Origin of the sequence: Aquabacterium olei (assembly GCF_003100395.1) — a bacterium.
In the GTDB taxonomy this organism is placed as follows: Bacteria; Pseudomonadota; Gammaproteobacteria; order Burkholderiales; family Burkholderiaceae_C; genus Aquabacterium; species Aquabacterium olei.
The window spans coordinates 3289131-3344348 of sequence record NZ_CP029210.1 but is presented as its reverse complement, the minus strand read 5'-3'; the positions used below and the strand labels follow the sequence as shown (position 1 = coordinate 3344348).

Sequence of the window (55218 nt, the reverse complement as noted above, 5' to 3'; positions counted from 1 at the left end):
CCGGCTCGTCCAGTCTGAAGTTCTCGGTGTTCGAGGCCCGCGCGCTGCGGCCCCTGTTGCACGGCCAGATCGAGGGCCTGGGCAGCCGGCCCCACCTGGTGCTGAAGGCGCCCGATGGTGCGGTGCTGGAGGAGCAGCGCTGGGGCGACGCCGCCGTGCCGCACGACGCCGACCGCGAGCACGAACAGGCGCTGACGCAGCTGCTGGAGCGGATGCCCGTCCACCTGCAAGGCCATGCCCTGTGCGCGGCCGGACACCGCATCGTGCATGGGGGCGCGCGCTTCACGGCGCCGGTTCGGCTTGATGCTGCCGTGCTGACCGAACTGGCGGCGCTGACGCCGCTGGCGCCGCTGCACCAGCCACACAACCTGGCACCGGTCGAGGCACTGTCCCGCGTGGCGCCCACGCTGCCGCAGGTCGGCTGCTTCGACACCGCGTTCCACACCACCAACCCGCCGGTGGCCCAGCGCTTTGCCCTGCCGCGCGCGCTGCATGACGCGGGTGTGCGGCGCTATGGCTTCCACGGGCTGTCCTACGAGTACATCGCCAGCCAGCTGCCCGGCATCGATGCGTGGGCGGCGCAGGGCCGCACCATCGTGCTGCACCTGGGCAATGGCGCCAGTGCCTGCGCGCTGCATGGCGGCCAGAGCGTGGCCTCCAGCATGGGCTTCACGGCGCTCGAGGGGCTGATGATGGGCACCCGCAGCGGCAGCCTGGATGCCGGCGTGCTGCTCTGGCTGATGGACGAGCGTGACATGGGGCCGCGCCAGATCGAGCACCTGCTCTACAGCGAATCGGGGCTGCTGGGTGTGTCGGGCATCTCGGCCGACATGCGCACGCTGCTGGCCAGCGACCGCCCGGAGGCCCGCGAGGCGGTGGCCCTCTACACCTACCGCATCCAGCGCGAGATCGGCTCGCTGGCCGCGGCGCTGGGCGGGCTGGATGCCATCGTGTTCACCGCCGGCATCGGCGAGCACGCCGCGCCGGTGCGCGAGGCCGTGTGCCAGGGGCTGGCGTGGTTGGGTGTGCGGCTCGACGAGGCTGCGAACGCGGGCGCCAGTGGCATGCCCGATGGCCAGTCGGCGCGCATCAGCGTGCCGGGCAGCCCGGTCACCGTCTGGGTGGTCCCCACGGACGAGGAACGCATGATCGCGCGGCACACGCGGCGGCTGGCGCTGCCCGATCTGCACGCCGCCTGAGGCGGTCGCGACGCTACAATCGAAGGCTCCACCGGCCGGGGCGCCTGGTGGTCCGGTCTGGTTCGCGTCGGGTGCGGATCGCCGGGACATTCCCGAAAGGACATTCTCATGTCGATGGACGACCGCGACGGCAAGATCTGGATGGATGGTCAGATGGTGGAATGGCGCGATGCCAAGGTCCACGTCCTGACCCACACGCTGCACTATGGTTGCGGCGCCTTCGAAGGCGTACGCGCCTACAACACCGTCAACGGCCCGGCCATCTTCCGCCTGCGCGAGCACACGGAGCGCCTGTTCAACAGCGCCAAGATCCTGCGCATGCCCATGCCCTTCACGATCGAAGAGGTCATGCAGGCCCAGATCGACGTGGTCAAGGCCAACAACCTGGAAAGCGGCTACATCCGTCCGCTGGTGTGGCTGGGCTCCGAGAAGCTGGGCGTGAGCCCCAAGGGTGCCAAGGTGCACCTGATGGTCGCCGCCTGGACCTGGGGTGCCTACCTGGGCGAAGAGGGGCTGAAGCGCGGTATCCGCGTCAAGACTTCGAGCTACACGCGTCACCACGTCAACATCACGATGACGCAGGCCAAGGCCGTGAGCAACTACACCAACTCGATCCTGGCCAACATGGAAGCCACGGACGACGGCTACGACGAAGCCATGCTGCTCGACAGCGCCGGTTTCGTGTCCGAAGGCGCCGGTGAGAACCTGTTCATCATCAAGAACGGCGTGATCTACACCCCCGACCTGTCGGCCGGTGCGCTCAACGGCATCACCCGCAACACGATCTTCGCGATCGCGCGCGACCTGGGTCTGGAGATCAAGGAAAAGCGCATCACCCGCGACGAGGTCTACATCGCCGACGAGGCCTTCTTCACCGGCACCGCCGCCGAAGTGACCCCGATCCGCGAACTCGACCGCATCGAGATCGGCCGTGGCTACCGCGGCCCGATCACCGAGAAGATCCAGGCGGCCTTCTTCGACATCGTCAACGGCCGCAATCCGAAGTACGCCGAATGGCTGACCAAGGTGGCCTGAGGCCGAGACAGGAGCTGACGTCATGAGCGCGAACCCGCAAACCCCGAACGCCGTTGTCGAAGTGACGGCGGCCGACGTGCAAGGCCCGGGCGTGGTCTTCTGCCCGAACCCGAAGATGGCGCTGTGGAGCAACCATCCCCGCGTCTTCATCGACGTGGCCAAGACCGGCGAAGGCCGCTGCCCCTATTGCGGCACGGTCTACAAGGTCAAGGACGGCGAGCACATCGGCCACGGCCACTGAGCTGCGGTCCCGATCGGGTGGGGCGGTTGACGAACCGGCCCACCACGAAGCAAAGCCCGAACCGGCAACGGTTCGGGCTTTTTTGTTGCCGGCGGCGCAGACTTGAGCACGTGCCCCGACCGTCTGGATGCACCCGGATTCGCGCGGGCGCATGCAACGGGATCCGGGTGGGCCTTCTTAGAGCTGCAAATGGCCCACCGACACGATGGGCCCGGTGGGCGCCCCCGTCGGCGAGCCACCCGGTGGCTCCACGCTCACGGCAAAGGCCGCCGTGTCCTTCAGCAGGTGCGCGCGCAGCACCGTGGTGGCCTGTCGCGATGAGACCAGGCCCAGTGAGCGCGGGGTGCCTTGTGCCGGAACCGCCCACAACTCGAGCGCCTTGTTCAGCGCCACCTGCTGACCCTCGCTCAGCGGCTTGAGTACCAGGCTGCGGCCGTCGCCGCTCACGCTGGCCACGAAGGAGGCCGGCTGCACGCCTGGCGCGGCGGCCGCCGGCTGGGCGGCCATCACCACGACGATGGGCGGCTGCGCCGGTTGAGGCAGGCTGAGCAGCACGGCCAGGGTCAGCGCGGCGGCCGTGGCCACGCCCGCAGCACCTTGCCACAGCACCAGGCGCTGCCACCAGCGCACCAGCGCGCGGGCCGGCGTGCCGACCCTGGCCTCGTCACCGAACAGCCGCTGTTCGATGCCGGCCCACACCCGCGGCGAAGGCGTGACGGGCGGCATGGCCTCGTCGAGCTGGATCAGGCGGCGCTCCCAGTCCAGACGGGCCTGGCGCAGGCGCGGGTGCGCCGGAAGCAGGACTTCGAAGCGGCGGCGTGCGCCACCCTGCAGCGTGCCCAGCACATACTCGGCGGCCAGCCGCTCGGCCCGTTGTTCTCGGCTGTAGTCCATCTCAACTCAGGGCCAGCGAGGCCCGCTCCAGGCAGTTCTTCAGGCCCTGCAGGCCTCGGCGCACCCAGCTCTTCACGGTGCCCAGTGGCTGCGCCAGCTGCTCGGCCACCTCGGCATGGGTCAACCCCTCGTAATAGGCCAGGGCCAGCGCATGTTGCTGGTCGCCGCTCAGGGTCTGCAGGCAGTCCTTCAGCGCGCGGGCCTCGCTGGCCTGCGCCAGCAGGTCGAGCGGCCCGGGTTCGTCCGAAGGCAGATGGTTCAGCATGTCGGTGTCTTCCTCGTCCGGCCCGGGCTGGTAGCGGCTCACGGTCTGCGGCTCGGTCTGGCGTCGGCGCAGGCTGTCGATCGCGCGGTTGCGCGCGATGCTGCCCAGCCACGTGGTGGGCTGGCTCAGCGCCGGGTTGAAGCTCTGCGCCGCGCGCCACACGTTGACATACACCTCCTGGAGCACGTCTTCCGCCTGGGCCCGGTCAGTCTGGATACGCAGGATGGCGCCGAGCAGATGCGCGCTGGTCTCGCGGTAAAGCGTGTCGAAAGCCACGCGGTCCCCGAGCGCGACGCGCGACAGCAGGGTGGCCAGCCTCTGCTGGCGGGCGGACGGGTCGGAAGACGGCATGACACCTCGGTCTGCGGGATGATCCGAGCATTCTAGGAAGGAGTTACAAACCGGTGTCATCGACGGGCTTCTACAATCCTTCGCCATGAAGACGCCGCACGAATTCGTTCTCACCCTGTCCTGCAAGGACACCAAGGGCATCGTCCACGCCGTGTCCGGGCTGCTGTACCAGGCCGGTTGCAACATCATCGACTCGCAGCAGTTCGGCGACGTGCAGAGTGAGGACAGCACCGGGCTGTTCTTCATGCGCGTGCACTTTGCTGCACCGGACCACCTGTCCGACACCGCCACGCTCGACCGTTTCTTCGCCAATGTGCGTCAGCAGTTCGGCATGTCGGCCCGCATCCACGCGCTGGGGCGCCGGCCGCGGCTGCTGGTCATGGTCAGCAAGCACGGTCATTGCCTCAACGACCTGCTGTTCCGCTGGCGCTCGGGCTGGCTCAACATCGACATCCCGGCCATCGTCTCCAACCACCCGGACTACGCAGAGCTGGCTGCCAGCTACGGCATTCCCTTCCACCACCTGCCGCTGCCCACGGGTGCGTCCGCCGAGGTCAAGCGCGCCCAGGAGCGACAGGTGGAGGCGCTGGTCGAGCAGGAGGGCATCGACCTGGTGGTGCTCGCGCGCTACATGCAAATCCTCAGCCCCGAGTTCTGCCACTTCCTGCAGGGCCGTGCCATCAACATCCACCACAGCTTCCTGCCGAGCTTCAAGGGCGCCAAGCCCTACTACCAGGCACACGACCGTGGTGTGAAGCTGATCGGCGCGACGGCCCATTACGTGACGGCCGATCTGGACGAGGGCCCCATCATCGAGCAGGATGTGGAACGGGTGGACCACACCCTGAGCCCCGAGGATTTCACCGCCGTCGGCCGCGACGTCGAGTGTGTGGTGCTGGCGCGTGCCGTGAAGTGGCACACCGAGCACCGCGTGCTGATGAACGGCCACAAGACCGTCGTCTTCAAGTGAACGCATGAACGACCCCCGCGCGCAGAAGGCCACCCAGGCCGCCCTGATGGCCACGGCCGACGACACCGAGGCGACTTTTTACGAGGCGCTGCAGCAGGGCGACCTCGAACGCCTGATGACGGTCTGGGCGGACGACGACGAGATTGCCTGCGTGCACCCGGGCGGCCCGCGCGTCGTGGGGCCCGTGGCCGTGCGTGCGGCCTTCGAGGCCGTGCTGGTGCAGGGGCCGATCGACATCACGGTGCACCACGTGCGCCGGCTCGAGCAGGCGCACATGGCCGTGCACCATGTGACCGAGGTCGTGCGCGCCGAAACCCCCGAAGGGCTGCAGACGGCCTATGTCATGGCCACCAACGTGTATGTGCGCACCGAACTGGGCTGGCGCATGGTGGCCCACCACGCCAGCCCGGGCCTGCCCCAGGCGCTGCCCGACATCGTCGAGCCGCGCGGCGTGCTGCACTGACACCCGCCATGCTGCAGTACCGCGCCCCCCGCTGGCTGGCCGGCCACGGCCCGGTGGCCGGCAACGTGCAGACCATCTGGCCGGCCCTCTACAGCGCCACCCACCACGAAGGCAGCCGGCTGCCCGTGCGCTACCACCGGGAACGCTGGGATGCGCCGGATGGCGACTTCGTCGATGTCGACTTTCACCCGGCCCAGCCGCGTGCGGGCCAGACCGAGCGGCCGCTGCTGGTGCTGTTCCACGGTCTGGAGGGCTCGTCGCAAAGCCACTATGCGCGCGCCTTTGCCCACTGGGCCCATGCGCAGGGCTGGGATTACGCCGTGCCGCACTTTCGTGGCTGCTCCGGCGAGGTCAACCGGCGGCCGCGGGCGTACCACTCGGGTGACCACGACGAGGTGAACTGGATCTTGCGGCGCCTGTGCGCCGGCCATGCCGGGCCGGTGCTGGCTGTGGGCGTGTCGCTGGGCGGCAATGTGCTGCTGCGCTGGGCCCAGGAGCATGGCCCCGATGCAGCGCGGCTGGTGCGTGCGGTCGTGGCCATCTCGTCCCCGGTGGACCTGGCGGCCTGCGGGCATGCCATCGGCCGCGGCTTCAACCGGCTCGTCTACACGCGGATGTTCCTCAACACCATGCGTCCCAAGGCCATGGAGCGGCTCAAGCTCTTTCCGGGCCTGTTCGATGCCGAGGCCATGCGTCAGGCGCGCGACATCTACGATTTCGACCACATCTTCACGGCACCGCTGCACGGTTTTGCCAGCACGGAAGACTACTGGGCGCGCTGCTCGGCCAAGCCTGGCCTGCGCGCCATGCGCGATGTGCCCGCGTTGGTGCTCAACGCCCGCAATGATCCGTTCGTGCCGGCATCCTGCTTGCCCACCCAGGGAGAGGTCGGCCCCGCCGTGACGCTGTGGCAGCCGCATGAAGGCGGCCACGTCGGCTTTCCGTCGGGGCGCTTTCCTGGCCACGTGGCCGACCTGCCGCAGGCCGTCGGCCGCTGGCTCCTGGCCCACCTCTGAGGAGATCCCCATGGACGACATCGTCAAGGCCGCGTTGAAGAAGTGGCCCAATGTGCCCGATTGCTATGACTGGCTGGCCCTGGATGCGCGCGGCGACTGGTACATGCGCGACGACCGCATCCAGGCGGCAGGCCCCTTCCCGCAGGTCAAGGGCAGCCGCATCACGCACGACAAGCTCAAGGAGTTCATCCACCGCAACTACGAGCACGACGCGGACGGGGCGTGGTTCTTTCAGAATGGCCCGCAACGCGTGTACGTGACGCTGGAAGCCGCGCCATGGGTGCTGGGCGTGCAGCGGGTGGAGGATGGCCGCTTCGTGGTGACCGCACACACCGGCGCCGAGGTGGGCGCCGTGCAGGCCGTGCTCACCGACGAGCACGGGCATCTGTACCTGGCGACCGATCTGGGCCTGGGCATCGTGCGCTCACCCGACATGGGCGTGGCGGCCGACGCCCTGGAGGCGGGCCGCTGGCCTGAAGTGGAAGAAGTGCGCTTCGAGGCCCTGCCTGCCCGTTACGGTTACCGGCTGCACCCACAGGCCACCACGCGCGTTTCTTGATCGGGCACAAAAAAACCGGCCACGTGGGCCGGTTCGTGTGTGGGCCGGGCGCGACACGCCCGGACGTCCATCAGGGTGCCGATGCGGCGGCGCCAGCCGGGGCGGCGGGTTCGGCCATCTTGCCGCCGCTGCCGTTGACCATGTAGACCAGGGCGCGACCCACTTCGTAGTCGCTGAAATCGCCGCCGCCTTGGGCCGGCATGGCGTTGAAGCCCTTGAGCGCGTGGCCCAGCAGGGTGTCGTAACCCTTGCCGACGCGGCCGCCCCAGGCGCCGGCATCGGCGAACTTGGGTGCGCCCAGGGCGCCGGCACCGTGACAGCTGGCGCACTGCGCCTTGTAAACCTCTTCACCGGAACGCGGGCCGGCGTTGGCCGAAGCCAGTTTGATCTCGACGGTGCCCACCGGCATGATGCGCTCGGAGGTGGCCTGGGCGGTCAGCGCGTTGCTGCCTGCGGCTCCCTTGTTGCCGGCCGCCACATAGTTCACCAGCAGGGCGATGATCGCCACCGGCACGATGAAGGCCGCTGCCACGGCGACGATGAGTTGCTGGGGCGACTGGATCGGGCCTTCGTGGCCGTTTTCTTGGTTCTGGCTCATGGGGTGCAGCGATGGCGCAGGGTTGGTGGGGCAGGAGCCGCGCACCGGCGGAAGGGCCCCGGGCACGACGGACAGTAACGCGTGATTATAGTTTGTGCGCATGCCCGACCGGAAGCCGGGCACAGTCAGCTGCTAGAATGCATTTGCGCTGCGCCCGTAGCTCAATGGATAGAGTACTGCCCTCCGAAGGCAGGGGTTGCTGGTTCGATCCCAGCCGGGCGCGCCAACCGGAACCATCGAATGAAGCCCTTTGCGGAAACGCCAAGGGCTTTTTTTCTGTCCGTGTCCACCTGGTTCACGGCCCTCTGCAGATGTAAGCGCTGCATCCCTTCGCAGCATCGCGGAATCTTCCTTTCGTCTCTGTCGTCGTAAAGAAACCCGGCGGACTGGCCTTGAGCCAGGCACGCCCGTTGCCAAGCCGACCGCGTGTGCGGTCCGCCGCCCTGTTTCAACAAGCGATGTCAGAACCCAAAACCTCCCTGTCCTTCAGGCCCCCATGGGGCGCCATGTTGTTGTCGTTCGCCGCGCTGGCCCCGAACGCCCATGCGCAGTCGACCCCTCCCGTGTTCGGGTTCGACGACGTGTCCGCCCTGGCTCGCGCGCTGGCCGGCAAGCCTCATGAGCCCGCGTCACCCGCCAAGGCCTTGCCTGCAACGTTGCAGGCCCTCAACTACGACCAGACCCGCGACATCCGTTTCCGGCCTGCCCAGGCACGCTGGCGCAACGAGGCCCTGCCGTTCGAGCTGATGTTCTTCCACCTGGGCGGCTACCACCAGGCGCCGGTCACGGTGGAAGAAATCGGGCCGCGTCAGGTCGTGCCGGTGCCTTACCGATCACAGCTTTTCGACTTCGGGCGCAACCGCCTGCAGCCGCAGGCCTGGGGCGACATCGGCTTTGCCGGCTGGCGCGCGCACTACGCCGTCAATCGCCCGGATTACAAGGACGAGGTGATCGCCTTCCTGGGCGCAAGCTACTTCCGTGCGGTGGGCAAGGGCCAGCAGTACGGCCTGTCGGCGCGCGGGCTGGCGGTGGACACCGTCGGCGGACGGGGGGAGGAGTTCCCACGCTTCACGCGCTTCTGGGTGCAGCGCCCTGGCCCGCGCGACACCGCGCTGACGGCGTACGCCCTGCTCGATTCCCCGCGCGTGACCGGGGCCTACCGCTTCGACATCCGCCCCGGGGTGACGACGACGGTGGACGTGCGCATGCGTCTGTTCCTGCGGCAACCGGTGGCCACGCTCGGCATTGCGCCGCTCACCAGCATGTTCGTGTCGGGCGAGAACCAGCCGCACCCGGAGGACTACCGGCCCGAAGTGCACGATTCCGACGGCCTGCAGGTGGCGCTGGCCACGCCGGACGGTCAACCGGGCGAGTGGCTGTGGCGGCCCCTGCGCCGTCCGAACAGCGTGCAGGTCAACGCCTTTCAGGCCACGCGGCTGCATGGCTTCGGGCTGATGCAGCGGGATCGCCAGTTTGCGAGCTACGAAGACCCCGAGGCCCGCTACGAGCGCCGGCCCAGCGTGTGGGTCGAGCCGCTGGGTCAATGGGGCCCCGGGCGCGTGGAGCTGGTCCAGCTGCCTGCGCCGGACGAAACCCACGACAACATCGTCGCTTACTGGGTGCCGCAAGCGATGCCGGCGGTGGGCCAGCCGGTGGACTTTGCCTATCGCCTGCACTGGGAAGCGGAAAAGACCCACCTGCCGCCGGCCGGTTGGGCGCGGCAGACCCGCCTGGGCCGCGGCTGGGCGCCCCTGCCTGAGGGCGAGACCCAGTACGTGGTGGACTTCACGGGCGCCGCGCTCGATGGCCTCCCGGCTTCGGCACGTGTGGAGGCCGTGGCCAGCGTGGGGGCGGGCGGCGAGCTGCTCGAGCAACACGCGTTCCGCAATGAACCTGGCGGCGCCTGGCGCATGACGCTGCGCGTTCGCCGCACCCATCCCACGCAGCCGGTCGAGCTGCGCGCTTTTCTGAGACGGGGCGGCGACGCCCTGACCGAGACATGGACCACGCAGCTTCCGACGCCATGAACGACGCCCCCACCCAGCGCGGCACCGCGCCGCCCTTGCAGCGCAGCAGCATGCCCGTTCACCCCTGGCGCGGGGTGTGGCCCCAGTTGCGGCAATGGCTGGACGCCCGCACCGGCGGGGTGATGACCTGGCGTGCGGGCGGGGCCGATGGCGCCATGCGCTGGCCGGTCGTCGGCTCGTGGCGCGCCCCGTTCGCCTCCACCGACATCCCGTGGCAGGCGGCGCTGCCGTGGCAGCAGGCCGCCAGCGAACGCCGCAGGAAGCTGGCGGAGTCGGTTGCGCTCGGCACGGCCCTGGCCACCATGCTGATCCTGCCGGCCCAGCCTTTCGAGGCCGCACCGCTGGCCAGCACGGTGTACGTGCTGATGTTCGCCTTGCTGTTTGCGTGGGTGATGGCCGGCTTTGCCACCGCCGTGATGGGCCTGCATGCCTTCCGGCATGGCGATCGGCATGCCTTGCGGGTGGCCAGTCTGCCGGCCCGTGCGGTCGACCCCCATGCCCGCACGGCCCTGGTCATGCCCATCCGCCACGAGGCGATCGGCGCCGTGTTCGGCGGGCTGCAAGCCATCGTGGAGTCGCTGGCGGCCCAGCCGGAGGCGTCGCTGTTCGACGTGTACGTGCTGTCCGACAGCAGTGACCCCGACGTGCGGGTGGCCGAACTGTCGGCGTTTGCTGCATTGCGCAGCGCCGTCGCGCGCACCGATGCCGGGCTGGCGGCGCGGCTGCACTATCGCTGGCGTCAGCACCGCACGCGCCGCAAGGCGGGCAACGTGGCGGACTTCTGCCGCCGCTGGGGCCGGCGCCACCGCTACATGGTGGTGCTGGATGCCGACAGCGTGATGAGCGGCGAGGCGCTGGTCACGCTGGTGCGGCTGATGGAAGCCCACCCCGACGCCGGCATCATCCAGACGGCGCCCCAGCCCTGCGGGCAGGACACACTGCATGCGCGCGCACATCAGTTCGCATCCCGCGTGACAGGGCGGCTCTTCACGCTCGGCATGCAGCACTGGCAGCTGGGCGACGCGCATTACTGGGGCCACAACGCCATCCTCCGCGTCGCGCCCTTCATGCAGCACTGTGCGCTCGCCCCGCTGCCGGGGCGCGGCGGGCTCTCCGGCGACATCCTGTCGCATGACTTCGTCGAGGCCGCCCTCATGCGCCGGGCCGGCTTCCATGTGTGGATGGTGTCCGACCTGCGCGGCAGCTACGAGCAGGTGCCGCCCGATCTGGTCGAGGAGCTCCGCCGGGATCGCCGCTGGTGTCAGGGCAACCTGCAGAACCTGCGGCTGGTGGCCGAGCCCGGCCTGCATCCTGCGCACCGCGCGATGCTGCTGACCGGGGCCATGGCCTATCTGTCGGCCCCGCTGTGGCTGGGCTTCGTGCTGCTCGGGCTGTGGCTGAACCTGGGCGTTCCGCTGCCCGACATCGAGCCCGGCGCCGCACTGTGCGCCCGCCTGTTGTGGATCACGATGGTGGTGATGCTGGTGTTGCCGCGCATGATGGGGGCCTGGGCCGTGGCGCGCTCCGAAGAGGCGCGGCGGCTGGGCGGGGCCTGGGGCCTGGCGCGGGGTGTGGCACTGGAGATGCTGCTGTCGGCGCTCTATGCCCCGATCCGCATGGTGGCGCACACCGGCTTTGTGCTGGCCGCACTCACTGGCTGGTCCATCGAATGGCGCTCGCCGCCGCGCGATGCACAGGCCGTGCCGCACCGGCTGGCGTGGCGCGCGTTCTGGCCCGGTGCGCTGGCGGCCGGTGGCGTGGTGTTCGCGCTGGCGTTCGGGGCGCCGGCTTCGCTGCCCATCGTGCTGCCGCTGACCGTGCCGCTCATTCTGGCGGCGCCGCTGGCGGTGTGGACAAGCCGGCCGGACGTGGGCGAGCGCTGGCGCCGACGGGGCTGGCTGCTGACGCCCGAAGAGCGCTGGACCCCCGCGGTGCTGAAGCGCGCGTGGGCACTGGCGCGCACACCGTGGCCGCAACCACGCTGGCTGGATCTGTTGCGCCAGCCCGTGCTGCTGGCTCAGCTGATGAGCCAGTCTGTGCGCACCCGCACCGCAGGTGCACGCCGTGCGGCACGCCAGCAATGGGTGGCGACCGCACAGGCACACGGCCCGCAGGCGCTGGACGACGCACAGCGCTTGCACCTGCTCAACGAGCCGCACCACCTGCTGCCGCTGCTGATCGTCGGGGCAGCGGACGCTCAGGATGCCACTGACGCCGGGCGCAGCCCCATGGCAGCCATGGCGTCATCGAGCGCCTGAGGCGTGCGGGCGTAATCGGCCCACGGGTCGACCGACTGGAAGGACAGGTGCTCACGCGCGGTCTGCACCGTCCAGTGTGCGCCGCTGCGCAGGCTCGCCAGGTCGTCCCATGCTACGGGCATCGACACGCCGAGGCCGGGGCGCGCCCGCGCCGAGAAGGCCGCCACGGTGGTCGCGGCATGGCCGTTGCGCAGGTAGTCGACAAAGATGCGGCCCACACGGTTGGCCGGCCCGCTGCGTGCCACGAAGCGCGACGGCAGCGTGCGCGCCAGGTGCTGCACCATTGCCTTCGACAGCGCCTTGACCACCTCGTGCGGCCAGCGCGGCACGATGGGCACCACCACATGCAGGCCCTTGCCGCCACTGGTCTTGAGCCAGCAGGCCAGCCTCAGCTCCTCCAGCAGAGTGCGCACCAGCAACGCGCCTTCCTGCACCTGCGGCCAGATGGTGCCTTCGCCGGGGTCAAGGTCGAACACCATGCGATCGGGGCGGTCCATGTGGCGGGCGGGCGCGTTCCAGGTGTGGAACTCGATGGCGTTCCACTGCGCGGCGGCCACCAGGGCATCGGCGTGGTCCACCGACAGCAGTGCCGCGTGGCCGGGCCACAACGCCGGGTCCAGCTCGGTCAACTCCGGTGCGCGGCCGGGGCCGCCGTGTCGTTGAAAGAACAGCGCGCCGCCCACGCCTTCCGGGGCGCGTAAAAGCGCACATGGACGGCCTTGCAGGTGCGGCAGCATGCGGTTGGCCACGGCGGCGTAGTAACGAACGAGATCGAGCTTGGTGACACCCGAGGTCGCGTCGAGCACCCGCTCGCCATGGGTGACCTTGAGCGGGCGCGACATGGGCTGTGGGGTGTCGGGGAGACGCGGCTGCTCTCGCACGATGGCCCGCGCCGGCTTGTCGTCGCGCAGGGCGATGAAAGTGGCGTGCCGGATGCGGTGGTCGGGCGTCCAGGCGCTGAACGCCACTTCGGCCACCTGTTGAGGCCGCAGCCACCGGGCCTCGGTCTCGCTGCGGGTGGGCGGGCGCTTGCGGCCGGTGCGCCGGCCGATCTGCGTGCCGGCTTCGGGCACTGCCTGGCCGTCGAAGGGCGGGCTGGGCATCTCCAGCGGGGCCAATCGCTGGCGCAGCGCGCGCGCCTGCTCGGCGCTCCAGCCCGTGCCCACGTTGCCGGCCGGCACCAGCCGCCCTTGTGCGTCGTGCACACCCAGCAGCAGGGCGCCCACGCGGTCTGCATCGTCACTGCGCGGGGCGTAGCCGCACACCACGAACTCCTGACGCTGTCGGCACTTCAGTTTCAGCCACGTCTCCGTGCGTGCCGACACATAGGGTGCATCCTGGCGTTTGGCCATCACGCCTTCCAGGCCGAGCGCACAGGCCGTGCCCAGCACCGTCTGCACAGGCGCGTCGAAGTCGGCACTGAAACGCAGCAGGCCGTCGTCGTGCCGGGTGGCGTGGGTGGCCAGCAGACCCCGCAGCCACGCCCGCCTTGCCTGCAGGGGCACCGCCCGCAGGTCGTGGCCATCGGCGTAGGGCACATCGAACAGAAAACAAACGATGTCGTCGGTCCGCCGGCCGGCGTCGAACGCATTCTGCAGGGCATGGAAATCGGGCGTGCCCTGCGGGCCGAGCACGACGATCTCGCCGTCCAGCCATCCGGCGTTCAGGCCCAGCGCGGCAAAGGCCTTCACCAGATGCGGCATGCGATCAGACCAGTCGAGCCCGCTGCGTGTGAGCAGCCGGGCCCGCCCGCGGGCGATGCGGATGAGCAGGCGATAGCCGTCGAGTTTGAGTTCGCAGCGCCATTCGCCTTCGGCCGGCAGCGCCGATGCGAGCGTGGCCAACTGGGGCGCCAGGGTGGCGGGCAGGGCGGCCTTGCGCGCGCCCCGCAGGCTGCCTGGAGAGGGGGGCTCACCGGGGTTTTCCACGTCGTCATGCGACACGGGCAAAGCAGGCGCAGGCGCAGGCGCGTGCACGGCGGGAAACACCGCGCGGCGATCGGCCTCGGAGAGGGGGTGGGCGAGCACGCTGTCCGGCCACGCAGACACCACATCGAACTCGGCATGGGGTCGCGCATGCGCGTCGCGCTTCTTGAACAGCAGCCAGGGCGGCTGGCGCTCGCCGCCGCGTGCGATGCGCACCAGCTCCCACCGGCCCTGCATCTTCTGGCCGTGCAGGGTGAACACGAGCTTCCCTGCCTTCAGTGCCTGCTGCGGATCGCCCTCCGGCGTCCACCAGCCCTCGTCCCACACGATGACGGTGCCCGCCCCGTACTGGCCCGGTGGGATGCGCCCTTCAAAACGGGCATAGCTCAGTGGATGAGCTTCGACTTCGATCGCCATGCGACGCTCGGTCGGGTCATAGCTCGGCCCTTTGGGCACGGCCCAGGAAAGCAGCACGCCATCGAGCTCCAGCCGGAAGTCGTAGTGCAGCCGGGTGGCCGCGTGCTTCTGGATGACGAAGCCCAGGCGGTTGCCGGAGCGCCCGGGATCGCCCGGCGGCTCCTCCGTGCGCTCGAAGTTGCGCTTGGCCCGGTAGCGCGACAGCGCGTCGCCGGCGGGCTTCACGGTGCGTCCTCGCGGGTGGTGAGCCGGCGGTAGGCGTTCAGGTGCCGGATGGCGCCCTGGTGGTCGCTGGCCAGCTCCAGCAGCCGTGCCAGGTTGAAGTGGGCGTCGGCCAGGGCAGGGTCCAGCTGCAGGCTGCGCGCATAAGCCTGCGCCGCCAGTGCCACCTCGTCCTGGTCTTCCAGTGCAATCGCCCGGTTGAAGTGCAGCCAGGCCACATCGGGCTGCCGCGCGAGCGCCGCGTCGTACAGCGCCACCGCATCACCGCAGCGGCGCTGCTCGCACAGCATGGCGCCCAGGTTGAGCAGGCTGTCCAGGTGATCCCGCTCGCGCGCCAGAGCCGCCCGGTAGGCTGCTTCCGCCCGGCGCGGGTCCACGGTCTCCAGCGCCACGGCCCGCTGGAACAGGGTGGCCACGTCGTCGTCCGGCTGCGGCCGGGGCAGGATCACCAGGCGCCCGGACGGTGTGGGCGTCACCTCGAAGGCCAGCAGTTGCTGGCCGGTCTCGGGCTCCCAGTCGCCCTGCGCGTCGCGCACGACCACCTGGCCGCCGGCCGCCGAGATGCGCAGGCCCGTCACCGGCAGGGCCTCGGGCAGCGCAGCCCGCAGCCGCTGCAAGGCACCCACGATGCGCCGGGGCGGCACACGGGCCTGCCGCAGCGCGTGGGCGGTGCGCAGCAGCATCAGGTCCTGGAACGACAGGCGCCGGCCCCGCGACGGGATGGCAGCGGGCGTCACGAAGCCAGCATCGATCAGGGCGTCGATCACGGCGCGCGACACGCCGACCAGGTCCTGCGCCTGCCTGAGGCTGAAGGTGGTGTCGCGGCCCGGCACTTACTTGCGAGCCCGGCTGCGCGGTGCCGGCGCGGCCTCGGGGGCGGGCGTCCGGGCTGCGCGTTTCGGCGCCTTGCGGGCGCCGGCGTCCAGCGGGGTCACGTTGCCGGCCTCGGCGCCGGCGGCCTTGCGTGCCGGCGGGGCGGCCTCCCTCGGGGCCGCGGTCGGCTTGCCGAGGCTGGCCCGCAGCGCGGCCATCAGGTCCACCACCTGACCACCCTGCGGGGCGTCCTCGCCGCGTGCCGAAGCCACCACCTGTCGTCCTGCAATCTTTTCGTCGATGGCCGCCAGCACCCGCTTGCGCTCCTCGTCTTCGAAGGCCGTCGGGTCGTAGCGGTCGGTCGAGATCTGGTCGATCAGCTGCAAGGCGAGTTTCAGCTCGGACGGGGCGACCTCCACTGGCTCGATCGCCAGGTCCTTCAGCGACCGCACCTCGTCGGCATACAGCAGTTGCTGCAGCACCAGTCCGTCCTCGGTGGCCCGCACCTGCACCACATGCTGGCGGGCCCGCCAGGCCCAGCGCGCCAGCGCGCACTGGCCGCTCTCCCGCATGGCGGCCACCAGCAGCGCATAGGGCTTGCCGCCGCGCTTGTCCGGGGCCAGCAGGTAGGCCTTGTCGTAGTAAAGGGGGTCGACCGCACCTTCCGGAATGAAGGCCACGATGTCGATCACGTGGCTGGCGGTCTCTTCCAGGCGCTTCAGTTCATCGGGCTGGAACAGCACGAACTGGTCCTTCTCGACCTCGTAGCCCTTCATCATCTGGTCACGCGGCACGACCTTGCCTGTCTGCTCGGACACGTACTGCTGCTTCAGCCGCGAGCCATCGGGCGCGAGCAGGTGGAAGCGCACCGACGCACCCGAGTCGGTGGCCGAGTACAGCCGGATCGGGATGGACACGAGGCCGAAGCCCAGCGTCAACGAGGCAATCGAACGCGCAGCGGCCATCGGGGCACCTCCAGTGCAGCCGATCTTAGGATCGACGCTGCCGCGCGGGGCCAACACCCGGGACGCCGGCAGGGGCGCACGGGGCCACACTCCGTTACCATCCTTCACTGTCCGATCCCGCCCCCCCAAGGAGCCTGCATGCGCCCCCTCTCCGAGATCCAGGTGACCACGATCGACGGTCAGACCCGTCCGCTGGGCGATTTCCTCGGCAAGGCCACGCTCGTGGTGAACGTGGCCAGCAAATGCGGCTTCACCCCGCAGTACAAGGGGCTGGAGGCGCTGTACCGCGCCAACAAGGACAAGGGGCTGGTCGTGCTCGGCTTCCCCTGCGACCAGTTCGGTCACCAGGAGCCGGGTGACGAGGCCGAAATCCAGTCCTTCTGCAGCCTGAACTACGACGTGACCTTCCCGATGTTCGCCAAGGTCGATGTCAACGGGGCCGGCGCCCACCCGCTCTACCAGGCGCTGAAACAGGCGGCACCCGGCCTGCTCGGCAGTGAAGGCGTGAAGTGGAACTTCACCAAGTTCCTGCTCGACGGGCAAGGCCGTGTGGTCGACCGGTTCGCGCCCGTCACCCGCCCGGAGAGCCTGCAGGGCGCCATCGACAAGCTCATTGCTTGAGCCACGGCATGGCCGACTCCACCACCGAATCCAACGCCCTGCGCGAAGCCCACCTGACGCTGGACTACCTGTTGCGGCGCATGCGCCACAAGAGCGACTTTCCGGCGCTCTCGGGTGCCGTCACCCGCGTGCAGGCCCTGTCCGACTCCGAGACCGAGAACCTGCAGACCCTGTGCGACGGCATCCTGCAGGATGTGGCCCTGACCCACAAGCTGCTGCGCCTGGTCAACACCGCGCGCTACCGCCGGGCCGACAGCGACCCGATCAGCACCGTGTCGCGGGCCGTGAGCCTGATCGGGCTGGCTGGCGTGCGCAACCTCGCGCTCTCGCTGATGCTGCTGGAGCACATGCCGGACAAGGCCCACGCCCAGCAGCTGAAAGAGGCCTTCCTGCGCGTGGTGATGGCGGGCACGCTGGCCAGCGAACTGTGCACCCGCCGCGACGATGCCGAAGCCGCCTTCGTGGGCGCGCTGTTCCGCAACCTCGGGCCCTTGCTGGTGGCCTATTACCTGCCGGATGACGCCGAGCAGATCGGGCAGCTGACACAGGGTGGGCCGGACGGCCAGCCACCCATCTCGGAAGAAGCGGCCGCGCGACGCGTGCTGGGTCTCGGACTGAACCAGCTCGGGGTGAGCGTCGGGCGCCTCTGGAGCCTGCCGGACGCGCTGCTGGCCTGCATCGTGGACCCTGGCGACACCGTGCCCAACCTGCCGCTCGCAGGGCGGCCCGACCGCGTCTGGTGGCTCGCCAGCCTGGCCAACGAGGCCGCGGAGGTGATGCTCAAGACCGAGCCGGTCGACCTGGCGCCGCGCCTGCAGGCCCTGGAGGCGCGCTTTCAGGTGCCGCTCGAGATGGCGTCCGGCGAACTGCAAGCCGCGGCCGGCCGCGCCCGCCGCCGCATGAGCGAGCTCACCGACGCGCTCAACATGACCGTGCCCGGCGGCTCGCCCGCCGAGCGCCTGCTCGACGTCTGGTACGTCGATGCCCCGCAGGGCGAGGTGGGCGGCCCCGGGCCCACCCCCGAAGCGCTCGGCCTGACCGAGTCGCCGGACGACGGTGCGCTGCCCGCCCGCCCCACCGAGGCGCACGATGCCGTCAGCATCCTCGGCAGCGGCATCCAGGACGTGACCAGCGTGCTCACCGGACCGTTCCAGCTGCAGGAAGTGCTGCAGGTCATCCTCGAGACCATGCTGCGCGCGCTCGATTGCCGCCGCGTGCTCTTCTGCCTGCGCGACCCGCGCGCCGCGGCCTTGCAGGGCCGGCTGGCGCTGGGCGAGGGCGGCGACGTGCTGCGCAACGCCTTCCGCGTGCCGCTGGTGCATGCCCGGGGCGAGACCCCCGACCTGTTTGCCGCCGTGTGCCTGCGCAACGTCGACACGCTGATCGCGGACGCCTCGGCCCCTGCGGTGGCGCCACGCCTGCCCACCTGGTTCCGCGAGCGCGTGCAGGCACCCACCTTCCTGCTGATGCCGCTGGTGCTCAAGCGGGCCGGCCAGCCCGATGCGGTGCTCGGTCTCATCTATGCCGACAAGACCGAGGCCAACAGCCTGGTGCTCGACGAGCAGACCCTGTCGCTGCTGCGCACCCTGCGCAACCAGGCCATCATGGCCTTCCGTCAGGCCACGGGCATGTGAGCGGCGCGCGTATCATCGCGCCCCATGTTCCGCATCGTCCTCGTTCACCCCGAGATCCCGCCCAACACCGGCAACGTGATCCGGCTGGCGGCCAACACCGGCTGCGAGCTGCACCTCATCGAGCCGCTGGGCTTTTCGATGGACGACAAGCTGCTGCGCCGCGCCGGGCTCGACTACCACGAGTACGCCGAGGTGAAGCGGCACGCGGACTGGGCCGCCTTCCTGGCGGCCATGCGGCCCGACGCCGCGCGGATGTTTGCCTTCACCACGCGCGGCAGCCGGCCCTTCCACGAGCCGGCCTGGCAGCCGGGCGACTGGCTGGTGTTCGGCTGCGAAACCAGCGGCCTGCCGCCCGCCTTGCGCGACACCTTTGCCCCGGCCCAGCGCGTGCGCCTGCCCATGCGCGAGGGGCAGCGCAGCCTGAACCTGAGCAATGCGGTGGCCGTGGCGGTGTTCGAGGCCTGGCGGCAGAACGGCTACGCGGGCGGGGCCTGAGACCGGTCTTGGCACCGGCCGCCGCCCGAAAGGGCGTCAGGCGTGGCCGCCTTCGGCCTTGGCTTCGCGCCGCATCAGTGCGCCCACGGCCTCGCGCGGGGTCTGCCGGCCTTCCAGCACGGCCACCACCGCTTCGGTGATCGGCATGGCCACACCCAGCGCCTGCGCGCGCTGCCACACCGTGGCGGCGCTGTAGACGCCTTCGGCCACGTGGCCCAGCTCGCTCAGGATCTGCGCCAGCGGTTTGCCCGTGGCCAGCTGCAGGCCGACTGTGCGGTTGCGCGACAGGCTGCCGGTGGCGGTCAGCACCAGGTCGCCCAGACCCGACAGGCCCATGAAGGTGTCGGCGCGCGCGCCCAGCGCCAGGCCCAGGCGGGTCATCTCGGCCAGGCCCCGCGTGATGAGCGCGGCACGGGCGTTGAGGCCCAGTTCCATGCCGTCAGCAATGCCGGTGGCAATGGCGAGCACGTTCTTCACCGCGCCGCCCACCTCGACGCCGACCGGGTCGGCCGAGGTGTAGACGCGCAGGCTGTCGGAGTGGAAGGCCGACACGGCCTGTTCGGCCAGCGTGGCGTCGGCCGCGGCGGCCACCAGCGCGGTGGGCAACCCGAGGGCCACTTCACGCGCGAAGCTCGGGCCGGAGAGCACGCCGCAGCGCAGGCCGGGGCGCAGCGACTGCGCGACCTCATGGCCGAGCAGCCCGGTGCCCTTCTCGAAGCCCTTGCACAGCCACAGCGCCGACACGTCGTCGGGCAGGCGCTGCAGCATGCTGCCCAGCGCGGCCATCGGCGTGCCGATGATGACCAGCCCGCGTCCCCCGCGGCACGGCGCGATGGCCGCGTCGAAATCGGCCTCAAGTTGCAGGGCGTCGGGGAAGGGGGCTTCAGGCAGGTAACGGGTGTTGCACCGCGCAGCCTGCATCTCGGCCACCTGGGCGGCATCGCGCGCCCACAGGCGCACGGCCGTGTTGTGCCGCGCCGCGCTGATGGCCAGGGCAGTGCCCCACGCGCCGGCACCCAGCACCGTCAGCGACGGGCCGGGTGTCGAGGGCGTGTCCGGGGCGGCGAGGTCTTGAACCGTGAGGTTCATCGCCACGCGGTCAGGCGTTGGCGGCCTGGTCGCCAGCGGCCTGGGCCAGCTGGGCTTCGTACATGGCCTGGAAGTTGACTTCGGTCAGGTGCACGGGCGGGAAGCCAGTGCGGTTGATGACGTCGGCCACGGTGGCGCGCAGGTAGGGGTAGACGATCTGCGGGCAGGCAATCGCGATGATCGGCTGCAGCTGTTCCTGCGGGATGTTGCGGATCTCGAACAGGCCAGCCTGCTTGGCTTCCACCAGGAACAGGGTCTTGTCGTTGACCTTGGTGGTCACGGTGGCGGTCACCGCCACTTCGTAGATGCCGTCGGTGACCGGCTCGGCGTGCAGGTTCAGCTGCACATCGACCTGGGGCTGGCCCTGCTCCAGCAGCACCTGCGGTGCATTGGGCATCTCGAGGGACAGGTCCTTCAGGTAGATGCGCTGGATGGCAAAAGACGGTTGTGCGGCTTGGTCGCTCATGGATGGTCCAGATAAAAGGGGCGGTTGCTCGGGCTGGATGCCACGCAAGCGTGCGTCGATACCAAGCCAGAAGTTCGACAACGATTATGGACCAGGCGCGTGACGTCGCCGTGGCAGCGGGGCTGCGGGTTTGCGCCGAGGGCCCCCAAGCGAGGTGCGGCTCTGCGTCACGCTGACAGGGTCAGCCGTTGAGCAGCGGCAGCAGGCCGCCCTTCTGGTCCAGCGCGATGAGGTCGTCGCAGCCGCCCACATGGGTGTCGCCGATGAAGATCTGTGGCACGGTGCGGCGGCCGGTGATGGCCATCATCTGGTCGCGCTGGGCCGGGTCCACGTCGATGCGGATTTCCTCGATGGCCTCGACCCCGCGCTGCTTGAGCAGCATCTTGGCCCGCTGGCAGTAAGGGCAGACCTGGGTGGTGTACATCTTGACGGCTTGCATGGCAGCGTGGGGCTCAGGCCCGTTGGGAGTGGACGGTGTCCGTATTGTCCCGCCGAGCGCAAGACCGCCTGCGCAGTGGGGACTCGGCCGTGTCAGGCCTTCTCGACCGGCAGGTTGGCTTCCCGCCAGGCACGCAGGCCGCCGGCCAGCGGCTGCACGTTCTCGTGGCCCAGCTTCTTGAGTTCGGCCACGGCCTTGTTGGCGCGCACGCCGGTGGCGCACATCACCACGAGCGGCGTCTTCTTGTTCGAAGGCAGGCCCTTGCCCGAGGCGATCTGGCCCAGCGGCACGTTCTTGGCGCCCACGGCGTGGCCGGCGGCGAACTCGGTGGGCTCGCACACGTCGATGATCTGGGCCTTTTCCTTATTGACCATCAGCACTGCGGCCGACGGCGACAGGCCTGACGCGGCCGCGCCCTGGATCTGCTGCCACGCGAGCATGCCGCCGGAGCCGACGGCCGCCACGATCCAGTACCAGTTGTCTGCCAGGAAGCTCGAGGAAGTCATGCGTGTGTTCTTTCGGGCGCACGGTGGCGCCGGTTCGGGCCCCGCGGTCCAGGGTGGCGCGGGCAACGGCGGATTATAAAATCGCAGGCTGACCTTCACTCGGGACGACCACATGTACAAGCTCGTGCTGATTCGCCATGGCGAATCGACCTGGAACCTGGAAAACCGCTTCACCGGCTGGACCGATGTGGAGCTGACTCCCACCGGCATCTCGCAGGCCATGGCCGCGGGCAAGCTGCTCAAGGCCGAAGGCTACGAGTTCGACGTGGCCTACACCTCGGTGCTCAAGCGCGCCATCCACACGCTGAACTACTGCCTGGACGAGATGGACCGCACCTGGCTGCCGGTCGTCAAGGACTGGCGCCTCAACGAGCGCCACTACGGCGGCCTGCAGGGGCTGAACAAGGCCGACATGGCCAAGCAGTACGGGGACGAGCAGGTGCTGATCTGGCGCCGCAGCTACGACACCCCGCCGCCGGCCCTGGAAGCCAACGACCCGCGCGGCCAGCGCCAGGACCTGCGCTACGCCAAGCTGAACCCCGAGCAGATCCCGCTGACCGAGTGCCTGAAGGACACCGTGGCCCGCGTGCTGCCGTGCTGGAACGACACGCTGGCCCCGGCAATCAAGGCCGGCCAGCGCATCGTCATTGCCGCCCACGGCAACTCGATCCGTGCGCTGGTGAAGTACCTCGACAACATCGGTGACGCCGACATCGTGGGCGTGAACATCCCCAACGGCATTCCGCTGGTGTACGAGCTCGACGCTGACCTCAAGCCCATCAAGAGCTACTACCTGGGTGACGCCGAAGCCGCCGCCAAGGCCGCGGCCGCCGTGGCCTCGCAGGGCAAGGCCTGATCGGCCGGTTGCTTCAGGCTCAGGGCCTGAGCGACCAGATCACCGGGCAGTGGTCGGACAGCGTCCGGCCCTGATCCCGGGCTTCATACGGCAGGCGCGCAAAGCGCCTGTTTCTGTTTCGGTCGGCCAGTCGGCGGTCGATGAGGATGTCGTCGATGTACTGGTTGTGCGTGTCTTCGGCATCGCATGGCAGGTAGGGCTGGCCGTCGGTGGCGCGCAGCAGCTCGGCGCCGGGGGGCTGCTGGTCGCTCCAGGCCTGAATCACGTTCAGCGGCGCGGTCTCGTCCGGGCCGGCCGGAAAGCGCGCGTCCTTGGCAAGATGGCGGTTGAAATCGCCCAGCACGGCCAGCGCCACGCCTTCGCGAACTCGCTGGTCGATCCACGCTTCGACCACCGGCACCTGCTGCTGCAGGCGCTGGCACGGGCCGAAGCTGCGATCGAGCTTGCCGGTGAAGCAGCCGCTCTTGAGGTGCACGGCCAGCACGCGCACCTCGCGCGGGGTGCCGGGCCACAGGCTGATGTCGGCGCCGGCGCGGCTGGTGCCGTCCACATCAAGGGTCGTGAGGTCGCCATTGCAGCGGTACGGCACGCCGTCACGGACGGCAAAGCCCACCTTCTGCGGGTGCGCGCGCTGCACGAAGCAGTCGACGCGCCAGCCCTGGCGGAACACCTGGCGGGCCGCCTCGGGGCCATCGACTTCCTGCAGGGCAACGAGGTCGACGTCTTCGCGGGTGCGCAGCAGGTCGGCGTGGCGCGCGAGCGCGTCCAGATCGGTCGTGGTGCGCCGCGGCGGCGGGGTGCGGCCCGGCGTGCAGGGCAGGGCGCGTTCGCGGCTGCCGGGCTGCTGGCGCACGCAGCGCGCGGCCAGCTCCTCGTGCGTCCACGGCGTCATCAGCCACGCGATGTTCCAGGTGGCCAGCGTGACGCCGGCGGGGCTGCCGTTGCGGTTCGAGCCGAACAGCCCGGCGTGGGCCACAGGCAGCGCGGCGGCGAGTGCGAACACGGTGCTGGCAGCCAGCCGCACGGCAGCGCGCAGGCGGCAGGCGAAGAGCGAGGTCAAGAAGCGGTCTCCACGGGGGGTGAAACGGGCCGCCATCATCGGTCAGAAACCCGGTCGGCGCGGTTCACCCTCGCGGGGGATCACACGCCGAGCGCGGCGCGGTCGAGCGTGTAGTTCTGCGGGCCGGCGGCGGCGATCTTGATGGCGCCGATGCGGTTGGCCAGGGCCACCGACTTCACCAGGTCCCAGCCTTGCGACAGGCCGTAGAGCAGGCCGCCGCGGAAGGCGTCGCCGCAGCCGGTCGGATCGACCACGGCGGCGGCCTTCACGCCCGGCACGTGGGTCTTCTCGCCCTGGATCCACACATTGCAGCCATCGGCGCCCAGCGTCTCGATCAGGCCCTTCAGGTGCGACTTCGACAGCTCGGCCAGGCTCTGGCCGGTGCGTTCCGCCAGCATCTTGCCCTCGTAGTCGTTGACGGCCACCCAGGTCGCCTGCGACACGAAGCGCTTGAGCTCGTCGCCGTCGAACATCGGCAGCCCCTGGCCCGGGTCGAACACGAAGGGGATGCCGGCGGCCTGGAGCTGCTCGGCGTGCTGGATCATGGCGTCGCGGCCATCGGGGGCAATGATGGCCAGCTTGATCGATGGATCGGCCTCGATGCGCTGAATGTGCGCCTGCTGCATCGCGCCGGGGTGGAAGGCCGTGATCTGGTTGTTGTCCTGGTCGGTGATGATGATGGCCTGGGCGGTGTAGCTGTCATCGACCGTGCGGACGTGGTCCATGCGCACGCCCCAGTGCTGCATGCGCTGGCGGTAGGGCAGGCCGTCGCTGCCCAGCGTGGCCATGACCACCGGCGCGCCGCCGAGCTGGTGCAGGCTGTAGGCGATGTTGCCGGCGCAGCCGCCGAACTCGCGGCGCAGCGAGGGCACCAGGAAGGACACGTTCAGGATGTGGACCTGTTCCGGCAGGATCTGCTGGGCGAAGCGGCCCGGGAAGGTGGTGATGGTGTCAAAGGCCAGGGAGCCGCAGATCAGGACGGACATCGCATTTCTCCGAATCGGAAACGGGGCGGCACGCGCGGTGCCGGTCGAGCAAACCTGACAGCGTATCAGGGATAGAAGAGCTCGGCGGTGTACCCGGCGGGGCTGAGCGCCGTCACTTTGACGTCCCACCACAGTGTGGTGCTGCGGCCGGGCGGGGCGGCGGGCGGCAGCGCGCCGAGGCCCTGAGGGCGTTTCGGGCTGTCGGTGCGCGGCTCGGCGGTGTCGAGCCAGCGGGCCTCGTCGGGCGCGAAGGCGCGGCGGGCCACGACGGCGCCGTTGCTGTCGGTCAGCGTCAGGTCGACGTGGGGCCAGGCCAGCCCGATCGGCGAGCGGTTGTGCACGACCACAGCCAGCCGGTAGCGTTGCGCCCCTTCGGACGTGGCGCGCACCAGCGTGGCGCTTTCGACCTGGAGGTCATCCAGCCGCAACGGGGGCGCCAGACGGCATCCGGCCATGGCGCACCAGTCTTCCAGGTAGGGCCGGGTGGCGGGGTGGTGGGCGGCGATGACGTCGCGGAACTGGTGGGTGAGTTGCAGCGCCAGGGTGGCCCCCAGCGCGGTGGCCACCACGCCCAGGGCCGCCCGCGTGGCCGGGTGGCGCCAGATGGCCTGGCGCTCGGCGCGCTTCATGAACTCCGGAGTGACGCCTGCCGTGTCCCGGCGGCGGAAGCTGGGGCGCGTTCTGCGCTGGCTGGGCGGAGGCACCGGCTGCTCGGGCACGAAGTCGCTGTCGCCGGCAGACGAGGCGGCCAGGGTTGCTCCGCTGTCCGCCAGCGCCGACGCGGTGGCGAGCGGGCTGGCTGCGGTCTCGGGCAGTCTGGCGGCCACCGGGGCGGCAGGCTCGGCCTGCAGATCGGCCGCGGGCTCGGAATGCGCCCAGTCGGCGTCCAGATCGAGCATCGCATCATTCGGGAACTCGGCGTCGGCGAACTCGGGCCCGGTGGCGCGGCGGCGCGGCAGCTTGCGCTCGCTGCGCGACGAGGGCATCAGGTAGCGCGAGTCCAGCGCGTCGGCTTCGTCGGTGCGCGGCGGGTCGAAGTCGACCTGGAGGGGATCGGCCTGGTCGGCGCGGGCCCACGGGGGCTCGGGCTCGGGCAGCAGGTCGAGGTCGATGGCCGGGGCCGGGGCCGCCGACGTGTCCTCGGGGTCGGGAGCGTGGGCGTCGTCGCGCGCGTCGGGTTCCAGGCCCACCTCGGTGTCCAGCTCGAAGTCGGTGGCCGGCGCGGCCGGCAGCGGGTCGGTCGAGAGCGCATCGCGCAAGGCGCTGTGGCGCGCCCAGGCGGGCAGCGGCGGATCGAGCAGGTCGTCCGCATCGGGCAGCCGGGTGGCGGCGGGCGCGGTGGCCGGCGGCACGAAGGGGGCGGGCTCGCCCGGCAGATCCGCGGGGTCGTGTGGCTGGGTCGGCGCAAAGGTGGCAGGAAAGGTTGGCGCGAAAGCGGGGGGCGAAGACGGTGCCACGGCGGGCGTCGCCTCCGGCTCGGGCGGCGGCGCATCGACGCTGCGCCGGGTCAGGAAGGCGGGGAGGTCTTCGGCCGCGGGCCCCGACACAGCCGTCGGCGCAGGCGCCGGGCTGGACGGCGGGGTGAGCCCGCTGCGCGGGGGCGGCGGTTCGGTGTCGAGGTCGAACAGCGTCGGGATCGCGTGGAAGACCTCGTTGCAGCGCCCACAGCGCACCCAGCCCTCAGAGACCTTGAGCTGGTCCTGAACGACCTTGAAGATGGTGCCGCAATGGGTGCAACGGGTGGCGAGGCTCATGACGCCTTCGTTTATGCCACCGTTTTGGCCTGAATCACGCCGCCTTGCTGGCGGTCATCAGGATCCAGCCCTCTTCCGCGTTGGCGACCTGCAACTGCAGGCCCACTTCGGCGTAGGCGTCCTTGAGTTCCTGCTCCTGGCGGGCCAGGATGCCGGCCAGCACCAGATGGCCACCGGCGGCCACATGGCCGGCCAGCAGCGGCGCCAGCATCTTCAGCGGCGTGGCCAGGATGTTGGCCAGCACCACGGGGTAGGCGCCTTTCGCCTCACCCACCAGGTCAGGCAGGCCGACCAGCAGGGGCAGGGCGCCGTTCGTGTCCTTCAGGTGGGCCACATTGGCTTCAGCGTTGGCCAGCGCGGCCTCGACCGCAGCCGGGTCGATGTCGACCGCATCCGCCCACTTCGCGCCGTGCAGCAGCGCCCCGATGGCCAGGATGCCCGAGCCGCAGCCGTAATCAAGCACCGTCCGGCCCTGGTAGGCCGACGCGTTCTGCGCGATCCACTTCAGGCACATGCGGGTGGTCGGGTGGGTGCCGGTGCCGAAAGCCAGGCCGGGATCCAGCCGCATCGCCACGGTGGCGGCGGGCGGCACCTCGTGCCAGGTCGGCACGATCCAGAACGTGTCGGTGATGGGCACGGGCTGGAACTGCGACTGGGTCAGGCGCACCCAGTCCTGTTCGTCCACGGGCTGAATGCCCTGGACGTGGATGTCGGTGGCCCAGTCCTGAGCCAGGATCAGCGTGACGGCTTCCAGCGCCTCGGCCTCGCTCGGGAACAGGCTCTTGATCGTCGAGCGCTGCCACGCCTCGCGCGGCACCGGCATGCCGGGCTCACCCCACAGGGCCTCTTCGTGCTCGGTGTCCGCATCGGCGTCTTCGACCGAGACGGACAGGGCCTCGACCTCCATGAGCGCATCGCTCAGGGTGTCGACTTCGGCCTCTTTGGCCAGGAGGGTGAGTTCAAACAGGGGCATGTCGGTGTGGCGAGGAAGGGCCCATCAGCGCTTGCGCGCGGCCATCCAGTTTTCGAGGTAGTGGATGTCGGTGCCGCCTTCGATGAACTTGGCATCGACCATCAGCTCGCGGTGCAGCGGGATGTTGGTCTGGATGCCTTCGATCACCGTTTCCGACAGCGCGGTGCGCATGCGGGCCAGGGCCTGCTCGCGGGTGTCACCGTGCACGATGATCTTGCCGATCATCGAGTCGTAGTTGGGCGGCACGAAGTAGTTCGTGTAGGCGTGCGAGTCGACGCGCACCCCGGGGCCACCGGGCGGGTGCCACATCGTGATGCGGCCCGGCGAGGGGATGAACTTGACCGGGTCTTCGGCGTTGATGCGGCACTCGATGGCGTGACCGCGCGACTCGACCTGGCGTTGCGTGAAGGGCAGCTTCTCGCCGGCCGCCACGCGGATCTGCATCTGGACGATGTCGACGCCGCTGGTCAGCTCGGTGACGGGGTGCTCCACCTGCACGCGGGTGTTCATCTCGATGAAGTAGAACTCGCCGTTCTCGTACAGGAACTCGAAGGTGCCCGCGCCGCGGTAGCCGATCTTCTTGCAGGCAGCGGCGCAGCGGTCGCCCACCTTCTCGATCAGGCGGCGGGGGATGCCGGGGGCCGGCGCTTCTTCGATGATCTTCTGGTGGCGGCGTTGCATCGAGCAGTCGCGCTCACCCAGCCACACGGCGTTCTTGTGCTGGTCGGCGAGGATCTGGATTTCCACGTGGCGCGGATGCTCCAGGAACTTCTCCATGTAGACCTCGGGGTTGCCGAACGCGGCACCGGCTTCGGCCTTCGTGGTCTGCACGGCGTGAATCAGCGCAGCTTCGGTGTGCACCACGCGCATGCCGCGGCCGCCACCGCCACCGGCGGCCTTGATGATCACCGGGTAGCCCACCGAGCGGGCGATGCGGATGATTTCCTTCGGGTCGTCGGGCAGGGCGCCGTCCGAGCCGGGCACGCAGGGCACGCCCGACTTGATCATGGCCTGCTTGGCCGAGACCTTGTCGCCCATCAGGCGGATCGATTCGGGCGTGGGGCCGATGAAGGTGAAACCGGACTGCTCGACGCGTTCGGCGAAGTCGGCGTTCTCCGACAGGAAGCCGTAGCCGGGGTGGATGGCCTCGGCGTCGGTGACTTCGGCGGCCGAGATGATGGCCGGCATGTGCAGGTAGCTCTGTGCCGAAGGGGCCGGGCCGATGCACACGGCCTCGTCGGCCAGCTTGACGTACTTGGCATCGCGGTCGGCTTCGGAGTAGACGACGACTGACTGGATGCCCATTTCGCGGCACGCGCGCTGCACGCGCAACGCGATCTCGCCGCGGTTGGCGATCAGGATCTTCTTGAACATGGCTGGGGCCTGCCCTTATTCGATGATGAGCAGGGGCTGGCCGTATTCAACCGGCTGGCCGTTCTCGACCAGGATCTTCGAGATGATGCCGTCTTTGTCGGCTTCGATCTCGTTCATGATCTTCATGGCTTCGATGATGCAGACAGCCTGGCCGGCCTTGACGGTGTCACCCACTTCGGCGAACGCCTTGGCGCCCGGCGACGAGGCACGGTAGAAGGTGCCGACCATCGGCGACTTGACCACGTGGCCGGTTTCGACCGGGGCAGCAGGCGCGGCCTCGGCGGCCGGTGCAGCGGGTGCCGCGGCGGCAGCGGGTGCGGCCGGAGCGGCCTGGGCCACCGGCATGGTCATCACCACCGGCTGGGCGCCGGCCTTGACGATGCGGACCTTGCCGTCGGCCTCGGTGATCTCCAGTTCGGACACGTTGGATTCCGACACCAGGTCGATCAGGGTTTTCAGTTTGCGCAAGTCCATGTTGGCTCTCTCCAGCAAAGGCGTCGGGCGGGGTACGCCCGGGTGTGGTGCGTCGTCCGGGTCACCGGGTCGGCTCCTGGACGTGGGATGTTGATGGGTGGTTCGAGGGGCTCAGCCGCGCGGTGGGGCCGCCGGTGCGCCCAGGCGATCCAGGGCGGCGTCCAGCGCCAGGCGGTAGCCCGCCGCCCCCAGTCCGACGATCACGCCTTCGGCGAGGTCGGAGAAGTAGGAGTGGTGGCGGAAGGGCTCGCGCCGGTGGACGTTGGACAGGTGCACTTCGATGAAGGGCAGCGCCACGCCGGCAAAGGCGTCACGCAAGGCCACGCTGGTGTGCGTGAAGGCACCGGGGTTGATGATGACGAACTGCGTGCCGTCGGTGCGTGCAGCGTGCACGCGGTCGATCAGCACCCCTTCGTGGTTGCTCTGAAAGGCCGTCAGTGCGGCGCCGCGGGCGGCAGCTTGGTCGGCCAGGCCGGCGTTGATCTGCTCCAGGGTGGTGGCACCATAGACCTGCGGCTCACGGGTGCCCAGCAGGTTGAGGTTCGGGCCATGGAGAACAAGAATCTGCATGCTTGACTGGACAGTCCGGAACGGGGTGGTCAAACCACCGTTTGAAGGGCTGGCCAAGAAAATGAAAGTAGGCGGATTTTAGGGGCAAATGAGCGCAAATCAAGTCATTGCAAAGTTCGTGACTTGTGGTAAGCGCGGCGCGTTCAACGCGGTCGTTTCTGCCCCGGAAGGCGCGGTCTTCAGGCGATCTGCGTGGCCCAGGCAGCCAGTTCGTCGAAGTGGGTGGCGCCCATCTTGCGCTGCCGGATGCGGCCTTGTGCGTCGATCAGCACCGAAAACGGCAGGCCGCCCGCGGTGTTGCCGAGCGCCGTGGCCAGTTCCGTGCCGTCCAGGCCCGCCAGCCCGATGGGGAAACCGACCGGGGTGCGAGCCAGGAATTCTCTCACGGGCGTGGGGCCGTCCACGGCCAGCCCGACGACCTGCCAGCCGCGCGCGCCGAACTCGCGGTGGAAGCGGTCGAGTTCCGGCATTTCCTTGACGCAGGGCGGGCACCAGGTCGCCCAGAAGTTGATGAGGAGCGGGCGGCCCTTCAGTGCGGCCCAGTCCAGCGGGCCGCCGGCGGGCTGTTCGAATTCGCGCTGCCAGAAGGCGGCGGGCAGCGTGTCGCTGTCAGTGGCGGTGGTGAGGCCCGGGCTGGGCGTTTGTGCAGGCGACGTGGCCTCGGCCGGTTGGCGCCGCCACGCCCACCACGCACCACCCGCTGCTGCCGTGAGACCGACCAGGGCCAGAAGGGCGCGGCGGCCGGTGACAGGGCGGGAGGCGTCGGTGGGCTGGGTCATGGGCGGGGCGGCGGGTGAATCGGGCAATCAGTCTAGCGTGCCGGGGGTGTCCAGCAGGCGGCGCAGGGCCGTCAGGTCGCCACGCTCGGTGCGGCCGCGCGCATCGGGCTTGAGGGCGCCACGCAGGTCGTCGGTATCCAGAATGGTGAGGTGCAGGCCGATGGGCTCGCCGAGCGCCTCGCACGGCACCGTGAGGCTGAGGCGATCGACTTCGCCGCCGCGCGGGCCCGGCACGCTGCCCACGTCGTAGTCCATGCCCTTGTCGAGCAGCAGGATCTCTGCCGACTTGCTGTCGTCGCAGTACAGCTGCAGGTGGATGTCGTTGAGGCGGGTGGCGGTGCCGCGCCAGACAGCGCCCGTCAGGTGCGGCCGGAACTCGGCCAGCCGCGTCATCCACACCGCGGCCAGTTCGCGCAGGGCGCGCAACTCGGCGGGCTGGGTGTTGGCGCAGAAGACCGACAGGTACTCGAACACGGCCTCTTCGAGCTGGGCGTTGTCGGGCAGCGGCGCGCGTGTGCCCAGGCCCAGCTGTTTGACGGCGCGGCGTTTGGCCTGTCCGTACTCCAGGCCCTCTTCGACCACGATGCGGGCGGCGGTGTGAGCGATCTCGGTGCTGACGTCGTTCATGACGCCGATTGTGTCAGGCGGCCTCGATCCACACCGGCACGGCGCTGAAAGCCGCGTTGGCGCTGATGCGGTCGGTCAGGCGGTCGTCGGTGAGGTCGTTGATGCTGGCGCCGGCATGCGCCCGGGCCACCTGCAGCGCCACCCCGGGGCGGTCGTGTCCCCAGCCGTGCGGCAGGCTGACCACGCCCGCGCGGATGTCGGGGGTGATGTGCACGGGCACTTGCACGCGGCCGGTGCGGGAGCCCACCGTCACGGTCTGGCCGTCGTGCAGGCCGCGGCGGGCGGCGTCGTCCGGATGCACCCACAGCGTGCAGCGCGGCTTGCCGGACACGAGCCGCGCGCTGTTGTGCATCCACGAATTGTTGGAACGCACGTCGCGCCGTCCGATGAGTTTGAGCGCCGGCAGACCGTCCGGGCCCTGCAGCGACGCGGCCGCGGGCGTGGTCAGTTCGGTGATCAGGGTGGGCAGTTCGCGGCGGATGGCCTCGGGCAGCAGGCGGATGCGCCGCTGCCGGCGCTGCAGGCGGCTCACCAACGAGGGCTTCAGCGGCCCCAGGTCGATGCCGTCCGGCTGCGCCTCGAGTTGGGCCAGCTTCACCTGGCCGCCCGCACGCCGCAAGCCGATCGCGAGCAACCGGCGTGGCGACAGGCGGCCGACCACGCCGCGCGTGAGGAGGCCGGTGAGCCGCTGGCGCAGGCCGCCTCGTTCCAATGCCCAGGCGCGCTGGGCGTAACGCCGGGCCAGTTCGGCGTAGATCTGCCAGTCGTGCAACGCGCCCGGCGCCGGCTCGACCACCGCGGCGCTGTAGCGGGCCACGTTGCGCACGGCCAGGTGCAGGAAGACGAGGTCGTAGTGGTCGTGCTCGACAAAGCAGGTGGGTGGCAGGATGACGTGGGCGTGGCGCGTGGTCTCGTTCACATAGAAGTCGATGGCGACCATGAAATCGAGCCCGGCAAGCGCCCCGTCCAACTGGCCGCCGTTGGGGGTGGACAGCACCGGGTTGCCCGCCGCGGTGACCAGGGCGCGGACCTGTCCGCGGCCCGGCGTGCGGATCTCTTCGGCCAGCACCGACACGGGCAGCTCGCCACTGAACTCGGGTGCGCCCCGCACCCGGCTGCGCCACGCGCCCAGGTGGCCGGGGCCCATGAGCTTCATGTCGATCAGGTTGAGCGCGGGGCTGGTGAGCAGCGCACCGCCTTCGCGGTCGACGTTGCCGGTCAGCAGGTTGATCGCCTGGATGGCCCACTGGCAGACCACGCCGTGCGCCTGGGTCGACACGCCCATGCGGCCGTAGGCGACGCCGCCGTCTGCGGCGGTCAGTTCGCGCGCCAAGCGCCGGGTGGTGGCGGCATCGATGCCGGTGTGTGCCGCCGTGGCTTCGGGGCTGAAGGGGTGCACGGCTTCCCGCACGGCATCGACCTGGTCCAGCAGGCCCTGGAGGTGGCCAGGGCGAATCAGGTCTTCGTCGAACAGCGTGTGCAGGACCGCCAGCAGCCAGGCGGCATCGGTGCCGGGGTCGATCGCGTGGTGCTCGTCGGCGATGGCGGCCGTTTCGGTGCGACGGGGGTCGAGCACCACGAGCTTGCCGCCCCGCTCGCGCAGGGCCTTGAAGCGCGCCCGCACGTCGGGCACCGTCATCAGGCTGCCGTTGCTGGCCAGCGGGTTGGCCCCGAGCACCAGCATGTACTGCGTGCGGTCGATGTCGGGGATGGGGATGGCGAGCTGGTGCCCGTACAGCCAGTGCGCCACGACGTGGTGGGGCAGCTGGTCGGCCGAGGTGGCCGAAAACCGCGCCCGCGTGCGCAACTGGCTGAAGAACAGGTGGCCGTGGGTGATGTTGCCCCAGTTGTGCACATTGGGATTGCCCTGGTAGACGGCCACGGCGTTGGCCCCGTGCTGCTCGCGCACGCGCACCAGTCCCTCGACGACGAGGTCGAAAGCCTGATCCCACGAGATGGGCTCGAAGCGCGGGGTGCCGTCGGGGCCGACGACGCGGCGCACGGGCTGGCGCAGGCGGTCCGGGTCCTCGTGCAGGTCCTTCAGGGCCACGGCCTTCGGGCAGATGTGGCCGCGCGAGAGCGGGTCATCGGGGTTGCCGCGGACGGCCGTGATGCGGGCGGCCGGGCCCTCGCCGGTGACGTCGAAGCGCAGGCCGCAGATGGCCTCGCACAGGTTGCAGACGCCGGTGTGGACGCGCGGGGCGGCAGAGGGCTGGGACATGAGGGGGTGGGATGGTCGAAGGGGACCGGCCCATGATGCCAGCACGGCGCGAAGCTGACGCTCCGGGGAAGCCTCAGGGGCGGTGTGCTCAGCGGGCCCGGGCCACGCCGCGTGCGGCGTCGGCCCAGGCAGCGGCCTCGGCCTCGATCTGGGCCAGCCGGCGCAGCAGCCAGGGTGTCGGGTCGCCCTGGGGCTCGGGCAGGGCATGCGACACGAGCACGGCGTCGTCTTGCGGGTCGAGCGCGCCAGGGGCGGGTCGGGGTGGCGCCGGTGGCGCGGCATCCGGTGCGACAGCCAGCCAGGCGTGCAGGGCGCGGTCGGTGTGCGCAATGGCCTGCGTGGCGGTGGGCCCGTGCAGGTCGGGCTGGCGGTGCATCAGCACGATGCGCACCACCGCGAGCTGGCTGATGAGCCGGTGGCTGCGGATCAGCAGCGCCTCGAGGTGCGGCGTGCGGGATCCGGCATAGGCGGGCTCCCGCACCGTGCGCTGCAGTGCCTGCGCGAGCAGCCAGATGGCGTCGTACACCTCGCGGCGGGCGTGGGTGCGTTCGGGTGCGAGGGCCGTGCCCTCCTGCCAGTGCAGCACGTGGTGGGCGTAGCGGTTCAGTGCCTGCTGCAGGCGCTGGATCAGGAGCGGCAACTGGCCGCGCTCCCACGAGGGCAGCACGTAGCTGAAGCCCCAGGCCAGCGCCGCCCCGATCAGGGTGTCCGCCAGCCGCTCGGCCGCATCCAGCCACACCGGGTGCGCGCCGGTGGCGAACATCTTGGCCTGCAGCAGCGCCATCACGGCGGCGGCCGTGGTCGTGACGCGGTAGTCACGCACCACGTAGGCGTGCGCCAGCGCCATGCTGAGCGCCAGCAGCACGAACCGCGCCGGCATGCCCAGGGGCAGCCACAGCAGGGCCGAGGCGAGCGCGCAGCCTGCCAGCGTGCCGACCACCCGGGCGTCGCGCCGTGCCAGCGTCTGCTCGAGGCTGCCGCGCATGACGACGGCCACCGTCAGCAGCAGCCAGTGCGGGTGGCTGTGCCACGGCAGATGGCGGCTGAGCCACACGGCGCAGGCCATGGCCAGTGTGGCGCGCAGGGCGTAGCGCAGGGTGGGGGCGCGCAGGTGAAGCTGCCGGCGCAGCACGGCCAGCGACCAGGTCGCGGGCGACACCAGCGAAGCCAGCAGCGCGGCCTCGGGGTGCGGGCCCGGTGCCTGCCCCTGCAGCGCGGCCGACAGGGCGTTGCAGTGGTCATGCAGGTGCGCGGCGCGGCGGGCCAGCGACTGCAGCGCCCGGCTGTCTTCCGGCGCCAGCACGCGGGGCGCGGGCGCCATCAGGGGCATCGGGGCATCGAGTCGCACCGATCGCGCCATGGCGGCCACGCGGTCGGCATGCCAGGTCAGAAAGTGCGCGAGCCGCAGCAGCGCCGCGCGGGTGGACGGCGCGGTGGGCAGCTGGTCGATGTCGAGCTGGCAGGCGAGCACCACATCCCGCAGGTTGACGACGTGGATGAGGGCGTCGATCTCGCGGCGGCGGCGCGGGTTGCGGGCCTCGGTCGCCCGGTCGTACAGCAGATCGCGCGCGCTCTGGAACACGTCGGCCAGTGCAGCCTGCTGCCGGATCAGGCTGAGCAGATCCTGCTGGGAGGTGGTGCTGGCGTCGGGCTCTGCGCGGTCGTGCGTCCAGCGCGCCTGGGTGCGGATCAGCTCCGACAGGTTGTGCAGGCTGTCGGCCAGTGCCAGGGTGCGGTAGCGGGCGGCCAGCACCAGGGCGGTCAGCTGGGCCCACAGCCCCATGCCGACGGCTCCCACGCCCACCCAGGCCAGGTGGGTCAGGGCCGCTGCGCGGTCCATGGGCACTTCGCGGAACGCCGCCATCTGGAAGATGAGCGACAGGATCATCACGAAGCTCTGCGGCATGCCGCGCTTGCCCCACGCCGTCCACAGCAACGCCGAGAAGGTGACGAGCAGCACGGTGGCCGCCTCGGCCACCGCGTGCCCGTGGGTCAGGGCCACGAGCGCGGCCACCAGCAGCGCGCCGACCACGGCGGGCAGCATCGCTGCCGGCTTGCCAGCGGGCGTGGTCACGGTGTCGGCGACGCCGACAGCGCCATAGCCGGAGGACGCGGCGATGGCGGCGGACAGGCCCCACAGTGGCGCGATCACGCCGGTGCACAGCAGCAGCCCCGCGCCGATCCCCAGCCCGTTGAGCAGCGGGGCCGACAGGGCGAGGAAGGGGCGGGTCAGGCGGGGCACGGAATCACGGCGGGGAGGGGGCCCGCCGCAGCGATCACGCTTCGCGGCGCAGGGCCGGGAAGAGGATCACGTCGCGGATGTTGGGCGCGTCGGTCAGCAGCATCATCAGGCGGTCGATGCCGATGCCGCAGCCACCCGTCGGGGGCAGGCCGTATTCCAGCGCGCGGATGTAGTCGGCGTCGAAGTACATGGCTTCCTCGTCGCCGGCGTCCTTGGCGTTGGCCTGGGCGGCAAAGCGGGCGGCCTGCTCTTCGGGGTCGTTCAGCTCGCTGAAGCCGTTGCCATATTCGCGGCCGGTGATGAACAGCTCGAAGCGCTCGGTGATGCTCGGGTCGGCGTCGGAGGCGCGGGCCAGCGGGCTCACTTCCACCGGGTAGTCGATGATGAAGGTCGGCTGCCAGAGCTGCTCTTCGACGGCGGCTTCGAACAGGCCGAACTGCAGCTCGGCCAGCGTCCAGCGCGCGGGCGGCTCTTCACCCAGGGCCTTGAGCTTGTCGTGCAGCACCTGGGCGTTGTCGGCCTCGGCTTCAGTCAGACCGGCGTACTTCACCAGCGAGTCCCGCACCGTCAGGCGCTGGAAGGGCGATTCGAGGTCGACTTCCTTGCCGCCATACGTCAGCTTGGCGGTGCCCACGGCGGCGATGGCCGCATGGCGCAGGATGGATTCGGTGAAGTCCATCAGATCGCGGTGGTTCCACCAGGCCGCGTAGAACTCCATCATCGTGAACTCGGGGTTGTGACGGACCGACACGCCTTCGTTGCGGAAGTTGCGGTTGATCTCGAACACGCGCTCGAAGCCACCCACCACCAGGCGCTTCAGATACAGCTCGGGCGCAATCCGCAGGAACATCTCCTGGTCGAGCGCGTTGTGGTGGGTGATGAAGGGCTTGGCGTTGGCGCCCCCGGGGATGGGGTGCATCATGGGCGTTTCGACTTCCAGGAAGCCGTTGTCGACCATGAAGGCGCGGATGGAGGCGATGCCCTTCGAGCGGGCGATGAAGCGGGCGCGCGAGTCCTCGTCGACGATGAGGTCGACGTAGCGCTGGCGGTACTTCTGCTCTTGGTCGGTCATGCCGTGGAACTTGTCCGGCAGCGGGCGCAGGGCCTTGGTCAGCAGGCGGATGGACGTGACCTTGATCGACAGCTCGCCGGTCTTGGTCTTGAACAGCGTGCCCTCGGCACCCAGGATGTCGCCCAGGTCCCAGTGCTTGAAGGCGTTCAGGGCGTCGGCACCGACGTTGTCCAGCGTGACGTAGACCTGGATGCGGCCGGTGGCGTCCTGCAGCGTGCCGAAGCAGGCCTTGCCCATGACGCGCTTGAGCATCAGGCGGCCGCCGACGCTGGCCGTCACGGCCTGGGCTTCGAGGGCCTCGGCCTCGGTGCCGTCGTGGGCGGCGTGCAGGGCGCCGGCGCGGTCAGCGGGCTTGAAGTCGTTCGGGAAAGCGACGCCCTGGGCGCGGATGGCGGCCAGTTTCTCGCGACGCTCGGCCACCAGTTTGTTGGTGTCCACCAGGGTGTCGGCGGGTGAGGCGTGCGTGTCGTGAGAGTGGGGCGTGCTCATGGTTCGGGCGTGCGCTGCGGTGAAGGGGCGGCCCGAGGGTTCAGGCCAAACCCTTAATTGTATGAAACCCTGCGCGACAATGGGGCCATGTCGGTTCAAGATTCACCGCCGCCAGGTCGGCTGGCGGCCCTGAAGCAGGCGTGGCGGGCTGTGCCACGGGCGGCGCTCGGCAACCTGATCGCCAAGCTGCTGATCGTGTCGCTCGGGTTGGCCATCACGGTGCTGGTGGCCCGCCAGGGGCCGCGCGTGCAGGGCGCCTTCGCGCTGTTCGTGGCCGTCGAATCGGCCTTGTTGACCCTGTTTTCCGGACTGGGCCTGTGGTTGGCCCGTCAGATGTCGCGCCAGGCTGCGCACCCGGTGGGCTTCCCGGCAGGCGCCCCGGCCCGGGCTTTGCCCATGCTGCGTGGGGTGCTGCGCGCAGCCGTCGGGCTGGGCGGGGTGGCGTCGCTGGTGCTGGTCGGCCTGTCGTGGTGGGCCACCACCACGCCGTACTCGCAACTGTGGTTGTTGGCGCTGGCGGCGCCTTTTCTTCTGCTCGTGCCCACCGCCACCGGGCTGTGGCTGGGCGAGGGGCGCATGTGGCCCATCAATGTGGCGCAGGTGGCCGCGCCCGCCGCCGTGCTGCTGGGGCTGGCCGGGGCCTGGTGGATCCAGGGGGATTCACAGCGCAGCGCGCCCATGGTGGTGCTGGTGCTGACGGCGTGGGTCACGGGCAAATCGCTGGTGGCGGTGGTGACGGCGTTCCGGGCCCTGCGGGATGCCGACCGCCGTGACGCCCAGGTGGCCGACGCGTTGTCCGCGTCTCGCCTGGTGGATTACTGGCGTCCACAGCCCCGTTGGTGGAACGACGCGGGCTTTGTTGCCACCATCGGGCTGACCAACGTCGTCAGCCTGCTCAACTACCGCGCCTCGCTGTTCCTGGTCGAGCGCTTCCATGGCCTGGCCACGGCGGGCACCTACTCCGTGTCCGTCACGGTGGCCGAGTTGCTGTGGCTGCTGTCGTCGTCGGTCACGGTGTCGGCCTATGCCCGCATCGGCCACCCCGATGTGCGGGTGGCCTCGGCCATGACGGTGCAGGCCGTGCGCATCAACGTGCTGGCCACCCTGTTGGCCGCGCCGGTGTTGCTGGTAGGCGCCTGGTGGGCATTGCCCCGCGTGATGGGCGAGGCGTATGCCGCTTCGTTGATGCCGCTCGCGGCGCTGCTGCCCGGCGTGGCGGCCTATGCAGCGGCGTCGAGCCTGTCGGCCTTCTACACCAACCACCTGGGTCGACCGCAGCTCTCAGGCGGCATTGCCGGCCTGTCGCTGGCGGTGAGTTTCGGCCTGGGCCTGGTGCTGGTGCCGCGGCTGGGCGCGCTGGGCGCGGGGCTGGCTTCCAGCCTGAGCTACATCGTGGCGATCACCGTGGCCTACGGGGTGTTCCTGCGGCATGCCGGTCTGCCGGTGCGGGCCCTCTGGACTCCGTCGCTCACCCGTGGGGGCGAGGCATGACGGCGCCCGTTGCCAACACCCCGGCGTGATCGGGGAGAATACCGGCCCATGTCCGCCCTGAGCCTGCGTCTCAAGCACTTCCTGGTCCGCCTGCTGTCGGTCTTCACCGGCCCGCGCATCGTCTATGGCTGGCGCCATCCGGACGGGCGGCTGTGCCCGCACACCCGCGTCAGCACGCACAGCTGCATCGAAGGGGTGGAGGGGCTGACGCTGGGGGACCACGTCTTCATCGGTCATTTCAACCGCCTTGACGGCTCCAACGGCCTGGAGATCGAAGAAGGTGTGCAGATCACGAGCCACGTCGCCATCCTGAGCCACTCCAGCCACAAGGCCGTGCGGGTGATGGGGCGGCGCTACATCCGTGACCCGAACCCGGTGGGCTATGTGCGCCGCGCCACGCGCATCGGTGCCTACAGCTTCATCGGGCCGCACAGCGTGATCGCGCCCGGCGCCCAGATCGGCAAGGGCGTGATCGTGCAGGGCTACAGCTTCGTGTCGGGCGTGGTGCCCGACTTTGCCGTGGTGGGCCCGCAAGCACACGGCAAGCCGGCCGTCGTGCTGGGCGACACCCGCCGGCTGGATGGCGAACTGCTGCGGCGGCACCCCGAGCTGCACGATGTGTACGCGCGCTGGGCCGGGCTGGACAACCTGCGTCGCGCCCTGGATGGCGAGACGTCCGACGGCGCGGTGGCGCGGGAGATGCGATGAGCTCGCCCGTGCGCATCCTGTTCTTTGCCGATGCGGCCAGCGTGCACACGCGCCGCTGGGTGGCTGCTGCCGTCGAACGCGGTGCCGAAGCGGTGGTGGTGACCCGGTCGCCGGCAGAGGTGCCGGGTGCGCGCGAAGTGATTGCCATCCGCCCGGGCACCGACAAGCTCGGCTGGTTCCAGGCTCTGCCGGAGGTGCGCCGGGTCGCACGTGAACTGGCTGGGCGTTTTCAGCCGACGCTGGTGCACGGCCACTACGTGACGTCCTACGGCATGTGGGCGGCGGCGTGTGGCCTGCCCTTGCCGCTGGCCCTCACCGCCTGGGGCAGCGACATCCTCGTCACCCCGCGCGAAAGCCGGCTCATGCGCCTGATCGTGGCCTGGTCGCTGCGCCGGGCCGACCTGATCACGGCCGATTCGCTCGACATGCTGCATGCCATCGGGCGTTATCACCCGCAGGGGGCCTGTCACCAGATCCTGTGGGGTGCGGACACCGACCGCTTCGAGCCCGGCACGCCGGCCGAGGGCTTCGAGATCGTGAGCCTGCGCAGCTGGGAGCCCAACTACAACATCGACGTGCTGATCGCCGCCTTTGCCCGATTTGCCCAGGCCCGGCCGGATGCCGCGGCGCGGCTGCACCTGCTGGGCGGCGGGCCGCTGGCCGACGCGCTGCGGGCGCAGGTGGCCACGCTCGGCTTGAACGAGCGCGTGCAGTTCCACGGTCGGGTGGGCGACCAGGCCATGGTCGACGCGATCCAGCGCAGCCGCGTCAGCCTGTCTGTGCCGACCAGCGACGCCACCTCGGTGTCGGTGCTCGAGTCCATGGCCTGCGGGTTGCCCGTGGTGGCCACCGACCTGCCCGCCAATCGGCAATGGCTCGACGAGCGCGGGGGCTGCATCGTGCCGGTGGGCGATGCCGAGGCCATCACCGCGGCGCTGGTGCACCTGCACGACCACCCGGCGCTGGCCGCCGCCATGGGCGTACACAACCGTGCCCGCATCGAGCGCGAGGCCTCGCGCCGCGGCCAGATGGACGCGATGTGGCGCCTGTACCTGAAGCTTCTGCAGCCCCCGTGCTCGGGGCCGCGTGCGCCGGCCCCGGCCCGCGGCTGACCCCGTTTTTCGCCACCCGAGTCGTTCCCGCATGCCCACCGTTTCCGTCATCGTGCCCTGCCGCAACGAGCGCGACCACATCGAGGCCTTCTGCCGCAGTGTGGCCGCACAGACGCTGCCGGATGGCTGGACGCTGGAGGTGCTGGTGGCCGATGGCCTGAGCGACGACGGCACCCGCGAGCGCCTGTCGGCCTGGTGTGCGAGCGATCCGCGCTTCGTGCTGATCGACAACCCGGGGCGCATCGTGTCATGCGGGTTGAATCGCTGCATCGAGCAGGCGCGTGGTGAATTCATCGTGCGGCTGGACGTGCACACGGTGTACGCCCACGATTACATCGCCCAGTGCCTGGCCACCTGGCAGCGCACCGGCGCCGACAACGTGGGTGGCCCCTGGAAGGCCGAGGGCGCGCCCGGCGCTGCGAGCGTGGTGCAGCGCGCAGTGGCGGCGGCCTTCCAGTCGCGTTGGGTGGCCGGCGGCGCCCTCTCGCGTGACCTGGCCTACGAGGGCGAGGCCGACACGGTCTACCTGGGCGCCTGGCCCCGCGCCACCTTCGTGCGTTTCGGTGGCTTCGACGAGAACCTGGTGCGCAACCAGGACGACGAGCACAACCTGCGCATCCACAAAGGGGGCGGGCGCATCTGGCAGTCGGCCACCATCCGATCCACCTATGTGCCGCGGGCCAGCAAGGCCGATGTCTTCCGGCAGTACCGGCAGTACGGGTACTGGAAGCCGTTCGTGATGAAGAAACACGGCCAGCCAGCCGCCTTGCGTCACCTGGTGCCGGGCCTGTTCGTGGGCCTGCTGTTGCTGAGCCTGCTGGTGATGCTGGCGGGTGCGCTGGCGCTGGCCGCCTGGGCCCCCGAAGCCGGCACGCGGGCGTCCGACGTGCTGGGCTGGATCACGCTGCTGGCCTCGGTCATGTTGATGGGGCTGAGCCTGCTGTACGGGGGGGCAGTGCTGGCCGTCAGCGTCGCGATCGCGCGGCAGCAGGGCTGGGCGCTGTGGCGCCACCTGCCCGATGTGATCGGCGCCTACCAGCTGGGCTACGGCCTGGGCTCGCTGCGTGGCTGGTGGGATGCGGTGGTGCGCGGGCGCCCCGATCCGTCGTTCGGCCGGCTCACACGGTGAGCCCCCCCACGACGCCTGCCTTCATGCTCCCTTTTTCTCTGCTCTGCAGTCTGCCCCGATCACACAGGATCACCCCATGAGCCAAGCCGACACCCAGCTGCCCTTCCTGCCCTTCGCCCTGCCTGAAATCGGCGAGGAGGAGATCTCCGAAGTCGTGGAAGCCCTGCGATCGGGCTGGGTGACGACCGGGCCGAAGACGCGCCAGTTCGAGCAGGACTTCGCGGCCTTTCTGGGGGAAGAGGGGGTGCATGCGATCGCCGTGAACTCGGCCACGGCCGGCCTGCACCTGGCGCTCGAGGCCCTGGGCATCGGCCCGGGCGACGAGGTGATCACCACCACGCACACCTTCACGGCCACCGCCGAGGTGGTGCGCTACCTGGGCGCCGACGTGAAACTGGTCGACATCGACCCGGCCACGCTGAACATCGACCCGGCCGCCATCGAGGCGGCCATCACCCCGCGCACCAAAGCCATCATGCCGGTGCACTACGCGGGCCTGGCCGTCGACATGGACGCCGTGCTCGACATCGCCGCACGCCATGGCCTGAAGGTGGTGGAAGACGCAGCCCACGCGTTGCCGACCACGTGGAAGGGGCAGCTGGTGGGCACGCTGCGCAGCGACGCGGTGGTGTTCAGCTTCTACGCCAACAAGACGATGACGACGGGCGAGGGCGGCATGCTGGTCACGCGCGATGCGCAGCTGGCCGCGCGCGCCAAGGTGATGCGCCTGCACGGCATCAACCGCGATGCCTTCGACCGCTTCACGGCCAAGGTGCCCAGCTGGTATTACGAGATCGTCGCCCCCGGCTTCAAGTACAACCTGACGGACATTGCCGCGGCCATGGGCCTGCACCAGCTCAAGCGCGTGCAGGGCTTTCAGGTGAAGCGCGAGCAGCTGGCCCAGCGTTTCGACGCCGCCCTGGCCGACCTGCCGCTGACCCTGCCGCCGCGGCCGGTGCATGCGGGCGACCTGCACGCCTGGCACCTGTACGTCGTGCGCCTGAAGGACGATGCCGGCATCACCCGCGACCAGCTGATCGAGACACTGTTTGCCGATGGCATCGGCGTGAGTGTGCACTACATCCCGCTGCACCTGCACCCGTACTGGAAGGAGCGCTATGCGCTGCAGCCCGAGTCCTTCCCGCACAGCCAGAAGGCCTACGAGCGCATGGTGAGCCTGCCGCTGTACACGCGCATGACCGACGCTGACGTGGACCGCGTGGTGGCCTCGGTGCGGCGTGCCTTCGGGCGCTGACGGCAGGCCGGCGAGGGATCACACACTGAGCGGGTGATGGGCAAGCGGCTGTTCGATCTGTTCTTCTCGGGACTGGGGCTGCTGGCACTGGGCCCGCTGCTGCTGCTCATCGCGCTGGCGGTGAAGCTCGACTCGCCCGGCCCGGTGTTCTTCCGGCAGGAGCGCGTGGGCCGGCACGGGCGGCCGTTCCGCATCCACAAGTTCCGCACCATGCAGCACGCCCCGACAGGGCAGGGGCTGCAGATCACGGTGGGGGCCGATCGCCGCATCACGCGGGTGGGGCACTTCCTGCGCGCCAGCAAGCTCGACGAGCTGGCCCAGCTGATCGACGTATGGCAAGGCACGATGAGCCTGGTGGGGCCGCGGCCCGAGGTGCCACGCTATGTGGCCCATTACCCGGCCGACCTGCGCGACAAGATCCTGTCGGTGCGGCCGGGCATCACCGACATCGCCTCCATCGAATACCGCGACGAAAGCACCGTGCTGGCCCGCGCGGCCGACCCCGAGCACGCCTACATCCACGAGGTGCTCCCGCACAAGCTGGCGCTGGCCGCAGCCTACGTGGACCAGGCCTCGGTGTGGCTGGACGTGCGGCTGATCCTGCGTACGATCGCGGCCATCGTCAGGCGCTGAGCGCGCGGCGGGTCTTGGCCCTGGCGGGAGGGGCGGCATGCCTGTGCGCAGCGGCGCACACGCCGAACAGGCCGACCGCCATCAAACTCCAGGTGCTGGGCTCCGGGACGGCCGGCGTGCTCAATGTGCCGAAGGTTGCATAGTCCAACACCATATTGCCAGTGGGAGTCAGCCCCAACGCGCGGCTCAGCCACGCGAAGCCCGGTTGGGTCACGTCCATCTCGCTGGTGGCGAAGGAGCCAGACAGACGCACGTTGGGCGACGGCGGTGACGCCAGGTTGGGCGGCAGATAGGCAAGCCGCGGCAACGCCGACGCGGCATACTGGTTGACATCGAACAAATGCAGGGCGGTGACCGAGCCGGCGCCATTGGCGCCCCAGCCGTCTGCATAGACCCGCCCGCTGAGCAGGTCGATCTGCAAGGCATGGAGGGAGATCGCCCCGCCGGTTGAGGTGAGGTTTTCCTCACCATCCTTGAAAGCCGGCACGTCGATGTGCAACGACACATTGAAGCGGATGGACTTCACCGCGAAGGTGTCCGAGTCAAACGTGACCTGGTCGACGTCGAGCGGCCCCAGTTTCCTTTCTGTGACGAAGCCTGGCCGCGAGGGCGGGGCGGCGTACACAAGCTCCATCGGCGTGTCATCGCTGGACACGGTGGCGTTGGTGACGCGAAACAGAATGCTGGTGGACCGACCCATGTTCCAGGAGATCTCGCTCTCGCTGTCCAGCCACAGGGCGCTCCCCGTGCCCGGATTGCCGGCGTCCAGGGTGACGATGGCGCTGTGAGCCGAGTCGATGCCGAGCGCGAGCAGCAGGGCGGCCAGGACGAGCTTCGGGGCGGATGTGCAGGCCGCTGCGCTGCGGCGAGGGGGAAGAGGGTTCATGGTGGCTCCCGTGTTTCTTCTGATGCCCCATGGTTCCCGGACAGGCGGGGGGCTGAATCCGGGTTTACGAGGGTGAGCGCACCGTGGCCCGCATTTCAGGGAAGTCCGGATGTCACGGCGAGGCCGCGCCCTGCCGTTATCCTTGCCAGCATGTATGCCTCCCACTTCGGCCTGAAGCGCGAGCCCTTCTCCATCGCCCCCGACCCGCGCTACCTCTTCATGAGCGAGCGCCACCGGGAGGCACTGGCGCACCTGCTCTACGGCGTCAACGGCGGGGGGGGCTTCGTGCTGCTCACGGGTGAGATCGGTGCGGGCAAGACCACGGTGTGCCGTGCCTTCCTCGAGCAGGTGCCGCGACGCTGCAACGTGGCGTACATCTTCAACCCGAAGCTGACGGTGTCCGAGTTGCTGCGCTCGGTGTGCGAGGAGTTCGGTGTGCCGTGGGCCCACCCGGGCGGGGGCGAGCCCACCATCAAGGATCTCATCGACCCGCTCAACGAGTACCTGCTGCGCACACACGCGGTGGGCCAGAACAACCTGCTCATCATCGACGAGGCGCAGAACCTGTCGAGCGACGTGCTGGAACAGCTGCGCCTGCTGACCAACCTCGAGACCAACGAACGCAAGCTGCTGCAGATCATCCTGATCGGCCAGCCCGAGTTGCGCGACATGCTGGCGCGGCCGGAGCTGGAGCAGCTGGCGCAGCGCGTGATCGCGCGCTTTCACCTCGATGCGCTCTGCGAGGACGAGACGGCCCACTACATCCACCACCGGCTCACGGTGGCCGGTCGCCCGCAGGGCGGCCTGTTCGATCGCGCGGCGCTCAAGGCCATCCACCGGCTGACCCGCGGGGTGCCGCGCCGCATCAACCTGCTGTGCGACCGCGCCTTGCTGGGCGCCTATGCCGGCGGTCGGCTGCGCGTGGACCGGGCGACCGCGCTGCGCGCCGCCGATGAGGTGTTCGGCACCGCCGCCGCCGACCGCCCCGGGCACCGGGGTGCGGTGTGGTGGCGTCGGCTTTGGCGATCCGGCCGGGCAGGATTGGCGGTGGCCGGCATGGTGTCGCTGGCCGGGCTGGCCGTGATCGGCTGGTGGGCCACGCACCGCCAGCCGGCGGCCTCGACCATGAGTCGCACCCTGGTGCTGCCGCCGGCCTCGCCCGCCGCCCGGGTGGCCGCTGCGCCCGCGCAAGCGGCCCCGGCGCAGCTCGCCACGGGGGCCGACGTGCTGGCGGTGGCCTGGGCCGCCGAGGACGAGGCCTGGCGCATGCTGGCCGCGCGCTGGAACTGGACGGTGCCGGATGCCGGCGCCGCGCCGTGCACGCAGGCGGCGCGGGCCGGGCTGCAGTGCTTTCGCGGCACGGGCGGCGTGACGATGGCGCGCCGACTCGGTCGACCCGGGCTGATGCGCCTGCGCACGCCGGGTGGCGGCGCAGCGTTCGTCCTGCTTTCGGGCCTGGATGCCCACGGACTCGAGGCCGTGATCGACACGACGGCGGGGGCGCGTCGCGTGCCCATGGGCGTGCTGGCCCCCCTGTGGCCAGGGGACTTCTCGACCCTCTGGCGCACGCCGCCGGCCTATCCGGGCAAACTGCCGCCGGGCCATGCGGGCGAGGCGGTGGTTTGGCTGGCCGACCGGCTGGCTGCCGTCGATGGCGGCGCGGCGGCGCAGCCGGGGCAGCGCCTCGATGCCGCCCTGCAAGCACGCGTTCAGGCCTTCCAGCAGACCCAGGGGCTGAAGGCCGACGGGGTGGTGGGCCCGACCACCCTGATGCTGCTGAACCGGGCCAGCGGCATCAACGAGCCGCCGCTCGACCTGCGAGGAAGCTGACCATGTCCTACATCCTGGATGCCCTGAAGAAGGCCGATGCCGAGCGGGAACGCGGGCAGGGCCGAGCGCCGGGGCTGCACGCGCGCCCCGCGCCCATGGTCGATGACCCGGCCGAGCCCGCGACGCGCTCGCTCGGCGTGGCGGTCTGGGTCATCGCGGGCCTGCTGGGCGCCTTGGTCGTCGTGCTGGGCTGGCGGCTGTGGGCGCCCGCCGAGGCACCTGAGCCCGCGCAGGCCAGCGCTGTCGTGCCGGCTGCGCCGGCGCCGCGGGCCGAGCCGCAGCCTGCACCCGTGAAGCCGGTGGCCCCTGCCGCCCCCGTGATCGAGCCCTTTGCGCCGCCGCCGCCGCCCCAGCCCCGGGCGGACGCCGCGCGCTCCACCGAGGCGCCCGCGCTCCGCACCGCCGAGCCGACACCGAGCATCACCGCATCGCGGAACGCCGCGCCGACGCCACCGGCTGCCTCGGGCGCTTCGATTACCGAGGCCCGGCCTGTGGCCAAGCCCGCTGCCACCGCCTCCCGCCCGTCGGACGTTCCGGCGCTGTACACCCCGCAGACCCTGCCGGAAGCCGTGCGTCGCGATCTGCCCGCGATTGCCGTCAGCGGCGCGATGTACTCGGAGACACCGGCCCAGCGCATGCTGATCATCAACAGCCAGGTGTTTCGCGAGGGCGACCAGCCGCAGCCCGAGCTCGTGCTGGAAGAGATCCGGTTGAAGTCGGCGGTCTTCCGCTTCCGCGGCCACCGCGTCCTGATCGCTTATTGATTCGCTGGTTCAACGGCTTCGGGCACCGGGTCGCCCGGGCTGTCGGCGATGCCGCTGAGCTTGTGGAGCAGCCCGTGCAGCGTGGCCCGTTCCTGCGCGTCGAGTGAGGCCGTGACGCGCTCGTCGTGCGCCTGCACGGTGGCGGTGATCGCTTCGAGGTCGGTGCGGCCGCGTTCCGTCAGCTGCAGGCTGAAGGCACGCCGGTCTTCCGGCATCGGGTCGCGTGAGACGTATCCCAGCTCCGCCAGGGCGTCGACCAGGATCACGGCCCCCGAGCGCGCAATGCCGAGGATCTGGGCGAGCTGGGTCAGTTTCAGCCCCGGGTTCATCGAGATGATGACCAGGGCCGAGTACCGGGGCGGGGTGATGTGCCAGGGGGCCAGCGCCTGCACGAAATCTTCGTACATCCGCAGCTGGGTGCGTCGCACGGCGTAACCGGTGAGGGTGTCCAGCACGCCGTACTGGATGCCTGGCACCCGGGCCAGGAAGGGAACTGCGTCACTCATGGCTGAGGGGCGGGTGGCTAGAGCGGGATCGCGGTGTCCGATTTTAGACGCCCCGCCACCCCGCCACTCCTGCGGGTCGTCCCCAAGGGGGCGATGGTGTGCGCTCAGCGCGCGGCCGCAAACAGTGCGGCACCCGCCCGCATCGGATCCCCTGTTTGCTCGAAGGTCCTTACCCAGATGGGGTAGCTGTGGATGACCGCGTGCTGCCACGGGTGGAAGCCCGGGCGGTAGTAGGCCAGCAGCTTGCCGGTGCTGCGCGAGAACAGGCCGCGCGGGCCGTAGAGCCACCATGCGCCCTTCACGCTCATCAGCACGCGGCGGCCCAGCGAGAAGCCATCGCCCTTGAGCAGACGGTTGGTCAGACGCATGCTGTCGACCACGACCTTGTAGAGCGCGTGCGTCATGGCCAGGCAGCGCATCGCATAGCCCACCCTGGCCACCTTCTGCATCACATCGAAGGCCACGGCCTTGTGCTCCATCTCTTCGATGGCGTGCCAAGCCCACATGGCGCGCACGTGCTCGTCGGCGGGCGCCATCATGTCGTGCTCGGCAAACAGGGTCTCGGCCATCAGGGCCGTGAAGTGCTCGAAGGCCGCGGTCAGCGCCAGGTTGTACTTCGCCGAGAAGCGCCGCGTGTAGTCGTCGAACAGGGCCTTGGCCTCGGTGAGGATGCCATCGACATCGACGCCCTGCTTGCGCAGCAGGTCGTTGTAGTGCGTGTGCGCGATGCCGTGCTGGCCTTCCTGGCGGATGAAGTTCTTCACGTCCTCGGCCATCTTCGGGTCGTTGATGAGGTGGCGGAAGGCGCGCACGCTGGTGATGAAGTAGCGCTCGCCATCGGGGAAGGCCGCCTGCATGCCGTCGAAGACACGGGTCTTGAAAGCATCGCCGCCGTACCACCAGCGGGGGGTCTGTTCGTCCAGCTGGAAGTCGAGTTTTTCGCGGGGCACGATGTGGCCCGGCTGGCTGTCGTGAGAGGTGGACATGAGGGGCTCCTTGTGAAGCAGGGTGTTGGCTTCAGTCTAGGAAGGCCGACTCTGACGCGTGGTCCGTGCCACGACAGCAAGGCATCAGGCGCGACATCTTCTGTGTCGGCGCCTGTTGACCAGGGTCTACAACTTGGGGGTTATCCCTTGAGGCGGGCCCGAGGGGTCAGGAACGGCGTCATGATGTCGGGTGATCCGCGGTACCCGGTGCCGCGCGTGTGCAACCTGACCAACATGATCTCCATGAACCAGACTGCATCGTCCGCCTCTGAATCTACCGACACCCTGCGCCTGGACGGCCGCGTGGCCATCGTCACCGGCGCCGGAGCGGGGCTGGGCCGCGCCCATGCGCTGCTGCTGGCCGCCCGCGGCGCGCGCGTCGTGGTCAATGACCTGCGTGATCCGCAGCCCGTGGTCGAGGCGATCCGGACGGCCGGCGGCGAGGCCATCGGTCACATCGGCTCGGTCACCGACGAGGCCGCGGTGCAGGCCATGGCCGACCAGGCGATGGCGACCTGGGGCCGCATCGACATCCTGGTCAACAACGCCGGCATCCTGCGGGACAAGTCCTTCTCGAAGATGACGGTCGATGACTTCCGCACCGTGGTCGACGTGCACCTGATGGGCGCCATGCTGTGCACCAAGGCCGTCTGGGAAGTGATGAAGGGCCAGCAGCATGGCCGCATCGTGTTCACGACCTCGTCGTCGGGCCTGTTCGGCAACTTCGGGCAGTCGAACTATGGCGCGGCCAAGATGGCCCTGGTGGGCCTGATGCAGACACTGTCCCTGGAAGGCGAGAAGTACAACGTGCGGGTGAACTGCCTGGCACCCACGGCGGCCACCAGCATGACCGAAGGCATCCTGCCGCCGCAGGCCCTGGCGCTGCTGACGCCGGAGAGCGTGTCGCCCGGGCTGCTGTTCCTGGTGAGCGAGCAGGCGCCCACGCGCGCCATCCTGAATGCCGGCGCCGGCGTGTTCGCCACCACGCACGTGGTGCTCGGTGAGCCGCATCTGGTGGGCAGCACGGCCGACGCCCCGGAGCGCGTGGCCGCTGCCTGGCCGCTCATCAGCGACCGGGCTCAGGCCATCGAGCCGATCGGCGGCATGCAGCAATCGGCGCGCGAGATGGCGCTGGTGCTCAGCAGCGGCGCCGCCGGCTGAGCACGCGGTTCAGCGGTTGGGCTGCGGGGTGAGGCGCAGGTAGGGCGTCACGGCCTGGTAGCCCTTCGGGAACTTCTGCCGGATCACCTCCGGATCCTGCAGCGAGGGCACGATCACCACGTCGTCGCCATCTTTCCAGTTGCCCGGCGTGGCCACGCTGTGGTGGTCCGTCAGCTGCAGCGAATCGACCACCCGGAGGATCTCGTCGAAGTTGCGGCCCGTGCTGGCGGGGTAGGTGATGATCAGCCGGATCTTCTTGGCCGGGTCGATCACGAACAGCGAGCGCACGGTCAGCGTGCTGTTGGCGTTCGGATGGATCAGGTCGTAGAGCTCGGACACCTTGCGGTCGGCATCCGCAAGGATCGGGAAGTCGACCGTGGTGCCCTGCGTCGTGTTGATGTCGGGGATCCACTGGCTGTGCCGCTCGACCGTGTCCACCGACAGCGCAATCACCTTGACATTGCGCTCGGAAAACGCGTCCTTGAGCTTGGCCGTCAGGCCCAGTTCGGTGGTGCACACGGGGGTGAAATCGGCCGGGTGCGAGAACAGGATGCCCCAGCTGTCGCCGAGCCATTCATGGAAGCGGATCAGGCCTTGGGAAGAGGCTTGTTCGAAGTCGGGGGCGGTGTCGCCCAGGCGCAGGCTGGCCATGTGGGTCCTTTCGTTTGACGAATCGATGGGGGAGGGCGGAGTCAGACGGCGTAGCCGAACTCCAGCGGATGGGCGCGGGTCAGGCGCTTGAGGCGCTGGCGGTCGCGCACCATGTGGTCGACGTGGAAGCGGGCGAGCGGCCAGGGGCCGTGTCCCGACTCGGTGTTGATGTGCCCGGCCTGGCCGAGGTTGACGAAGCGGGCGCCCCATTGATGCGCCCAGCCGCGGGCCCGATCCAGCGGCATCCAGGGGTCGTTTTCGCTGCCGATCAACGTCGCCGGCAGGCCCAACCCGGTGGTGGGCAGCCGGTTAGCCACGCCGAACTTCAACGGGTCGGCCGGGGCGGCGAGCAGGGCGGCGCGGATGCCGCCTTCCTGCCCCTGCGTGCCGGCGCGTGCCCGCCGGGCCAGGTGGTGAGCCAGGGCCAGGCAGCCGAAGCTGTGCGCCACGGCGATCCATTCGGTCTGGGGCGGGTGACGGGCCAGCGTCCGCTCGATGCGGTCGGCCCAGTCGTCGAGATGCGGATCCGTCCAGTCATGCTGGATGACGCGGACGGCGCCGGCGTACTGACGCTGCAGCCAGGTCTGCCAGTGGCCTGGGCCGCTGTCGTGCAGCCCGGGAATCACCAGCACGCGCACGGCTTGCGCGGCGGGCAGCGGGGCGGTGGAAGGCAGGGTCATGGTGTCGGGTCGTCAGGCTGGGCGATGAAAGAAGGGGCCGGCGCACAGGGGGGACCAGGTCGGCGGCCGAGGTGGTCGCCTGGTCCGGCCTTCGGAAACCTCACAGGGCGGCGATGGACACCTCGGTCGACTTCACGAGCGCAATGACCTCCTTTCCTGGCACGAGGCCAAGCTCATGCACTGAGCGTGTGGTGATCACCGAGGTGACGATGAGGCCCGATGGTGTTTCCACCTCGACCTCGGACACCACCTGGCCTTCGATGATGTCGCGGACCTTGCCGCGGAACTGGTTGCGCACGTTGATGGCAGAGACGGTCATGGCACATCCTTTTCAATTCGGTCGGCTCATCGTATGAGCGACCATGGGGCGTGCGAACGAAGAACATCGTGCTTCGATCTGCGCTCTGCGCATGTGCCTTCATGTGCCGCGCCTGCATATCGACCGGTGAAAAAACACCTTCCGCCGTGTGTGCTTTGGAACTACCGTGTGTGCTTTGCAGCATGCCTACGCCATGGATCGATTGCTCACCCTGCCGGATTCGCCGGCATCCGCCCTCTCCATCCGGGCCAAGGCCCTGGTGTTTCATGACCCCAACTCGCTGCAGTTGCTCGAGCACATCGAGCGCATCGCCTCCAGTGACGCCACGGTGCTCGTCACCGGTGAAACCGGTACCGGCAAGGAGCTCGTCGCCCGGCATTTGCACGCTGTCAGTGGCCGGCGCGGACCCTTCGTGCCCGTCAACTGCGGTGCCTTCAGCGAGTCCCTGATCGACGCAGAGCTGTTCGGCCACGAGTCCGGTGCGTTCACGGGGGCGTCACAGTCCCGTGCAGGCTGGTTCGAGGCGGCCAATGGCGGCACCCTCTTCCTTGACGAGATCGGCGACCTCCCGCTGGCCCTGCAGGTCAAGCTGCTGCGGGTGCTGCAGGAGCGCCAGGTGGTGAGGCTGGGTTCGCGCAAGGGCATCCCGCTCGATGTGCGCCTGGTGGCTGCCACCAACATCGACCTGGCGCGAGCCGTGGAGGCCCAGCACTTCCGGGCAGATCTGTTCTACCGGCTGAGCGTGGCCAGTGTGCGCCTGCCGCCACTGCGGGAACGCCCGGGTGACATCGTGCCGTTGGCCCGGCACTTCATGGAGGTCTATCGCGGACGACTGAAGATCGACCGCGCGGAGCTCAGCGACGAGGCCCGGCACCTGCTGCGCACCTACAGCTGGCCTGGCAACATCCGTGAGCTGGAAAACGCGATGCACTACGCCCTGATCGTGTGCCGCGAAGGGGTGGTCCGGGCAGAGGACATCCGGCTGGTTCCGCTGGCCGGTGCCGCGGGCGCGACTCCGTCCGAGCGGCTGGTTGTCGGCGGTGTGGGCGCGATGCCGGCTGCTGCTGGGCCGGCTGCGGCGCCCGCGCGGGCCGACGCGCCGGGGAACGCCGGTGCGTCGGCGCTGACGCGCCTGCAGGATGCACTGAACGACCTGCTGCAACAGGGCGAGGCGGCGCTGTTCCAGAAGGTCGAGTCGGCCCTGGTGCATGCGGCGTATGCCCACGCCGGGCAGAACCAGGTGCGGGCGGCCCGCGTGCTGGGCATCACCCGCAACATGCTGCGCACGCAGCTCAAGCGGCACGGCCTGCTCGCCGGGCCCGACGAGGCCGAGGCCCTGGCGGATGCGGCGGCGGAGGCTGAGACCTCCGGCCCGCACGGCGGCGAAGCGCTGCTGTCGCTCTGAGCAGCGCGGGCTGTGGCCCGTGCGCGGATCCTCTGTTCTCCGGTCGCGGCAGACCTCAAAAAAAAAAGCGGCCCCGGCGGCATGACGCCGGGGCCGTTCTCAATGTGCCTTGGAGGCCTGACACGGACCTCCGGGCACCCCCACTTGCTTTCGACTTCTCCCCGCCTTACTTCTTCGTGTAGATCTGGTCGAAGACACCGCCATCGGCAAAGTGCGTCTTCTGTGCCTTGGTCCAGCCCCCGAACACGTCGTCGATCTTCTGCAGTTCGATCTTGGGGAACTGCTTGGCGTACTTGGCGGCGGCCTTCGGGTCGGTCGGGCGGTAGAAGTTCTTGCCGGCGATGTCCTGGCCTTCGGCGCTGTAGAGGTATTCCAGGTAGGCCTTGGCCACGTCACGGGTGCCGCGCTTGTCGACCACCTTGTCCACGACGGCCACGGGCGGCTCGGCGTAGATGCTGATCTTCGGGTACACGATGTCGAACTTGTCTGCGCCGAACTCCTTGAGCGACAGGTGGGCCTCGTTCTCCCAGGCGAGCAGCACGTCACCCTGGCCACGCTCCGCAAAGGTCACGGTCGAGCCGCGGGCGCCGGAGTCCAGCACGGGGACGTTCTCGAACAGGCGGGTCACGAATGCCTTGGCCTGGGCTTCCGAGCCGGTCTTCTTCAGCGCCTGGCCCCATGCCGCCAGGTAGTTCCAGCGGGCGCCGCCCGAGGTCTTGGGGTTGGGCGTGATGACGGCCACGCCGGGCTTGACGAGGTCGTCCCAGTCCCGGATCTGCTTGGGGTTGCCCTTGCGCACCAGGAAGACGATGGTGGACGTGTAGGGCGAGCTGTTGCCCTTGAAGGCCTTCTGCCAGTCGGTCTTGAGCAGGCCCTTGTCGGCGATGGCATCGATGTCGTAGGCGAGTGCGAGGGTCACCACGTCGGCTTCCAGGCCGTCGATCACCGAGCGGGCCTGCTTGCCCGAGCCGCCGTGCGAGGCCTTGACGACCACGTTGTCACCGGTCTTGGCTTTCCAGTGCTTGGCGAATGCCGCGTTGTACTCCTGATAGAGCTCGCGCGTCGGGTCATACGACACGTTCAGCAGCGTGATGTCCTTGGCGTGGGCGGCCAGCGGGGCGAGGCCCGTGACAGCCAGGGCCGATGCGAGGGCGAGGACGTGAAAGGCACGACGAGAAGATTTCGAGAACAGCATGTTGGTGTGATGTGGTGAACAGGTGATCGGATGCTAGAAGTGGGTCGATGGAAGCAGAACGAATGAAACTGAGCTTGCTTATGCGTGGTGTGCAGGTCACCACGCGGGGGTGGGCTGCGACGCGGCCGGTGCGACGGGCTCGTGTGTGACCCACAGGCCGCTCGCGCCCCAGGCCACCCCCGCGCCAATCGCCACCGAGAGCACGAGCGCCACGGGCTTGCCCGCGCGGGGCGGTCGGGTGCCGGGGGGCAGCGCGGCCCGACCGGTCACCATGGGGCGCACCAGGTTCTTGCGGCGTACCGTCGCATAGAAGGCGATGGCCGCGATGTGCAGGCCGAGCAGGCCGTACAGCAGGTTGACCACGCGGTGGTGCCATGCCGTCAGGTCGCTGATCTGCTCATCGGTCACGAGCGAGACGAGGGGGCCACTGAAGGCGATGTCGTCATGGCTGAACAGACCGGTGCCCAGTTGCACGGCGAGCAGGGCCAGCAGGGCGATCACCGACAGCGCCCCCAGCGGGTTGTGCCCGACGCCGTGCCACCGCCCTGCCAGATGGGCCCGCAGGCGGGCTGGCGTGGGCACAAAGGCCCGGAAACGGGCCGTCTCGGACCCGAGCAGGCCCCAGCTGAGGCGGAAGCCCAGCAGGCCCGCGATGGCGATGCCGGCGCGTCCGTGCCACACCATCCAGTCGCCGCCGGTCAGGCCGGTGGCGATGGCGGCGCTCACTGCGGCCACCAGCGACCAGTGAAAGACCCGCAGTCCGAGGTCCCAGATGGGCACGGTGAGGGTCGCAGCAGGGGCCTTCTCCACCGTCTCCGCCGGCGGCGCCAGCCCTGCATGCAGGGTGTCGGTGTTCGCGTGCGTGGTCATGCTGTCCTCCTCACTGTGCCGGCTTGGGCGGAGGCGGCAACACCTTCTGGAGGCTGCCGCCGGCCTCGCGGTAGTCTTCCGAGCCCAGCGCACCAGCCACCTTGTAGCCTTTGCTGGCCAGCAGGTCGCCGGCCGCGCCCGCACGGTGCGCCCGGTTGGACACCGTGATGATCTGGCGATCGCGCGGGATGTAGTCCAGCGCGTAAGGAAGGTCCTTGAGTTGCACGCTCAGGTAGACGGCCAGGCTGCCGTACTTCACCAGTTCATCGGGACGACGCACGTCCAGCACGAGCAGCTTCTTCGGGTTGCTCAGCAGCCGGTCGACGTCGTTGCGGCTGAGCTGGCGCGTCTTGTAGGTCCAGGGGGGGGCCACGTAAGGCTTCGGGGCCGAGGCGGCCGGCTCGCCAGCGGGGGCCGCTTCTTGAGCGTGGGCCGCAGGAGCAGACAGCGTCACAGCGGCGGCGATGGAGAGAAGCGAGAGAACGGAACGGGTGGTCATGTTCTTGGACTGCATGAAGCGGTGAGGTGAAAGAATGGAAAGGGACTGGCTCAGGCCGTGAGCGGGTCGGTCACGCGTTCGAGCCGCTCGGCCACGGTGGCGTGGTTGATCTCGTGGTTGAATTCGCCGAGCACGTCGTCCTTGATGGCCGTGAAGGCCGCGCTGACCCGGTCGCGCGGACGCGCCAGCGGCA

Annotated in this window: 55 protein-coding genes and 1 tRNA gene (2 of these 56 running past the window's edge); 24 read left to right on the top strand and 32 right to left on the bottom strand. The window is 69.8% G+C overall.

Features of this window, described 5'->3' with window-relative positions; all coding sequences use genetic code 11:
- The 3 genes from DEH84_RS15030 to DEH84_RS15020 all read left to right on the top strand — a co-directional run.
- On the top strand, positions 1-1199 hold the 3' portion of the coding sequence (locus DEH84_RS15030; RefSeq protein ID WP_109037581.1) for an acetate/propionate family kinase. 28 nt of this gene lie to the left of the window's left edge; only the last 1199 of its 1227 coding nucleotides appear in the window; its start codon lies beyond the left edge, outside the window; it ends in the stop codon at positions 1197-1199.
- A 108-nt stretch (positions 1200-1307) separates the two neighbouring features.
- Complete coding sequence (locus DEH84_RS15025; RefSeq protein ID WP_109037580.1) at positions 1308-2234, top strand: branched-chain amino acid transaminase; 927 nt, start codon at positions 1308-1310, stop codon at positions 2232-2234.
- Between the two features lie 22 nt (positions 2235-2256).
- Positions 2257-2475, top strand: coding sequence for a zinc-finger domain-containing protein (locus tag DEH84_RS15020; RefSeq protein WP_109037579.1), 219 nt, complete (start codon positions 2257-2259; stop codon positions 2473-2475).
- A gap of 177 nt (positions 2476-2652) precedes the next feature.
- Here the strand turns inward: DEH84_RS15020 and DEH84_RS15015 are convergent, their stop codons facing one another.
- Entirely contained in the window at positions 2653-3369 is a 717-nt protein-coding gene (locus DEH84_RS15015; RefSeq protein WP_109037578.1) for an anti-sigma factor, read from the bottom strand.
- Position 3370: 1 nt separating this feature from the next.
- Positions 3371-3985 carry a sigma-70 family RNA polymerase sigma factor gene (locus tag DEH84_RS15010; RefSeq protein ID WP_109037577.1) on the bottom strand — a complete coding sequence of 205 codons (615 nt, stop codon included), beginning with the start codon at positions 3983-3985 and terminating at the stop codon, positions 3371-3373.
- A gap of 85 nt (positions 3986-4070) precedes the next feature.
- Between DEH84_RS15010 and purU the strand changes: the two genes are divergently transcribed.
- The 4 genes from purU to DEH84_RS14990 are packed head-to-tail and all read left to right on the top strand — an operon-like array spanning position 4071 to position 6993.
- Entirely contained in the window at positions 4071-4955 is an 885-nt protein-coding gene (purU, locus tag DEH84_RS15005; RefSeq protein ID WP_109037576.1) for a formyltetrahydrofolate deformylase, read from the top strand.
- Positions 4956-4959: 4 nt separating this feature from the next.
- Positions 4960-5418: a YybH family protein gene (locus tag DEH84_RS15000; protein ID WP_245932609.1), complete on the top strand. Its 459-nt coding sequence runs from the start codon at positions 4960-4962 to the stop codon at positions 5416-5418.
- 8 nt (positions 5419-5426) lie between these two features.
- Complete coding sequence (locus DEH84_RS14995) at positions 5427-6434, top strand: YheT family hydrolase (RefSeq protein WP_179950593.1); 1008 nt, start codon at positions 5427-5429, stop codon at positions 6432-6434.
- A 10-nt stretch (positions 6435-6444) separates the two neighbouring features.
- Complete coding sequence (locus tag DEH84_RS14990; RefSeq protein ID WP_109037575.1) at positions 6445-6993, top strand: DUF2946 family protein; 549 nt, start codon at positions 6445-6447, stop codon at positions 6991-6993.
- 70 nt (positions 6994-7063) lie between these two features.
- Here DEH84_RS14990 and DEH84_RS14985 read toward each other — a convergent pair whose 3' ends face one another.
- Positions 7064-7591 carry a c-type cytochrome gene (locus DEH84_RS14985; protein ID WP_109037574.1) on the bottom strand — a complete coding sequence of 176 codons (528 nt, stop codon included), beginning with the start codon at positions 7589-7591 and terminating at the stop codon, positions 7064-7066.
- Positions 7592-7741: 150 nt separating this feature from the next.
- Here DEH84_RS14985 and DEH84_RS14980 point away from each other — a divergent pair.
- The 3 genes from DEH84_RS14980 to mdoH all read left to right on the top strand — a co-directional run bounded on the left by DEH84_RS14980 (position 7742) and on the right by mdoH (position 11876).
- Positions 7742-7817, top strand: a tRNA-Arg gene (locus DEH84_RS14980).
- A 280-nt stretch (positions 7818-8097) separates the two neighbouring features.
- On the top strand, positions 8098-9618 hold the full coding sequence (locus DEH84_RS14975) for a glucan biosynthesis protein G (protein ID WP_109037573.1): 1521 nt from the start codon (positions 8098-8100) through the stop codon (positions 9616-9618).
- Complete coding sequence (gene mdoH / locus DEH84_RS14970) at positions 9591-11876, top strand: glucans biosynthesis glucosyltransferase MdoH (RefSeq protein WP_218929732.1); 2286 nt, start codon at positions 9591-9593, stop codon at positions 11874-11876. The genes DEH84_RS14975 and mdoH overlap by 28 nt, the downstream gene beginning before the upstream one ends.
- Here the strand turns inward: mdoH and ligD are convergent.
- From ligD to ku, 3 genes are read right to left on the bottom strand one after another with little or no spacing between them, the layout of a single operon-like run.
- Positions 11816-14443, bottom strand: coding sequence for a DNA ligase D (ligD, locus tag DEH84_RS14965; protein ID WP_109037572.1), 2628 nt, complete (start codon positions 14441-14443; stop codon positions 11816-11818). The two genes, mdoH and ligD, sit on opposite strands and share 61 nt — an antisense overlap.
- On the bottom strand, positions 14440-15273 hold the full coding sequence (locus tag DEH84_RS14960) for a tetratricopeptide repeat protein (RefSeq protein ID WP_109037571.1): 834 nt from the start codon (positions 15271-15273) through the stop codon (positions 14440-14442). The genes ligD and DEH84_RS14960 overlap by 4 nt, the downstream gene beginning before the upstream one ends.
- Entirely contained in the window at positions 15274-16218 is a 945-nt protein-coding gene (gene ku, locus DEH84_RS14955) for a non-homologous end joining protein Ku (protein WP_109037570.1), read from the bottom strand.
- Positions 16219-16356: 138 nt separating this feature from the next.
- Between ku and DEH84_RS14950 the strand changes: the two genes are divergently transcribed.
- From DEH84_RS14950 to trmL, 3 genes are read left to right on the top strand one after another with little or no spacing between them, the layout of a single operon-like run.
- Complete coding sequence (locus DEH84_RS14950) at positions 16357-16839, top strand: glutathione peroxidase (protein WP_109037569.1); 483 nt, start codon at positions 16357-16359, stop codon at positions 16837-16839.
- 8 nt (positions 16840-16847) lie between these two features.
- Positions 16848-18473, top strand: coding sequence for an HDOD domain-containing protein (locus DEH84_RS14945; RefSeq protein ID WP_109037568.1), 1626 nt, complete (start codon positions 16848-16850; stop codon positions 18471-18473).
- 24 nt (positions 18474-18497) lie between these two features.
- On the top strand, positions 18498-18968 hold the full coding sequence (gene trmL / locus DEH84_RS14940) for a tRNA (uridine(34)/cytosine(34)/5-carboxymethylaminomethyluridine(34)-2'-O)-methyltransferase TrmL (protein WP_109037567.1): 471 nt from the start codon (positions 18498-18500) through the stop codon (positions 18966-18968).
- A gap of 36 nt (positions 18969-19004) precedes the next feature.
- On the opposite strand, the gene DEH84_RS14935 is transcribed toward trmL, so the two are convergent.
- The 4 genes from DEH84_RS14935 to DEH84_RS14920 form a co-directional block, all read right to left on the bottom strand.
- A complete protein-coding gene (locus DEH84_RS14935; protein WP_109037566.1) occupies positions 19005-20057 on the bottom strand; it encodes an NAD(P)H-dependent glycerol-3-phosphate dehydrogenase in 1053 nt (350 codons plus the stop codon).
- 10 nt (positions 20058-20067) lie between these two features.
- Positions 20068-20523 (bottom strand): protein-export chaperone SecB, encoded by a 456-nt coding sequence (gene secB / locus DEH84_RS14930; protein WP_109037565.1) that lies wholly within the window; start codon positions 20521-20523, stop codon positions 20068-20070.
- 181 nt (positions 20524-20704) lie between these two features.
- On the bottom strand, positions 20705-20962 hold the full coding sequence (gene grxC / locus DEH84_RS14925) for a glutaredoxin 3 (RefSeq protein ID WP_109037564.1): 258 nt from the start codon (positions 20960-20962) through the stop codon (positions 20705-20707).
- A 92-nt stretch (positions 20963-21054) separates the two neighbouring features.
- Positions 21055-21468 (bottom strand): rhodanese-like domain-containing protein, encoded by a 414-nt coding sequence (locus DEH84_RS14920; protein ID WP_109037563.1) that lies wholly within the window; start codon positions 21466-21468, stop codon positions 21055-21057.
- A gap of 112 nt (positions 21469-21580) precedes the next feature.
- Here DEH84_RS14920 and gpmA point away from each other — a divergent pair, with 112 nt between their 5' ends.
- Positions 21581-22324: a 2,3-diphosphoglycerate-dependent phosphoglycerate mutase gene (gene gpmA / locus DEH84_RS14915; RefSeq protein WP_109037562.1), complete on the top strand. Its 744-nt coding sequence runs from the start codon at positions 21581-21583 to the stop codon at positions 22322-22324.
- 19 nt (positions 22325-22343) lie between these two features.
- Here gpmA and DEH84_RS14910 read toward each other — a convergent pair whose 3' ends face one another.
- The 12 genes from DEH84_RS14910 to lysS form a co-directional block, all read right to left on the bottom strand.
- Entirely contained in the window at positions 22344-23384 is a 1041-nt protein-coding gene (locus DEH84_RS14910; RefSeq protein WP_159098988.1) for an endonuclease/exonuclease/phosphatase family protein, read from the bottom strand.
- A gap of 80 nt (positions 23385-23464) precedes the next feature.
- Positions 23465-24370, bottom strand: a complete 906-nt coding sequence (locus DEH84_RS14905; protein WP_109037560.1) for a carbohydrate kinase family protein — start codon at positions 24368-24370, stop codon at positions 23465-23467.
- Positions 24371-24435: 65 nt separating this feature from the next.
- Entirely contained in the window at positions 24436-26124 is a 1689-nt protein-coding gene (locus tag DEH84_RS14900; protein WP_109037559.1) for a zinc-ribbon and DUF3426 domain-containing protein, read from the bottom strand.
- Positions 26125-26158: 34 nt separating this feature from the next.
- On the bottom strand, positions 26159-27091 hold the full coding sequence (prmA, locus tag DEH84_RS14895) for a 50S ribosomal protein L11 methyltransferase (protein ID WP_109038423.1): 933 nt from the start codon (positions 27089-27091) through the stop codon (positions 26159-26161).
- 30 nt (positions 27092-27121) lie between these two features.
- Positions 27122-28471, bottom strand: coding sequence for an acetyl-CoA carboxylase biotin carboxylase subunit (gene accC, locus DEH84_RS14890; RefSeq protein ID WP_109037558.1), 1350 nt, complete (start codon positions 28469-28471; stop codon positions 27122-27124).
- Between the two features lie 15 nt (positions 28472-28486).
- On the bottom strand, positions 28487-28945 hold the full coding sequence (gene accB, locus DEH84_RS14885) for an acetyl-CoA carboxylase biotin carboxyl carrier protein (RefSeq protein ID WP_109037557.1): 459 nt from the start codon (positions 28943-28945) through the stop codon (positions 28487-28489).
- Between the two features lie 111 nt (positions 28946-29056).
- Positions 29057-29515: a type II 3-dehydroquinate dehydratase gene (aroQ, locus tag DEH84_RS14880; protein WP_109037556.1), complete on the bottom strand. Its 459-nt coding sequence runs from the start codon at positions 29513-29515 to the stop codon at positions 29057-29059.
- A 179-nt stretch (positions 29516-29694) separates the two neighbouring features.
- A complete protein-coding gene (locus DEH84_RS14875; RefSeq protein ID WP_109037555.1) occupies positions 29695-30294 on the bottom strand; it encodes a redoxin family protein in 600 nt (199 codons plus the stop codon).
- Between the two features lie 27 nt (positions 30295-30321).
- Positions 30322-30921: a hypothetical protein gene (locus DEH84_RS14870; RefSeq protein WP_109037554.1), complete on the bottom strand. Its 600-nt coding sequence runs from the start codon at positions 30919-30921 to the stop codon at positions 30322-30324.
- Positions 30922-30934: 13 nt separating this feature from the next.
- A complete protein-coding gene (locus tag DEH84_RS14865) occupies positions 30935-33142 on the bottom strand; it encodes a molybdopterin-dependent oxidoreductase (protein WP_109037553.1) in 2208 nt (735 codons plus the stop codon).
- Between the two features lie 88 nt (positions 33143-33230).
- A complete protein-coding gene (locus DEH84_RS14860; protein WP_109037552.1) occupies positions 33231-35384 on the bottom strand; it encodes an FUSC family protein in 2154 nt (717 codons plus the stop codon).
- Positions 35385-35418: 34 nt separating this feature from the next.
- A complete protein-coding gene (lysS, locus tag DEH84_RS14855) occupies positions 35419-36945 on the bottom strand; it encodes a lysine--tRNA ligase (RefSeq protein WP_109037551.1) in 1527 nt (508 codons plus the stop codon).
- 87 nt (positions 36946-37032) lie between these two features.
- Here lysS and DEH84_RS14850 point away from each other — a divergent pair, with 87 nt between their 5' ends.
- From DEH84_RS14850 to DEH84_RS14825, 6 genes are all read left to right on the top strand, one after another.
- The gene (locus tag DEH84_RS14850) at positions 37033-38436 is read left to right on the top strand and encodes a lipopolysaccharide biosynthesis protein (protein WP_159098987.1); all 1404 of its coding nucleotides are present in this window, start codon (positions 37033-37035) and stop codon (positions 38434-38436) included.
- A 48-nt stretch (positions 38437-38484) separates the two neighbouring features.
- Complete coding sequence (locus tag DEH84_RS14845) at positions 38485-39144, top strand: acyltransferase (RefSeq protein ID WP_109037549.1); 660 nt, start codon at positions 38485-38487, stop codon at positions 39142-39144.
- The gene (locus DEH84_RS14840; protein ID WP_109037548.1) at positions 39141-40256 is read left to right on the top strand and encodes a glycosyltransferase; all 1116 of its coding nucleotides are present in this window, start codon (positions 39141-39143) and stop codon (positions 40254-40256) included. The genes DEH84_RS14845 and DEH84_RS14840 overlap by 4 nt, the downstream gene beginning before the upstream one ends.
- A 31-nt stretch (positions 40257-40287) precedes the next feature.
- On the top strand, positions 40288-41385 hold the full coding sequence (locus DEH84_RS14835; RefSeq protein WP_109037547.1) for a glycosyltransferase family 2 protein: 1098 nt from the start codon (positions 40288-40290) through the stop codon (positions 41383-41385).
- 76 nt (positions 41386-41461) lie between these two features.
- Positions 41462-42640, top strand: a complete 1179-nt coding sequence (locus DEH84_RS14830) for a DegT/DnrJ/EryC1/StrS family aminotransferase (RefSeq protein ID WP_109037546.1) — start codon at positions 41462-41464, stop codon at positions 42638-42640.
- Between the two features lie 36 nt (positions 42641-42676).
- Positions 42677-43273 (top strand): sugar transferase, encoded by a 597-nt coding sequence (locus tag DEH84_RS14825; protein WP_109037545.1) that lies wholly within the window; start codon positions 42677-42679, stop codon positions 43271-43273.
- Here the strand turns inward: DEH84_RS14825 and DEH84_RS14820 are convergent.
- The gene (locus DEH84_RS14820) at positions 43263-44159 is read right to left on the bottom strand and encodes a PEP-CTERM sorting domain-containing protein (protein WP_109037544.1); all 897 of its coding nucleotides are present in this window, start codon (positions 44157-44159) and stop codon (positions 43263-43265) included. The two genes, DEH84_RS14825 and DEH84_RS14820, sit on opposite strands and share 11 nt — an antisense overlap.
- A 150-nt stretch (positions 44160-44309) precedes the next feature.
- Between DEH84_RS14820 and DEH84_RS14815 the strand changes: the two genes are divergently transcribed.
- Complete coding sequence (locus DEH84_RS14815; protein WP_109037543.1) at positions 44310-45989, top strand: ExeA family protein; 1680 nt, start codon at positions 44310-44312, stop codon at positions 45987-45989.
- 2 nt (positions 45990-45991) lie between these two features.
- Positions 45992-46753 (top strand): general secretion pathway protein GspB, encoded by a 762-nt coding sequence (locus tag DEH84_RS14810; RefSeq protein ID WP_109037542.1) that lies wholly within the window; start codon positions 45992-45994, stop codon positions 46751-46753.
- On the opposite strand, the gene DEH84_RS14805 is transcribed toward DEH84_RS14810, so the two are convergent.
- Both DEH84_RS14805 and DEH84_RS14800 read right to left on the bottom strand, forming a co-directional pair.
- Positions 46747-47259, bottom strand: coding sequence for a MarR family winged helix-turn-helix transcriptional regulator (locus DEH84_RS14805; protein WP_109037541.1), 513 nt, complete (start codon positions 47257-47259; stop codon positions 46747-46749). The genes DEH84_RS14810 and DEH84_RS14805 overlap by 7 nt on opposite strands.
- A 104-nt stretch (positions 47260-47363) precedes the next feature.
- Positions 47364-48245 (bottom strand): metal-dependent hydrolase, encoded by an 882-nt coding sequence (locus DEH84_RS14800; RefSeq protein WP_109037540.1) that lies wholly within the window; start codon positions 48243-48245, stop codon positions 47364-47366.
- A 243-nt stretch (positions 48246-48488) separates the two neighbouring features.
- Between DEH84_RS14800 and DEH84_RS14795 the strand changes: the two genes are divergently transcribed.
- A complete protein-coding gene (locus tag DEH84_RS14795) occupies positions 48489-49406 on the top strand; it encodes an SDR family NAD(P)-dependent oxidoreductase (protein WP_218929731.1) in 918 nt (305 codons plus the stop codon).
- Between the two features lie 9 nt (positions 49407-49415).
- Here the strand turns inward: DEH84_RS14795 and DEH84_RS14790 are convergent, their stop codons facing one another.
- The 3 genes from DEH84_RS14790 to DEH84_RS14780 all read right to left on the bottom strand — a co-directional run bounded on the left by DEH84_RS14790 (position 49416) and on the right by DEH84_RS14780 (position 51056).
- Complete coding sequence (locus DEH84_RS14790; protein ID WP_109037539.1) at positions 49416-50057, bottom strand: peroxiredoxin; 642 nt, start codon at positions 50055-50057, stop codon at positions 49416-49418.
- Between the two features lie 41 nt (positions 50058-50098).
- The gene (locus DEH84_RS14785) at positions 50099-50737 is read right to left on the bottom strand and encodes an RBBP9/YdeN family alpha/beta hydrolase (protein ID WP_109037538.1); all 639 of its coding nucleotides are present in this window, start codon (positions 50735-50737) and stop codon (positions 50099-50101) included.
- A 100-nt stretch (positions 50738-50837) separates the two neighbouring features.
- A complete protein-coding gene (locus DEH84_RS14780) occupies positions 50838-51056 on the bottom strand; it encodes a TOBE domain-containing protein (RefSeq protein WP_109037537.1) in 219 nt (72 codons plus the stop codon).
- A gap of 193 nt (positions 51057-51249) precedes the next feature.
- Between DEH84_RS14780 and DEH84_RS14775 the strand changes: the two genes are divergently transcribed.
- Positions 51250-52461 (top strand): sigma-54 interaction domain-containing protein, encoded by a 1212-nt coding sequence (locus tag DEH84_RS14775; protein ID WP_109038421.1) that lies wholly within the window; start codon positions 51250-51252, stop codon positions 52459-52461.
- Between the two features lie 166 nt (positions 52462-52627).
- Here DEH84_RS14775 and DEH84_RS14770 read toward each other — a convergent pair whose 3' ends face one another.
- The 4 genes from DEH84_RS14770 to DEH84_RS14755 all read right to left on the bottom strand — a co-directional run.
- On the bottom strand, positions 52628-53656 hold the full coding sequence (locus DEH84_RS14770) for a sulfate ABC transporter substrate-binding protein (protein WP_109037536.1): 1029 nt from the start codon (positions 53654-53656) through the stop codon (positions 52628-52630).
- Between the two features lie 96 nt (positions 53657-53752).
- Positions 53753-54526, bottom strand: coding sequence for a cytochrome b/b6 domain-containing protein (locus DEH84_RS14765; protein WP_109037535.1), 774 nt, complete (start codon positions 54524-54526; stop codon positions 53753-53755).
- Between the two features lie 10 nt (positions 54527-54536).
- Positions 54537-55025: a rhodanese-like domain-containing protein gene (locus DEH84_RS14760; protein WP_109038420.1), complete on the bottom strand. Its 489-nt coding sequence runs from the start codon at positions 55023-55025 to the stop codon at positions 54537-54539.
- A 50-nt stretch (positions 55026-55075) separates the two neighbouring features.
- A protein-coding gene (locus DEH84_RS14755; RefSeq protein ID WP_109037534.1) for an ABC transporter ATP-binding protein crosses the window boundary here: on the bottom strand, positions 55076-55218 show its end. 670 nt of this gene lie beyond the right edge of the window; 143 of the gene's 813 nt are visible here — the last part of the coding sequence; its start codon lies off the right edge, out of view; its stop codon occupies positions 55076-55078.

Coding starts and splice junctions, on each gene's coding strand:
- DEH84_RS14945 (WP_109037568.1), top strand. CDS start 16,848: ATGGCCGACTCCACCACCGAATCCAACGCCCTGCGCGAAGCCCACCTG.
- DEH84_RS14800 (WP_109037540.1), bottom strand. CDS start 48,245: ATGTCCACCTCTCACGACAGCCAGCCGGGCCACATCGTGCCCCGCGAA.
- purU (WP_109037576.1), top strand. CDS start 4,071: ATGAAGACGCCGCACGAATTCGTTCTCACCCTGTCCTGCAAGGACACC.
- DEH84_RS14775 (WP_109038421.1), top strand. CDS start 51,250: ATGGATCGATTGCTCACCCTGCCGGATTCGCCGGCATCCGCCCTCTCC.
- DEH84_RS14835 (WP_109037547.1), top strand. CDS start 40,288: ATGCCCACCGTTTCCGTCATCGTGCCCTGCCGCAACGAGCGCGACCAC.
- DEH84_RS14810 (WP_109037542.1), top strand. CDS start 45,992: ATGTCCTACATCCTGGATGCCCTGAAGAAGGCCGATGCCGAGCGGGAA.
- DEH84_RS15025 (WP_109037580.1), top strand. CDS start 1,308: ATGTCGATGGACGACCGCGACGGCAAGATCTGGATGGATGGTCAGATG.
- aroQ (WP_109037556.1), bottom strand. CDS start 29,515: ATGCAGATTCTTGTTCTCCATGGCCCGAACCTCAACCTGCTGGGCACC.
- ku (WP_109037570.1), bottom strand. CDS start 16,218: ATGGCCGCTGCGCGTTCGATTGCCTCGTTGACGCTGGGCTTCGGCCTC.
- DEH84_RS14820 (WP_109037544.1), bottom strand. CDS start 44,159: ATGAACCCTCTTCCCCCTCGCCGCAGCGCAGCGGCCTGCACATCCGCC.
- DEH84_RS15000 (WP_245932609.1), top strand. CDS start 4,960: ATGAACGACCCCCGCGCGCAGAAGGCCACCCAGGCCGCCCTGATGGCC.
- grxC (WP_109037564.1), bottom strand. CDS start 20,962: ATGCAAGCCGTCAAGATGTACACCACCCAGGTCTGCCCTTACTGCCAG.
- DEH84_RS14785 (WP_109037538.1), bottom strand. CDS start 50,737: ATGACCCTGCCTTCCACCGCCCCGCTGCCCGCCGCGCAAGCCGTGCGC.
- DEH84_RS14905 (WP_109037560.1), bottom strand. CDS start 24,370: ATGTCCGTCCTGATCTGCGGCTCCCTGGCCTTTGACACCATCACCACC.
- DEH84_RS15010 (WP_109037577.1), bottom strand. CDS start 3,985: ATGCCGTCTTCCGACCCGTCCGCCCGCCAGCAGAGGCTGGCCACCCTG.
- DEH84_RS14795 (WP_218929731.1), top strand. CDS start 48,489: ATGAACCAGACTGCATCGTCCGCCTCTGAATCTACCGACACCCTGCGC.
- DEH84_RS15020 (WP_109037579.1), top strand. CDS start 2,257: ATGAGCGCGAACCCGCAAACCCCGAACGCCGTTGTCGAAGTGACGGCG.
- DEH84_RS14760 (WP_109038420.1), bottom strand. CDS start 55,025: ATGACCACCCGTTCCGTTCTCTCGCTTCTCTCCATCGCCGCCGCTGTG.
- lysS (WP_109037551.1), bottom strand. CDS start 36,945: ATGAGCACGCCCCACTCTCACGACACGCACGCCTCACCCGCCGACACC.
- DEH84_RS14875 (WP_109037555.1), bottom strand. CDS start 30,294: ATGACCCAGCCCACCGACGCCTCCCGCCCTGTCACCGGCCGCCGCGCC.
- DEH84_RS14950 (WP_109037569.1), top strand. CDS start 16,357: ATGCGCCCCCTCTCCGAGATCCAGGTGACCACGATCGACGGTCAGACC.
- DEH84_RS14845 (WP_109037549.1), top strand. CDS start 38,485: ATGTCCGCCCTGAGCCTGCGTCTCAAGCACTTCCTGGTCCGCCTGCTG.
- trmL (WP_109037567.1), top strand. CDS start 18,498: ATGTTCCGCATCGTCCTCGTTCACCCCGAGATCCCGCCCAACACCGGC.
- DEH84_RS14870 (WP_109037554.1), bottom strand. CDS start 30,921: ATGAACGACGTCAGCACCGAGATCGCTCACACCGCCGCCCGCATCGTG.
- DEH84_RS14770 (WP_109037536.1), bottom strand. CDS start 53,656: ATGCTGTTCTCGAAATCTTCTCGTCGTGCCTTTCACGTCCTCGCCCTC.
- DEH84_RS14920 (WP_109037563.1), bottom strand. CDS start 21,468: ATGACTTCCTCGAGCTTCCTGGCAGACAACTGGTACTGGATCGTGGCG.
- secB (WP_109037565.1), bottom strand. CDS start 20,523: ATGAGCGACCAAGCCGCACAACCGTCTTTTGCCATCCAGCGCATCTAC.
- DEH84_RS14790 (WP_109037539.1), bottom strand. CDS start 50,057: ATGGCCAGCCTGCGCCTGGGCGACACCGCCCCCGACTTCGAACAAGCC.
- DEH84_RS14865 (WP_109037553.1), bottom strand. CDS start 33,142: ATGTCCCAGCCCTCTGCCGCCCCGCGCGTCCACACCGGCGTCTGCAAC.
- DEH84_RS15015 (WP_109037578.1), bottom strand. CDS start 3,369: ATGGACTACAGCCGAGAACAACGGGCCGAGCGGCTGGCCGCCGAGTAT.
- DEH84_RS14900 (WP_109037559.1), bottom strand. CDS start 26,124: ATGAGCCTCGCCACCCGTTGCACCCATTGCGGCACCATCTTCAAGGTC.
- accC (WP_109037558.1), bottom strand. CDS start 28,471: ATGTTCAAGAAGATCCTGATCGCCAACCGCGGCGAGATCGCGTTGCGC.
- DEH84_RS14850 (WP_159098987.1), top strand. CDS start 37,033: ATGTCGGTTCAAGATTCACCGCCGCCAGGTCGGCTGGCGGCCCTGAAG.
- DEH84_RS14830 (WP_109037546.1), top strand. CDS start 41,462: ATGAGCCAAGCCGACACCCAGCTGCCCTTCCTGCCCTTCGCCCTGCCT.
- DEH84_RS14780 (WP_109037537.1), bottom strand. CDS start 51,056: ATGACCGTCTCTGCCATCAACGTGCGCAACCAGTTCCGCGGCAAGGTC.
- DEH84_RS14765 (WP_109037535.1), bottom strand. CDS start 54,526: ATGACCACGCACGCGAACACCGACACCCTGCATGCAGGGCTGGCGCCG.
- gpmA (WP_109037562.1), top strand. CDS start 21,581: ATGTACAAGCTCGTGCTGATTCGCCATGGCGAATCGACCTGGAACCTG.
- accB (WP_109037557.1), bottom strand. CDS start 28,945: ATGGACTTGCGCAAACTGAAAACCCTGATCGACCTGGTGTCGGAATCC.
- DEH84_RS14840 (WP_109037548.1), top strand. CDS start 39,141: ATGAGCTCGCCCGTGCGCATCCTGTTCTTTGCCGATGCGGCCAGCGTG.
- DEH84_RS14975 (WP_109037573.1), top strand. CDS start 8,098: ATGTTGTTGTCGTTCGCCGCGCTGGCCCCGAACGCCCATGCGCAGTCG.
- DEH84_RS14815 (WP_109037543.1), top strand. CDS start 44,310: ATGTATGCCTCCCACTTCGGCCTGAAGCGCGAGCCCTTCTCCATCGCC.
- mdoH (WP_218929732.1), top strand. CDS start 9,591: ATGGACCACGCAGCTTCCGACGCCATGAACGACGCCCCCACCCAGCGC.
- DEH84_RS14985 (WP_109037574.1), bottom strand. CDS start 7,591: ATGAGCCAGAACCAAGAAAACGGCCACGAAGGCCCGATCCAGTCGCCC.
- DEH84_RS14995 (WP_179950593.1), top strand. CDS start 5,427: ATGCTGCAGTACCGCGCCCCCCGCTGGCTGGCCGGCCACGGCCCGGTG.
- DEH84_RS14935 (WP_109037566.1), bottom strand. CDS start 20,057: ATGAACCTCACGGTTCAAGACCTCGCCGCCCCGGACACGCCCTCGACA.
- DEH84_RS14805 (WP_109037541.1), bottom strand. CDS start 47,259: ATGAGTGACGCAGTTCCCTTCCTGGCCCGGGTGCCAGGCATCCAGTAC.
- DEH84_RS14990 (WP_109037575.1), top strand. CDS start 6,445: ATGGACGACATCGTCAAGGCCGCGTTGAAGAAGTGGCCCAATGTGCCC.
- DEH84_RS14825 (WP_109037545.1), top strand. CDS start 42,677: ATGGGCAAGCGGCTGTTCGATCTGTTCTTCTCGGGACTGGGGCTGCTG.